This is a genomic window from Paenibacillus sp. J31R30 (genome assembly GCF_059692115.1).
In genome coordinates, this window is sequence record NZ_JCAUAV010000003.1 from 1035602 (window position 1) to 1093272 (window position 57671).

The window sequence follows — 57671 nt, forward strand, 5'->3', positions numbered from 1 at the left end:
ATAGGTGGAATTGCCCTGATTCTAGGGTTAGGAACACGAATGGTCTCAGCACTCTTAGCAATTCTTTTAATAGTTGCTACGTTTAAAGTGAAACTTGCCGTAGGTTTCTTTGGGAATGGACAAATGGCTGGTTACGAACTTGATCTAGCCATGATTGGTATTGCTCTTTATCTTTTCTTAAATGGCAGTTATCTACTTTCTATTGATTCATTTTTCAAAAAAGAAAGAACTGCTCTTTGATTTTGCTTATGTATAAGAAATTCATTTTTGTAAATAATTATCAGGTGGTGTTTTGAAATGAGTTTTTTGGATAAAATTTTTGGAGATGGAAATAAAAAGGAGAGTACTCAAATGTCAAATGTAAACCTAGCAATTATTTACTACAGTTCAACTGGAACTAATCATCAACTTGCTAACTGGGCAGCAGATGGTGCTAAAGAAACAGGAGCGGAAGTTAGAGTCTTAAAGATTCCTGAGCTTGCTCCACAATCAGCCATTGATTCCAACCCGGTGTGGAAAGCACATAGTGAGGCTACCAAAGATATTCCAACTGTGAGTTTGAGTGATTTGGAATGGGCAGATGCTATAATTTTTAGTATTCCAACACGATTCGGTAATATGCCAGGACAAGTGAAGCAATTCATTGATTCCACAGGTGGTCTGTGGTTCCAAGGTAAATTAGCGAATAAAGTTGTAAGTGCCATGACTTCGGCTCAAAACTCTCATGGGGGCCAAGAGCAAACTATTCTTTCTTTGTACACGACGATGTATCACTGGGGAGCAATAGTTGCAGCTCCTGGTTATACGGATCCAGTTATTTTCGCTTCTGGTGGTAATCCTTATGGAACTAGTGTGACCGTGGATCAGTCCGGTAAAATCGTTGAAGATGCTGAAAAGTCTGTTAAACATCAAGCCAAGCGTACAATTCAGGTAGCCCGCGCAATCAAAAATGGTTTAACTAGCTAAGAGTCAAAATAATTAAGAGGCTGCTTTTTGCAGCCTTTTTACATATAATTAGTAATTTTCTTCGCTTCGCTTAACCATATATAACAATTCATAGAAAAGGAGGAGTGTGTCTCGCTAGTGCGAGCAGCTCCTCCTTTTTAGCTTTTTCTTGGATGGTTTGTTTACTTAGTGAGTGGATAGGCATGTGATCCTTGCTAAGTAAAGTAAATATGGTTGACAAACTCCTGTATGTTTGTGTCGCTGAACAACATTAGACAGTTGTCCAATGACACAAATGTGCCTACATATCCACAATGTGACTTGAGACAATCAAGCGCTCTCCGCGAGTTTGCTTTTCTCTGCCTGTTTCAAACGCAAGTACGACAGAATGAACCATGTACACAAAGCGAGACACACCCACATTACGACCAATATCAGCACATCGTGCCGCAAAAGAGCGTAATCCCCTGTCGAAAGCAGCACACGGAATCCTTCCACCGTATACGTCATAGGCAACGCTCCGTGAAGCGTCTGCATAAGTTGCGGCGTCAACTCAGCCGGGAACACCCCTCCAGTAGCCGTCAGTTGCAATACGAGAATGACAATGCCCAGCAGCTTTCCGATATGCGGGAATGCCGTAACCAAGAGTTGAACGACGGACATGAATACAAGACTGGAGCAATAGGCAAACGCGAAAAATTCGAATGGGAAAGTCGGACTTAACCCCACCGCGGCGATCAGAATGACGCTGGCGATGGCGGTTTGAGCGAGCGCGACGATGGCGAGCACGCCGAATTTCGAGATGTACCACAAAAATCCGGACGGGGGCGGCGAAACCGTCGCTCGGAAAGAAAATATGTTACCAAACAAGAGAGCACCGATATAGAAACTGAGTGAAACGAAAAACGGCGCCACTCCCGTTCCGTAGTTCGGAAGCGGATGAAGGGACTGCTCCTTCAAATGGACGGGATTGGCGAGCATCGCGAATAAATTATCCGATGCATGAATATTTCCCGCTTTTTCCGCTCCTTCCGATAGGCCCCGGCTCAGTTCGGCCCCCCCCTGTGCGAGTGCTTGCTGCCCGTCAGACAGCTTAGCGACGTTGGTCGTAAGGCTGTTCCATCCGCCAGACACTTTATGAATACCATCCGCGGCGGCAGCAACGCCGTCACGAAGCTTCGAAGAACCGTCGCCAAGCGCCGCCAAACTGCTTGCGATTAGCCCGGCTTCGTTCGCGAGCTGTTCCGCGCTGCCGCCAGCATTCGCAATGCCCATGGACAGCGAGTTCGTCCCGCCGTTTAATCGATCGAGCGCATCGGATAACTGCTTGCTTTGCTTTCCGATGAGCATCAGATCCGCATTTTTGGCCTCATTGGGGTGCGCTGCAAGCCATTTCGACAACGCCTCGTTCAGTTGCTTAGCCGCAGCCGACGCCTTGTCCGTCCCTTGAGCAGCGTCTGTGCTTCCCGATTTCAGCTGATCGAGCCCTCTTCGAAGACTCCCAATGCCGCTGGAAAGCTTGGTGGCGCCTTGCTCTAGCTGCTCGGCGCCTCCGGAGAGGCGATCCGAAGCAGAGATCAGTTCGGAAGCACCCTGATCTAGCTTCGATACGGAAGTTTGTTCATTGCGCAGACCGTCGAGAAGAGCTTTCGTCCCGTTAGCCGACTCCATCAGGCCGGCATCGAGCCGAGACGCTGCGTTGCTCGCCTTCTGGAAGCCCCCGGTCAACGGGGTCAGTTGTTCGTAAATGGCTTTGGAGTAGCTTACCGAAAGCTTTTCCGATAGCCGCTGCCTAATCGTTTCGACTGCGGATTTGCCAATTTTGCTCACGATATAATTAAGGCCCTCGTTCAGCTTCACGGTCAGCTCCAGCGGTGTTGGCTGCGCTGCCCCCAAGGACGTCGCCCGATGGGAAAAGTCGGAAGGAATGAATATTTCGAAATAATACGTCCGGTTTCTGAGTCCCGCATCCGCTTCCTCTGCGTCGATAAACCGCCATTCTAAGGAACGGTCCTTCTTGAGCTCGTTGACGAGATCATTGCCAATCGCAAACGTATTACCTTGGTAATCAACCGGCAGGTCCTCGTTCACAACGGCGACAGGCAGCCTTTCCAAGTGCGCATACGGATCCCAATACGTCCATAAATAAGTTCCATTGTAGAGCGAGGGTATCAAGCACATCGCGATTAATGGCACGAATAATCTCCGAGATCCAAAAAACGCGCGCCATTCCTTCCACAACCATTTCAATAAATTCGCCTCCCCGGAATTTGACCGCTTCGACCTTGTCCAATATTTCCTTAGTATCCATTAATCGAAAGAAATCATTCAGGAAACGATAAATTCCATTATCATTCGACCCATTAAAAGGAAGACTGGACTACATTCTGATCATTCATACTAGGATCAAATCCTTTTAAGGGGATGTGTCCATGTATAAGAAACTTTTAATATTCAAGGTGATTGTAGCTTGTATTATTTTAACAACATGTACTAATTGTCAGTCTTCAACAAATCAAGTCATACATGTTTCACAGCCTGTTATGTCTATTTCCCAAGGGGCTAAACATGCCTATTTAACCTTTGATGATGGGCCGTCTGAGAATACAGAACGAATCTTACATATTTTACGCAAATATGGCATCCATGCCACATTTTTTGTGATCGGAGATTCATCTACCGAAGGAAAACGGTTATATCGACTTATCCATGCAGAGGGCCATGTCATTGGTAACCATACCTATACACATAATTATCATTCACTTTATGCATCTGTTCAGGCTTTTTCCGAAGATACAGAGCGACTCGAAAGACTGTTGGAGCAAACAATCGGTGTAAGGTCGACCTTGCTCCGTTATCCGGGTGGATCCAATAATCAAGTTAGCCGACATTTCGGGGGCAAAGGTATCATGCCTCGTATTATTCATGAAATGAGCAGAGAAGGTTACATGTATATGGATTGGAACGTGAGCTCCACAGATGCAGCTAGGACTGTTCAGCCAAAGAATGAAATCATCGATGCCGTACTAAGTGCTTGTAAAAATAAAAAAGAAGCAATCATTTTAATGCATGATGTAAAAGTGAAAAGGACAACGGTTGAAGCTCTCCCTACCATTATTGAAGGTTTACTTAAACAAGGTTATCAATTTAATGTGCTGGGTAAGAATTCATTTCAGTATCATTTTGAGTGAGGAATGAAAGGAAAGAGATGTAGTTCAATACCAATGACATCTTCTTTAGACTATTCTTGTCGGTTGAAAAGAACTTTGTCCGAATGAAGTCCGCGTAAACCGCGGGCTTTTTTAGTTATCGGATGTTCAATTTACGATGACAAGAACTGGATCCAATTCTATAGTTGAGAGACTTGCTTCAACGCGGATTTGGTAAAATGCTGGATCTTGCCTATTACCGTATATTTATTCATCTATTCACATGTACCCATTCCGACAAAGCACCCCGTTCATACCCTATAAGAGTGCATTCATGAATCCTTTCATTAGTTAGTCGATTATTGGATGGGAAGCGAGGGAGGAATTGATTTGAGTATTTGGTTAAACAAGGCTATTCTTGGCAAAGGGAACAAGACACGACTAATAATCGGTGGGACACGGTGTGTGTATCTAAGTATCTGGAAATTAAAGGGTTCAAACGTTACGGGGAAGCAGATAATTGACGATGTCTGTGCTGCTAACATTGTATGGAGAGAGTATAAAATTAAATTTGAAGTATTATCGATCAGACAGTATAACGGTCCAAAAGATGCTGAATTTTCTTCAAATGAATTGTCAAGAAATCTGACTCCTAAAATGAAAGAACTCTTACTGGATGTACAGGAAAATCCACCTATTCCTGCACCCAAGAATGCATTTTTCATTCCAGTTCTGTATTGTGGTGGAAGCTTTAAAGAAATCGAAGTAAGCCCTGATGGTAAGAAGCTTAATCGAGTGTTGGGGCTTACAAATAGGTTAAAATTGTTTGATAAAAAAACGAAGAAATTACTGGATCGTTCTTTAGTAACTATATTTCTAACACCAAGAATATTAAAAGGAAGAACAGACAAATTCCTTTTGGCTCACGAATTGGGTCACACATTAAACTTTAGAGCTAAAGGGGTTGCAATTTGCCAACCAAAGCCAAACACCGACCACTGTTTACATTCAGCTAATCCTAAAAACTTAATGTATCCTTCACCTCCTGAGAATAGTAGTATACTTACTTCAGAGCAAGGAGCTATAGCACGGCGTGGTTTTTTCACCTATGAATGTAATTCTGAACTTGGATGCTCATAAAGTGTAATAGTGAATCCGTCACATCCCCAAAGTTCGATTATTCATTTGCAATAATATATTAATATCAGAATTTTGATAGTATACTATTGATATTTAATAGTCTAGGGGATGGCCGGATGAATACAAAGGATAGTAAAAAAGCACGGAAAACATCGCTTTATATGCAAACAGCCGAGAAGGTAAAAGAGGAAATATCACTAAGGAATCTGCAACCGCATGATCCTGTCCCTTCTGAGGGGGAATTAGCTAAGCTGTATTCCGTCAGTCGAATGACAACAAAGCTTGCATTGGAGATTTTAGTAAAGGAAGGCATTGTATATAGACTTGCACGCAGAGGAACTTTTGTATCTGGGGACTATGTGAGCGGGAAACAAGAGAAACGCTTGACTCAGGATGTCACAAAGGGGCAACCCGCGAAGAAAAGAATTGCTATGATCTTTCCCAATATGGATGAGTATACAGCTAGAATTATTGCTTCAGCAGAAGGAGAAGCAAGGGAATTAAACTGCCATATATTAGTTCGTATTTCGAAGGACAAAGAGGACGAAAGTGAGTGCCTTCAGGAACTGTACGAGGATCAAGTTGATGGCATCATTTTGTACCCAAGAGGACGAAAAAAATGCAGTGAGAAAGTGTTGGCACTCAATCTATTGAATTATCCTCTTGTCATTATTGACCGCATTTTCCGCGAGGTTCATATCGATTGCGTCTATCACGATCATTATCAAGGTACGTATAATCTTACTGAATATTTGATTGCAAAAGGTCACAAGGAAATTGGTTATATCTCCATGCCCTTTGATGGAGTGACGAGTAGAAATGACCGGTATCAGGGCTATGTACAAGCTATGTTGGATCACAATCTATCACTTAACCGTCAAAATATTTTTTTGCAGTGCTCGGAGGATTACCTGAATAACCTTACTGCTTCCAATCCGCAATTGGAGGAGTTCATTGAGAACAATCCTACGTTAACAGCAGTCTTATGCACAGATGATTATTTGGCGACTTCTTGCCTCTTTACGGCTCTTCACATGAATAAGTCAGTACCAGAGCAGCTGTCTATTGTCGGTTTTTCTGATATTCTTTTGGCAAGTTTACTTCCTGTTCCTTTGACGACCGCAAGGCAAACTACGGAACAATTAGGACAAGCAGCAGTAAATCTGTTGTTCAAACGGATGAAACATTCGCGAGAAGGCGCTATTACGATTAAAGTAAACACTTCGATTATTGAACGAAATTCCGTGTATACGATTCCGATAAAATAGCCATTTCATACGATAAATAAATGAATCCTTAACGATGGATTATGGAGGTTTACCTCTATTCCAGCGTTAAGGATTTTTTTGTTATTCAGTAAAAATCAGTACTATACAAACTATATGTCAGTGATATATATAATTCTTTAAAATCAGCCTGTTTCAACTTTTCATCTGTTCGGAAGTATATATTTTCTTTTTGTTAAGGAGTTGAATAGATGATTTTTAGTGAATTTTTGGAATTCCGGTTTACAAAATCAACAAATCCAGAACCATTGTATATGTCAATGACATAATATAGTCTGAAATTGTGCAATTGGCATTTTATGTTATCAGGAGGGGGAGTTACTTGGAGGAGGGACTGGACGATTTGCAAAGCTAAGAAGTTTGACATTTGCATGGTGAATTCAGAAATAGGGAGCTTGACTATGAGAATGTTTCAACGGTTGTGGTTGAGCAAGCTAGCGCTGCAGATCAATCACCGGTAACAGCATACAAAGATGGTGATTTTACTTGGAATTCGCTTTAGTTGTCTGTTGGACTTTACAATTTGCATCCGCAAGAAAAAACCTCGTTAACCAGTGATACGATTTTAGATTAAGATGCACCCAAATTCAAAGAGAAGAGTGGAGAAACGACAGTGAAAAAACAATTAGTAGTAGGAAGTACGGCATTTCTTGTTGCTCTTACAGCATTGACTGGCTGTGACTCAAGCACAAGTGAAAATAAACCAGCTGCTGCGAGTGAAGCAACCACTTCAGCTTCACCCAAGGCTGCTGCAACTGCCAGTAACGCAGCCTTCAAAGAAGCTCCGATGCTTCAAGAGCTTGTCAAAGCAGGTACAATACCTGCAGTGGCGAATCGCCTTCCAGTAAAAGCCGATGTCATGGTGGAACCCGTGTTTGAATCAATCGGTAAATATGGCGGCGATTGGAACAATCCTTGGAACGGTCCAGATGACAAATGGGGCATTGAAATGATAACGGAAGAACCACTATTCCGTTTCAAACAAGATGGTAGCGGCGTAGAACCAGACGTTGCCAAGAGCTATGATGTGAATGCGGATTCCACCGAATACGTCATTCATTTACGTGAAGGCATGAAGTGGTCCGATGGAAAACCATTTACTGCAGATGATGTTATTTTCTACTGGGAGCATATGCTGATTCCAGAAACCTTCGGTAAAGCGTTGTACGATTGTTATTATTCCAATGATCCGGTAACAGGAGCGAAAGAAAGAGCAGAAGTTACCAAAGTGAACGACTATGCATTCAAGGTAAAATTCAAACATCCGAGTGTACAGTTCCTGGAGCGTGTGGCGATTGATAATAAATGGTTCTTTGCACCAGCTCATTATTATAAAACCATTTTGCCTGAATTTATCGGCGAAGAGAAAGCACTTGAGGTTGCCAAACAATACGGCTTTAAAGATACGAAGACGCTCGGCCTATGGACAGGCTACTATTACTGGTTATACCCGCAGCGTCCAACGCTTCGCCCTTGGGTTGCGAAGAATGATGCGAATAGTGATCGCTTCGTGATGGAGCGTAACCCATACTTTTTCAAAACAGATGCGGAAGGCCAACAGCTTCCTTACATCGACCGTATCGTCATGACGAAAATGCAAGATGCTAGTCACAAGCTGGTTGAAACGATGGCAGGCAACGTGCAAGTTGCGCAGTTTGACTTTAAGGATTATACGGTGCTGAAAGAAAATGAGAAAAAAGGTGATTACCGTGTGCTTCCTTGGAAAACGCCAGGCTGGTCCAGCACAGGTGTTGAATTGAACCAAACAACGGAAGATCCTAATCTCCGCAAGTTATTCCAGGATATTCGTTTCAGAGAGGCGTTATCTGTGGCTGTTGACCGGAAGCAAGTGTCGGAGATTATTACGAGTGGCGTCGGTTTGCCAGCCCAATCCTCTGTACCAGATGGCCTTCCGAATTTTCAAAGTGGCTGGAACAAGCAATGGGTTGAGTATGACGTTGCGCGTGCTGCGAAGCTCTTTGATGAAATCGGTTTGAAATGGGATAGCAATCATAAATACAGAACATTCGCTGATGGCTCGAACCTGTCCTTACTGATTTACGAAGAAAAAGGATCAGACAACGAGCAATGGATCGAGCTTCTTAGAAAATATTATGATCAAGTCGGCATTAAAACGGAATTGAAAATTGTGGATCAAGGCGCATACTTCGATCTGAAGTATGCGAATAAAATTCCAGTGTCCGTCAAAAACATAAATATTGTGAACGTGGCTTTGAGACCAGATGAGCTTGTTCCACTTCGCGTTATCACACCATGGTTCGGTCATTACGGTCTATACAATTCCTCCAATGGTAAAGAAGGCGTTAAGCCGGAAGGCGATGTAGCAATGATCATGGAGAATTGGAACAAGGTGAAGGCTGCTAAGACGAAAGAAGAGATTACGAAATGGAGCAATGAAATCGTTAAACTTCACCAGAAAAATCAATGGGCTATCGGTTACACTGCGGCGACGCCGTACCTCACTGTCGTGAAGAATAATGTGAAAAATGTGCCAACGCTTGTCAATGCTGACGAATACAGAGGCATAGGTTTTGCTCATCCGGCTCAATTTTACATGAAATAAACAACTAGCTGCGTAAAAATGGGGGGGCTTGTCCTCTCCCATTTTTTGCGTAATGAAGAGAGGAAAACCATGTTAACTTACATCGCGCGCAGAGGGATCATGATGATTCCGGTCGTTCTGTTCATTTCTATGATTGTATTCTTCATTATTCAGCTTCCACCAGGGGATTTCATCAGCACGTACGCCTCCAAGATGTCGACAAGCGGTGAAATTATGGATGATCAAGCGCTTCAGTTGATGCGAGAAGCCTATGGTTTGGATCAATCCTGGTATATGCAGTATTTCAAATGGATGTGGGGCATGGTGACCAGAGGGGATTTTGGTTATTCACTTAGCTTTAATCGCCCGGTATCTGCCATTATCGGACAATACATGCCGCTAACGCTGGTCGTTTCCTTGATTTCAATGCTGTTTACGTATACATTGTCTATCCCAATCGGGATTTACAGTGCTGTGAAGCAATATTCCGTTGGTGATTACCTATTTACGGCAATCGGCTTTCTAGGAATGGCAACCCCTAATTTCCTTATGGCTATTATTCTAATGTACTTATCCTATGTTAGCGTAGGTGATCCGATGCTTGGCTTATTCTCGCCAAAATTCGTAGAAACAGCGTGGTCAATGGCAAAATTCATAGACTTCTTAAAGCATATGATCATTCCTGTCATCGTAATTGGAACTGGAAGCACCTGTGATTTGATACGCGTCATGAGAGCGCAGATGCTTGATGAAATGGATAAGCCTTATATGTTAACGGCAAGAGCAAAGGGGCTCTCAGAGAAGAAAATCATTATGAAATATCCGGTTCGAGCTGCGATCAATCCAATTATCAGCACACTAGGATGGTCACTTACCGCGATTTTCACAGGCTCAACGATTACGGCCATTGTATTAAATCTACCAACTCAGGGACCGGTTATGTACAAAGCACTTCTCACACAGGACATGTATCTTGCAGGTACATGGTTACTTTTCATGGCCGTTTGTATTGTGCTTGGTACGTTGATTTCGGATATATTGCTCGTCTGGCTCGATCCTCGAATCCGCATGCAAAGAAAAGGAATGTGACGAATGAAAACGAGATTAAGCGGTACAGCCCTATGGACTAACCTATTGGGGTCAAAGCGTTATGCAAAAGCAAATAAGGAAGAAAATTATTATGCATCCTCCCATTGGCGACTGATGATTCGCAAGCTAATGAAGCACAAACTGGCAAGAGTCAGCCTTTTTTTATTGGCTTTTATGTACTTGCTAGCGCTATTCGGCAACTTTATTGCCCCGCAAGGCCTGGACAGCTATGACAGCGTAAATTTAAACAGTCGACCGTCTAAATTGCATTGGATAGATGCCGAAAATAAATTCCACTTTGTTCCTTTCGTCTATGGGCTCAAATCGGAACGCAATCCGGAAACACTAAGAAAAATATTCGTTGAAGATACTACTCAAAAGTATGCGATTCAATTTTTTGTAACGGGAAATGAGTATCGATTCTTAGGTATTATTCCAAGTAAGCTGCACTTATTTGGCGTAGAAGCCCCGGGCCGTTTTTTTGTTTTCGGTACGGATGGTATGGGTAGGGATTTGTTCTCAAGAATCGTTCTTGGTAGTCAGGTTTCTCTTACCATTCCGCTTGTTGGTGTCAGTATCAGCTTTATCCTTGGTTTGTTGATTGGTGGGATATCCGGCTATTTCGGTGGTATCATCGATACGATCATTCAAAGGCTTATTGAGATTATTCGCTCTTTTCCTACTCTTCCACTATGGATGGCACTCTCTGCGGCGATACCCCCAAAAGTTCCTATTGTACAAATGTTTCTGTACATTACGATTATTATGGCTTTCATTGAGTGGACGGAACTGGCTAGAGTTGTACGGAGTAAATTTATGTCGCTAAGGAATGAAGATTATGTGATGTCCGCACGAATATCCGGAGTCAGCAGCGCGCGAATTATTGGCGCACATCTCGTACCTGGATTTATGAGCTATCTCGTCGTAACGATGACGCTCGCCATTCCGTCTATGATTATCGGTGAAACCGCTATGAGCTTTCTGGGGTTAGGCATTCGCTCGCCTGCGGCAAGCTGGGGAGTTCTTCTGCAGGAAGCTCAGCAAATGGAAAATGTCGCCTTGTACCCCTGGAAATTGATCCCGTTGGTTTTTGTCATCACAACCGTGCTCTCATTCAATTTTCTAGGCGATGGTCTGCGGGATGCAGCTGATCCTTACAAATAAATCATACATTCTAATCGAGTGAGGTAAATTCTTATGGCTGAATCGGCAACAGTAAAGCAATCCCAAACGTTGCTCCAAGTGGATGAGTTAAATATTCATTTTCCAACAGATCGTGGTTTGCTAAAAGCAGTGAATGGGGTTAGCTTCCATGTGAAGAAAGGCAAAACTTTGGGAATCGTTGGAGAGTCGGGCTGCGGTAAAAGTATAACAGGCAAGGCTATTCTCGGAATTGAGCCGAAAACTTCAAAAATTTCGGGAACCATTCAGCTTGGGGATGTCGATGTCGCAAAGCTGAAAAGAAATGGAGCTGAAATCCGTGCCATTCGCGGAAGTAAAATCGCAATGATTTTTCAAGAGCCGATGGCCGCCTTTTCTCCTTTGTATACGATTGGCAATCAAATTATTGAAACGATATTGCTTCATCGCACGAAAAATAAAAAGGAAGCCATGCAAATGGCGATTGACATCCTGCAGCGTGTGGGAATTTCGAATCCGGATAAGCGTTTCCACCAATATCCACATGAATTTTCCGGTGGCATGATGCAAAGAGCAATGATTGCCATGGCGCTATCCTGTGAACCTGAGTTACTCATTGCGGATGAACCAACGACCGCACTTGATGTCACCATTCAAGCCCAAGTACTGGAATTAATGAAGCAGCTGCAAAGAGATTTTGGCATGGCTATTGTGTTTATCACGCATGATTTGGGAATTGTAGCGGAGATGTGCGATGAAGTCGCTGTCATGTATCTAGGGAAAATTGTCGAGCAAGCGCCAGTACAAGATATTTACCATCATCCCAAACATCCGTACACGAGAGGTTTATTGCGTTCCATTCCGACGATCCACAGCAATAAGGCTCGCTTGGAATCCATTGAAGGAACGGTGCCCGTTCCAATCAACATGCCTCCGATGTGCGGATTCTACGATCGCTGTAAGGACCGCATTCCGGGTCTTTGCGACAAGTATGAAGTTCCGCAGACGATGCTGTCTGACGATCATAGGGTCTCTTGTTTTCTGTATAGCGATAAATCAAATGGAAACGGAGTGCGCCCATGACTGACCAACTCATTATGCAAGTGCAGAATCTAGTCAAGGAATATCCTGCACACGAACGTGTCGGAAGAAGCCGCCATGCACCTTCTGTTAAAGCGGTTTCGGATATTTCGTTTACCATTCGCAAAGGGGAGACGTTTAGCCTCGTAGGCGAGTCTGGCTGTGGCAAGACAACGCTAGGCAGGTGCTTAGTTCGGGGAATTGAAGCGACTTCTGGTCAAGTGTACTATTACACAGCGGATGGCCGTCAAGTGGATTTTTTGCAGGTGAAAAAACAAGCATACAAAGAAATACGACAAGACATTCAAATGATTTTTCAAGATCCGTATTCTTCCTTGAATCCACGAATGACCGTTTACGATATCATCAGCGAGCCGCTAAGGGCTTCTTCAAAACTAACTAAATTGCAAATCGAAGAGATTGTGGTTCAGATGGCCGAACGCACGGGGTTGAATGCGAGTTACTTGAGACGTTATCCGCACGCCTTCTCGGGAGGACAGCGTCAACGAATTGGAATCGCCCGAGCACTCATCACGAATCCGAAAGTCATTGTTTGCGATGAAGCTGTCTCAGCACTAGATGTTTCGGTGCAGGCGCAAATCATTAATTTACTTAAGGATTTGCAGGAGCAGTATCAAATTACCTATCTCTTTATTTCGCATGATCTATCCGTCGTCAAGCATATTTCTGACCGAATTGCTGTCATGTACTTAGGGAGAATCGTGGAGCTGGGAACGACGGAAGAATTATTTCAACAGCCGAAACATCCCTACACGCAGGCGCTGCTGTCATCGGTGCCTAATCCCGACCCGGCAATTAAAAGGGAGAGAGTTATTCTGCAAGGGGAGGTCCCTAATCCGGCTAATCCGCCAAAGGGTTGTCATTTTCATCCAAGATGTGCTTACAAAACGTCGTTATGCGAGACAACCGCGCCTGAATTACAAGAGGCATCTGAGGGACATCTGGTAGCCTGTCATTTCACGAATGAGTTGATGCTTAAAGGAATATACAATCAACCGTTGAAGGAGATTCTTCTATGAAAATATTCGATCAAATACCAGATTGGGAGACTGTGCTTCGTGTTGCGCCGTTGCTGTATATGGATCGTCAGGAACCTTTTAAACCTGATCGTGTCGGGGTTACCGTTTTCAAGTCTTCAGGGCCCTCACAATCGTTTAACAGAAATATTCAAGTTGATCATGATCGGGTGCAAATGGTGATTGAATACGCTATTTATTATGATTACGATATCCAGCATATTTATGATTTGGAACATGTTTGGGTGTATGTCGATCTTGAAGGAGCCATTATTTCTTGCGAAGTGAGTTTTCATGGGCGATATCTTCTTGGTATTATGCGCGATGGCAGTAATATAACGGAGGATGGCCGTGTCGAAGTGTTTGTTCAGCCAGGCAAACATGCGATGTCCCCGCTCGCAGAGGTGTTCCGTTTGCTTCCTAACGTGGAATCCTGCTGTCTGACGGAGATAGGAGATGGGGGCGTGCTGGAGCCAGAAATGTTTAAAGGACAATTCAAATCAGGAGAAGACATTGACCAACGCGCTGAAGCGCATTTGAAAACCTTTCGTTTTCAACCAACTTTTGAATATGAGCTGCACATGTGGGCGCCTGAAGATATCTTTGTCTCCTGGGATGAGCTGCGGAACGAGATTCCGGTTCGCTTGAAAGCCCTCCTTTCGACTTTGGAATAATGCAATTAAAAGAGAGGATGAATTGAACATGACTGATAAGAAATTGATCATATTTCTGGATAGCGGAGACACAATTATCGATGAATTAACAGAAGTTAGAGATGGGGAGGGGATTGTGATTAGCGCCAACGTAATACCTGGCGCAGATGTAATGGTAAGAACCCTCTTTGAAAGGGGATATACCCTCGCTTTGGTTGCTGATGGTGATGCTCAGTCGTTCAAGAACGTCTTTAAGCAGAACCATTTATATGATTATTTTACTACGATGATTTATTCAGAGACTATTAAAGCGAGTAAACCAAGTCCTCGTATGTTCAAGGCTGCGATAGGCGCGCTAGATCTTAGCGAGGCAGATTGCTCGCGTATTATTATGGTAGGCAATAATCTGAGTCGTGACGTTAAGGGAGCTAACGCACTTGGTATAACTAGTGTATTTCAAAGCTGGACGACACGTTATCCGCATTCACCCGGGGATGAATCGGAGCGTCCAGCTTACACCATTCGTGAGCCTCTGGAGCTGCTTGATTTGGTCGAACAGCTGAATCTTGAGCTTCTGTTAAAGTCAGCTACATTGCGCTGACGGAAAAATATAGCTCAACATACGAAACCCTTGAGGCTGCCATGCGAAGGATAGGCAGGATTTTGTTTTAAACCGCTGCACCTTTGTTGCTCAAATGGATGATTGGAGGAGAGAACAGTGAATCAATTAGAGAAGATTTATATCGTTTTTAAAACTCATGTGGACTTGGGTTTTACCGACTTAGCCAGTAATGTCCTCACCCAGTATAGAGAACATATTATGAACGACGTTCTTGCTGTATGTGAAGACACGAAAAAGAATGGACCGGACCATCACTATGTGTGGACACTTCCTGCATGGCTGCTCAAGACATGTTTGGATACATCTAATGAGGAAATGAAGAACAGACTAGAAGTACTCATTCGTAATGGCCAATTACGTTGGCATGGGCTTCCCTTTACAACGCATACTGAATTTTGCGGCACCGAAGAATACATTAGAGGCCTATATATATCGGAAGAGCTGCGTAATCATTATGGACATACTGCGATATCTGCCAAAATGACGGATGTACCTGGTCACACGTGGATGCTGCCAACATTATTGAGCAATGCTGGCATTTCATTTTTGCATCTGGGCGTGAATTCTTGTTCTTCGCCTGTTGATTTGCCACGGTTGTTTCATTGGGAAGGGCCTGATGGCAGCCGAGTATTAACCTATTATTCCAAGGGCGCCTATGGAACCGACCTGACCCCGCCAGCAGACTGGCACTATCCAATTTGGATAGCGCTGCTGCAAACTCACGATAACATCGGTCCGCAGAAAGGCAGTGTCGTGCGAGACCTCTTAGGTGAGATAGCACAAAAGTATCCAAACACCGAGGTGAAAATCGGGACGATGGATGATTTTGCACTTGATTTTATCGCTAGGGACTTTCAGGATCTCCCCGTGATCCGCAAAGATTTAGCAGACACATGGATTCATGGCATAGGCACCTATCCGGAAGAGGTGTCTCGTGTTCGGAGATTGCGTTCTGACATTGCAACAATGGAAAGCCTGTCAACCCTTGAACAGCTGCAAGGAAACAAAGGAAATGATCATAGAAATTCGATCGCAGAGGCGTATGAGTACTCACTGCTATTTGGCGAACATACCTGGGGAATTGATATTAAATCCAATTTGTTACCTGGAAGAAACAGCGAGCGCGCTTACGAGAAGGATAAGATGAATAAAGACCGAGCCATATTTCCGGACTCTTACATAAAGACAGAAACATCCTGGGCAGAGCAGAAGAACTACGTAGATAAAGCTGAAAAAGCTTTAAGTGAGGTTCGGCCTTTTACTACTGTGGATTCCAGGGTCATAGGTGTGTATAATCCGCTTGCATGGGGACGACAGGATTCGAAAATCACTCTAGATCAGGCAAAGCGCGGTACAATCACGGATAGAGAGACAAAGGAAATATATGCCGTTAATGAAGCTGGTGAGGCGAATATTGGCGAGCTCAGGCCAATGAGTTATCGTACTTTTGAGTTTGCAGAGAGTACGGAAATAGTTTATACAAGTGCAATTGCAAGTCAAGTCGCTGAAAAGGCAATTTTGGAAAACAATGCGATACGTATTGAGGTCAGCACGAAGACAGGCAGTATTTCCAGTTTCTACGACAAGGAAAATCGAAAGGAATGGTCGGTAGACGGGAGTTTCGGCCATTACGAATATGAAGTTTACGGTAAGGAAGAAATTCTGGATTTTGTAAAAGCGTACAGTTATGATCTAACAGATTGGTACGTTAACGATTTCGGTAAACCTGGTTATCCCCGAATCGATCATAAGTGTTATGAGCTCCACGTGGCTGACGTTAAGATCTCTAATGGTGAAGGCTGGGGGAGTATTAAAATAAGCTTCACGACACCAATTGAAAGCTACGCGAAGTTTGGAAACGGTGAAAGGATAAGCATTGCGATTCGCCTGGAAGAAAGACAATCTTTTGCCGATATTCAAGTGACTGTTCATCATAAAGCATCTACCGCATTTGCCGAAAGCGGGCATTTTACTTTTGCACTGAACGCGGATCATCCGAAGTATCGTTTTCAAAAATTAGGCAGTGTTGTGAATCCGCTTGAAGATATTGAGAAGGGGGCGAATACGCGCCTTCATTGTACGAGCCAGTGGACCGATGTACAGGACGATCAAGCAGGACTAGCCATTATCCCATTGGATACACCGCTGTTTTCGATTGGAGAGAAGGGTATTTACCAGTATTCGAAAGCGTACGTGCCTCAGCAGGCGGTTTTGCACTTTAACTTATTTAATAATCAATGGGGGACGAACTTTCCGCAATGGATCGGCGGTGACTTCCAATATACGTTCCGGCTGATACCACATGTTGGGAATTGGAAGGAAGGACGTGTTCAGCAGAAGGCTGCAGAAGCGTGCATACCACTTAAGGTGACATCCAATTGGGAACCTTTAGGACTCAAACAGTATAGTTTCCTGAGAGAGGAAGTAGAGGATATCCATATTTTAGCCTTCAAAAAGGCGGAGAAAAGCGATGAATACATTTTACGATTCCAAAGTCTGCTTGACTCACGGACATCGGTGAAGCTTTCATTCCATGCATACATTGAAGACGTGAAGGAATGTGACCTTGTTGAAAGAATCAAGGATACGGTAGTGGAATTCAATAGAGATCACCTAACAGTGATTATGAATCCTTTTGAAATTAAAACAATGAAGCTTCGTTTCGGTTGACCCCTTATTTCTCAAAAAGCAAACATCTTGCTGCTATATATGAACAACGAATGAGGCTGCCGGCATTACTCGGCAGCCTCCTTGAAGAAATGGGCAGATTAGCGTGGTAACACCAACGTCAAGAAATTAACCCCCTCTTCCATATTTCTCCGCAAATTGATACACCGAATCGGCAAATGTTTTTTTCTGTACTATGAGATAAGTAACAAGGGCCTCTCTGTCTTGATTAGGCACACCCCAATCCCCAGGAATTTCACGAACCACTTCTTCAAAAATGGCGTCAGGTAAAGCAAGAATCTTTTCAATATAAGAAGAGAGTATCGATGAATCTTCAAGCATGCCTACAGTCCAAATATGAACGATAGAATCCTTTTTAAACTTATCGTGCTTTTGCAGTGTTGCTTTGTTCCATTTGTATCCTCCCGGAAAACATTTTCCGTGATCGATCATATGAATATCATATTTGCCTTCAGGCAGCTGTTCCAGAAGAATGTTGCTTTTTGTACGATCAGAGTTATGCACCCAATAGTCGAATACGAAAATTCCGGCCAAAACCTGGTGGTTTTTGATATCCGTTTTAGTCGGATGAGGAGGTTCTTTCGATAAGCCTCTGCATTTGTCTATAAATAGGCTCGCAAATTGTGTGCCCGGATTATATTTGGAAGAAAACTTTTTGGGTATATATTGAATCTGCTGTTCTGTCATATTCACCAATTCAAATGGCACTACAGGCAAAGAAAGGTGTTGCCCTAATCTGGCTATTACGAATTCATTTACCAGTTCCCTTGTTCCGTGGAAATTGTTTTTACATTTTACCGCATAACGGTTTCCATCATTAAATGACAACAAATGTGCGGCTTTTCCAGACAACGTCTCCAAATATTTTATCGGTTCTAAAGATGTCATTGCTCCGCAGCCCCTTTTTGAGAGCATTTAACATTACAATACTCAAAAATAATTGAAGAGTATGGACAAAAGGGAAATTATTTTCAAACGTGAAAGAAACCCGCCTGTTGTTTAGTTACAACAATCCCGGCGGGCTTTTTTATTTTGATCGAGTGAAGAATCGGAATCGCGCCGCGATTGTTTAGAATCATCCTTTCATATCATTTGTTTCCATCACTATAAAAGGTAAGGCTTTTTTTATATATTGTTCTGCTGAAAGAGAACTATTATTCTCCCAATCCACAGATGCTCCGTAAATTCCCCAACTCAACACAGTAGTACCAATTTTTAAGGCTTCCGAATCCAAGTTAGGTTGTTGTTTTAAAAATAGGGTATAAAATAACTCTCCGAGTTCTTTTTTTATTTTTTGTTCAATTATTGAATAAAAGGATTCCATACTTCTTCTACATTGTGAGCTATATTCTGTACGTTTTTTTGTATGAAACTTAGTTAATGTAAAAAAAATTTTTACAATAGTCTCTTCATTTAACCTATCGTAATGATTCAAGTGTTTCACAATGCTCTCTAATATATCTTCTGTAATGGAGGCATCCATTAAGTCGTATTTATCTTGAAAATGAGAGTAAAAAGTGGCACGGTTTACGGTTGCTTCCTCCGTAATGTCGTTTATTGTAATGTTTTTGAACTCCTTTTTTTGAGCTATTTTCATAAAGGCATCCATTAACAATTTTCTTGTCCGTATAGTACGTGGATCTACTTTTAACTCTTCCATATTTATCCTCTCTTTTCTATGAATAGACAACAATTTACTTCGGTTGTTGTTTAGGCGATAAAACACCACAACTGATGATTGAGCATACATGAATTCTACTTTAGAATCAATCGAGTATACAACATTCATTGTTTAAACAAAAAGATGTTGCTTTACTAATAAAACTAAGAAGGAAGTGTTTGAATATGACACAACGAATGATAAATAGAGAAGAAATACTTGATGCGTTTAATTTTAGACGTGCTATAAAAAGCTTTGATCCAACAAAAAAAATCTCAGAGGAAGACTTTAATGTAATCTTAGAAGCAGCCCGACTTTCACCAAGCTCATGTGGTATTGAACCTTGGAAATTCCTCGTTGTCCAAAATCAGGAATTCAGAGAAAAGCTAATAGAGATTTCTCCAGGTGCACAAGGTCATCTGCCAACTGCGAGCCATTTCGTTATCATTCTTTCAAGAACAAGCAAGGATACAAGGTACGATTCAGAATATGTAAAAAATCACTGGCTTAATGTTTGGGGTGTTCCAGATGAAAAATCTGATCAAATCATAGAGGGTATAAGAAATTTTCAAGTAAACCAACAAAATCTGTTTGAAACTGAGCAAAAAGCGTTGGATTGGGGTAAAAGACAAACCTTTCTTCCCTTTGCCAATATGATGACTGTAGGAGCGTTACTAGGAATTGACTCTTGTCCAATCGAAGGATTCTATATCGATAAGGTAGAAAAGCTCCTTGCTGAAGAAAACTTACTAGAGGATGGTCACTTAGCTGTTTCGGCTATGGTCGCATTTGGATACCGAGCAAATGAGCCTGTATTCCCTAGAGGAAGAAAAGACATGAAGGATATTGTGCAGTGGATTAATTAATGACTTCAGACAGGACAGGTTGGAAAGAGTAAAGACAACAGAATCATCAACAGTGTACAGGGATATTATGGTGCTGTAAGTAATCATCCGCTATTTCGCATTGTATTTTAATATAGAAGGGCGACCATCGACAAAGAGGTTGCCCAAAAACTAAAGGGGACAATAAAAGTAAAGAATCGGGAGAAACTTTTATAAATCAATATTGAAATGAAAGTATCTATATTAACTACGAAAGAAGGTTTTTTTATGAAATTAAGCGTTTTGGATCAAACTCCAGTTTCAAATGGGCAGACTCCTCATGAAACTATACAAAATACTATTGAATTAGCTCAATTGGTAGATGATTTAGGATATCAAAGAATATGGTATTCCGAACATCATGGCTCTCCAAACTTCGCCAGTGCGTCACCTGAAATATTGATTGCCCATATTGCATCAGTGACAAACCAGATTCGTGTTGGTTCTGGTGGAATCATGCTGATGCATTACTCACCATTAAAAATGGCAGAAATTTTTAAAACATTATCGACATTATACCCTAATAGAATTGATTTCGGTGTAGGACGTGCATCGGGTGGTGACCAATTTTCTACTCTTGCATTACATGAAGGAAAACAACCGAACCTGTTCAACCTGTACGATAAATTAGCAGAAACGATGATGTTTATGTCAGAAACGATGCCTGTTGACCATCTATATAATCGTACACTGGCAGCTCCAATGGGTGCTCCATTACCTGAAGCCTGGCTATTAGGATCTAGTGGCAGCAGCGCTGCACAAGCAGGTCGATTCGGTATTGGATATTCGTTTGCTCAATTCATTAGTGGACAATTATCTACCGAAACGTTGGAGTCTTATCGTACAAATTTCATTCCTTCGGAGTTTTTGCAAAACCCTCAAATTAATGTTGGTTATTTCGTGATGGTGGCAGAAACAGATGAAGAGGCTGAATATCATGCAGCTAGTTTAGATTTAAACTTATTATTTGTAGATAAAGGGATGCCTTTTCAAGTATTATCTCCTGAGGAAGCACTAAATTATTCTTATACCGAAATGGATAAAATGCATATACAGAATAACCGTAAACGATTCTTAGTAGGGAGTGCAAAAGATGTTGCAAATACATTACGTGTACATGATGAAAATTTTGGTATTAATGAAGCTTTGATTGGGACAATCAGTCATAGTCATGAAGCAAGACTACAGTCTTATCGATTACTTGCACAAGAGCTTTTATAAAAAGAAAGGTGGAGAAAGAAATGATTGAAATATTAAATCGAATTAACATATTAGCTAAAAAACAAAAAGAAGATGGTTTAACACAAACAGAATTAAAGGAGCGTCAAGAATTACGTCAAGAATATCTTCAAATTATTCGTGGACAAGTAATCAGCACAGTTTCAGGGTTAACAATATTAGACCCTTTAGGTAATGATGTTACACCTGAAAAATTGAAAAAAGAACAGCAACAACAATCATTTAAAAAGAAAGATGACGCATGAAAATGACGGCTGGCGTGGAACAAGCCACCCGTTATGGAGTATATTACAGTTTCTTTTCATTTGTCGGTAGATGTTTCTGACGTTCGACAACAAGAAGCCGGTATCTTTGGGGATACCGGCTTTTTATTTTTATTACTGGCAGATGCCTAAAACGGCGCAATAGAATAGTATGCACAACTTAATACATACTACCAGCACTATATTGACAGCCAGAATCGCTTCCAAATGCTCGATGAAGCCGGTAAATCTCATTTAGCTGAATATCGAAAAGATTGGTAAACCAATGCTGGCCGCGATACACGCCTATACGCACTGACGAGAAATATCATGATTGCGCTATGTGCAGAATAATTTAGTTTCATCACGAATACCCTGAAGGGAGCGCTGGAACAAAAATCTTAGAAATAACGAGATATGATTAGATGAAGGAGGGATCTGAATTGAAAATCCTATATGTGAACCCTCATCCTGACGATGAATCTTTTGGAGCTGCATTAGCCATTAACCAACAACTTGAACAAGGGCACGAAGTATTTCTGCTGACGCTCACGAAAGGAGGAGCTACCGTTCAACGACTTCCGCTTGGCTTAACAGTCGAGGAAATGGGGGAAGTTAGATATAAGCAATTACAGCAAGCGGCAGAAACACTCGGAGTAAGTGGACTTAAGGTGCTGGACTTCCCAGATAGCGGACTTGACCGATTGGATCCGCGAATCATTGAACAAGCCATTGCGGAGCATATTAATGAAATTCAACCCGCAATATTAGTTACACTGCCAGTGCACGGAATCAGTGGCCATCCCGATCATCTCACGATTCATGCCATCGTTAAAAGGGTCTTTGTTGATATGAGGGACAAAGGTTTTAATTTTTTACAAAGATTGGCTTTTATTACATTTTCGGAGGAAATCGATACAAAAGGAGGTCCTCGTATATTTTTCTCACATAAGGAGCAGATCGATTGCGTTTTACCTTTGCGTCCTCAGGATTTGGATGCAATGACTCGAGCTCTGAGCTGTTATACTACTTCACCAATTCCTGTTGCCCTTGTGGTTGAAACAGTAAAGAGTAGTAGTAGTATTCCGTTTGAATTGTTCGGAGAAGATTTCAAGCCAGTTCTTAATGATTTGACCCACGGATTAAATGCCAGCTCTTAAGTTTAGATCCGCAGCCCCTTTGCTGTGGGTCTCTTTTAGTTATAAAACTATAGGGCAGTAGAGTATGGTTGATGCTGCGGTCGGTTAGCCCCTAATAAGGTTTACCCTCTACGACTTCGTACCATTGAAATGTAATCTGCTAAAAGGAAAATGTTATTAACAAATAATTTAAAAGGGTGGCATTTTAAATGAACGTACAAGAACAAATCGAAAAGTATATTAACAGCCAACCTGAACCAAAACGTAGTGATATGCAAGAGTTGCACCGCATCATTCTGCAAGTAATGCCAGCATGTAAATTATGGTTCTTGGATGGTAAAAACAATGAAAATATAACTGTTTCTAATCCTAATATAGGATATGGATTTCACACCATAAAATATGCTGATGGAAAGATCAGAGAGTTTTATCAAATTGGTATCAGTGCAAACAAAACCGGAATCTCTGTCTATATACTTGGTATAAAGGATAAGAACTACTTAACCCAGACATATGGAAAAAAAATCGGTAAGGCGAGTGTGAGTGGATATTGCATTAAGTTCAAAACGCTAAAAGATATAAACGTTGATATACTTGAAGCCGCAATACGATTTGGGGTTGAGGTGACAGAATAACGAACTTCTAATAACCTTTGTTGCGATCTTCAAACAGTTGTGAATTGAACGAGAAGAAATTTTATAAAGAAGGTCTTTGTTCGGTAATCAAACAGCTGTACTTCTAATTGGCATTGTTGCATTAGCCAACAGTGGTGCTTCTAATCCCTTCAGAGCAAGCTGTCAATTTAGTGGGGTTTCAAGGTGAGAATATGGAGGATGAGCATCGAGTTTTTGACCAACTAAAGCAAAGGATCAGCAAGATTACGAGAATAAATCAGTATCTAGTGATTTTGCCTGATATCACCTCTAACGGCTATTGAATTAACTGAACTAGTTGTGCTTCCGGAAAATGGTAAATGAGCAATTAGGTACAGAATAAATAATCCTTTTTTGTTAAATGTTCATTTCGCTCAAAGGGAGAACGATAATTCAATCGCGACTGACGGCAGCTGATACACAATCGGATGCCATGCAAACGACAGGGGGCACCGTTAGTGGCATTTGGCCATAAAAGAAAAGCCAGCGAACTCTATTTACTGGCTTCTTGCACTTCAAAACTCTAAATGTTCGTTCTCCCCAAATACTAGTTCCAAAACAGACGATTCCATAATAGAATTAAATGATAGCGCATACAGACGGATGGTGATCTCTGAAATGAAACTATTGGATTTTTACCGATCAAGGAAATATTTTATGCGATTGCTGATTTCACTTACGTTATTGGCATCTATTATGTTGATCATATTCGGTTTTTTGTTCTATTCTTTTGCCAAGAGTAATGCGATGAAGCTGCAGCAGGAATCGACGAGCAAAGTTCTCAAGCAAGTTAACTATAACATCGACAATTTGTATGCGACTGTTACGAATCTCACGATCTCTTCTTTCTACAACCAAGATATTTCCGTACTTATGCAAAGTCGCGACATGGATATATTCGATCTGTATAATCGCCTCCAGAAGTTTGATTATCTCGTGAATACGAACTTATTTTTGGATTCTGTTATTATTTACAATTCGCATAACGGTTGTTACTATATCTCGCCTCAATCCAGCCCAGTTCAATGCGAGAAGGATACTATATCGAATCCTTTGGAACAGTACAGGAGTCAGCACAACGATTTCGCCAATCTGAAGTTAATTCCCATCCATGTATCGGACGGCAAGAAAGATCGACAATTGTTAACCGACTTCTATCAAGAGCAAGGAAGCGTACTGATGGTGAACGTAAAGCCCCAGTGGCTTTTTGATAATATCCAATCCATTAATGGATTGGCAGATAGCATGTTGGGCGAAATCATGATATTTGATGTGAATAACACACTTTTGACGAAGGATTCCAGTAATAGCTCCGTTCAACAGAATATGATTGCGAGCCTCCAGTCTAAAACGGAGACGGAAGGAACCTTCATTATCGGCGAAGGCAAGAACAAAAAAATAGTCATGTTCACTACATCGGCCGCAACCGGATGGAAATTAGTCGGAATTCAGTCCTATCAAGTCGTATTTGGAACCCTCGACCAAATCAGATCTTTTTCTTTGTTGCTGTTAAGCTGCTTTATTATATTATCCTTAATAGCTTCGACGGTTATTTCAATGAAATTGTACAAGCCGATTGGGAGTTTAATTCAAGCTGTGCGGGGAGTACCGGACAGTCAAGACGGCATCGGAAGCAGCAAAGATGAACTCTCGTTCCTCTCCCAGTTTAATCAGCGCATGTTGGAGAAGATGGTCAAACTCGAATCAGGGAAAAAAGCGACAGATAACATCGCCAAAGATTACTTTCTTCGCCGCTTGCTGCTAGAAAGACAGACGATGAATTTGCAGGAGTTTTCCGACCAGGTCCGCCTGCACGGTTTGAAGCTTGTGGAACAGGGTGGAGCGTATATCGTTTGTCTGCTTAGCTTCGGCGGCAACAAATCCCAGGAGGGACATTTGCTGAAATTCGCCGTCCAGAACATAGCAGAAGAGATGATAAGCGCTATCGCTTCCAACGAAAGCATTCTATTGGGCAATGAGTTCGTAACTTTGTTATTGTCTGTGCCCGAATCTAAGTTGAACAAGATAGAAATTGAACTACCGAGTATCCTCAGTAATTTGCAGGAGGTCGTGCGGAGTTATTATAAAATTGGGATATGCGCTTCAGTTAGCCCAGTTGTCCATGATCACGAACAAATATCGGAAGCTTACGGGCAAGCACTACTGCAATTCGAATACCGGATCATTTACGGAACTTCTGCTTTGATAACCCCGGAGCGGATAGCGATTAACGAGAGAAGCGAAGTTGCGCAGCTGGATTATCAGATGGAGAAAAAGTGGCTGGAAAGTGTTCGTTCCGCGAACTTGAAAACAATCGAGCTTCAGCTTATCCAAATTTTCAAACAGCTTTCAACCTTCCGGCACGATCATTTGATCCAATCGTTGCAGTATCTGACTTCGATTACCGTCAATCATTTGAAAGAAATGAATCTCGACAAAGCCCATTCCGTCAAAGCATCGCTTATTTCCTTTAATCGAAGGGTACTCGAACAAGAAACGCTGGATAACATCTTCGTTTTATACATGGAGCTGTTCCAACAAATAACGGAATCGCGTCAAACCAGCACCGAAGACAAAAATCGCATATTGGTGGACGCGCTCAAAGAAGCTATTGAAAAACACTATTCAGATCCAAATCTCAGCCTTCAATTTCTTGCGACGAAACTCAAGATGAGCACAGCGCATTTGAGCAAAGTTTTCAAACAAAGCGAATCCATCTCCTTGAACGATTACATTAACAAAGTTCGTATCATGCAGGCGGTAGCAGAACTCCAGAATACGGATATAACGATTACCCAAATCATGTATAACGTCGGTTTCGTGAGTGAAAGTTACTTTTATAAAATTTTCAAGCAATCTTTGGGCCTTACGCCAAGGGAATTACGCACCAAACATATCTTGAGCAACGAATAACCAGTGGAAACGAGCCTTCTGTATGAAGGTTCTTTTCTGTTCTGAGCAGAAAAACGAGAAATGAGCAGTTCATTTGTTTAGTGTTTTTCCGTTCTAGCAGTAGGACTCTTCACGGACTGGTGCCATACTAAGGGCAGGAAGGAGGTGATAAAGTTGAATTGGATTTTACGGGAAATGAAACACGTTCGAAAAAACAAGGAATTGCTCCTGCTAAGCTTGCCCGGTTTTATTTATAAATTCATCTTTTATTACCTGCCGCTGTTAGGGTTGTTGATCGCTTTCAAGAACTACAATTATAGTAAGGGCATATTGGGGAGCGACTGGGTCGGTTTTCAAAATTTCAAATTCTTCTTTACTTCCGATTTGGCTTGGAGGGTTACGCGAAACACTTTAATGTACAATTTAGCCTTCATTATATTGACAACTGTCATCGCATTGGCTCTCGCGATCATGATGAACGAATTGTCCAAACGATGGTTCAAGATTCACCAGACAATATTGTTTCTACCTTATTTTCTATCTTGGGTCGTCGTCGGTTACATCACGTTGGGATTTCTTAACTACCAGCACGGTTCGCTGAACACGCTGCTAACTTCTTTTGGTTTCCAACCGACGAACTGGTACCAGGAAGCAAAGTATTGGCCGGCGATCATCATTATTGTGCAATTATGGAAAGCAGTTGGATTTCAAACGCTGGTCTATTTTGCAGGTGTGATAGCCATCGATCCCAGTTATTACGAAGCGGCTAGAATCGACGGTGCTAGTAAATGGCAGATGGTTCGGAAGATTACGATTCCATCGTTGATTCCGTTGGTTGTTATCTTGCTTATCGTAGCGATCGGAGGCATATTCCGCGCAGATTTTGGGTTGTTCTACTATATCCCTAACGATTCAAGCTTCTTATATCCGGCTACGGACGTCATCGATACTTATGTTGTTCGGACGCTTCGTACGATCGGGGATCTGGGGATGTCAACCGCAGTAGGGCTGTACCAATCTGTCGTAGGACTTGTGCTTGTTTTAGTCACCAATTATATCATCCGTAAAATCAACGAAGAAAACGCGCTCTGGTAAGTTGGACTGAAAGGAAGTATCCGAAATGAAGCAAAAGCTTTCCAACGGGCAAGTTGTTATAAATACGATATTCGTGTTCGTATCGGCTGTCATGCTAATCCCTTTACTTCTCGTCATCTCCATTTCGTTATCCGACGAATCGTTGTTAATTAATGATGGATATAAGTGGATACCGGAGAAATTGAGCTTGCTCGGTTACCGCGTGATGATCAAATCTTCGAGAGCAATCGTGCATGCTTACGGTGTGACGGTATTGGTTACTGTGATTGGTTCGGTTGCGGGCTTGCTGCTAACCGCGATGACCGCGTATACGATATCCCGCAAAGACTTCCGATATCGTGGACCGCTTACCTTTTATGTATTTTTCACGATGTTGTTTCAAGGTGGAATTGTACCTCTCTACATTTTAATGACGCAATATCTCCATCTTCGTAATACGTTGTGGGCACTAATTTTGCCCTTGCTGATCAATCCTTTTTTCGTCATGATCATGAAAGGGTTTTTTTCCAAGATTCCCGGAGAGATCATCGAATCGGTGAAGATGGACGGAGCTAGCGAATGGCGAATTTTCTTACAGATCGCACTGCCATTGTCAAAGCCGGCACTGGTCACGATTGGGCTTATGCTCGCGTTCGGTTACTGGAACGACTGGTTCTACGGATTGCTTTTGATAGACGATCAGAAATTTGTTCCACTCCAATTGCTTTTGTACCGCAACATGAACACGATCGAATTCTTAAAAGGTAGCATGATCGCTCAGCAATTCAACATCGATGTATCTAAGCTTCCAAGCTTATCTGCCAGAATGGCCATGACCGTATTAGCAGCTGGTCCTATGATGATCATTTTCCCATTTTTTCAAAAGTATTTCATATCCGGATTAACCGTTGGGGCGATTAAAGGGTAAAGAAAACTCATTTTAGGGGGAAAAAGTCAATGGTTCGTAAATTAATCGGCAAAAAAACAGGGGTTTTCATGGTAGCAAGCTCTTTGCTCGTTCTATCGGCTTGCAGCAATAGCAACACTTCGAATCCATCGCCTTCCGCAAGCGCAGCTAACCCGTCCGCGAGTCCGTCTGCATCCACTGCCGCAAGCGCAGTTCCGGCTTTGAATCCGGTGGAATTGGTATGGTACTATCCGCAGCCTAACGCTCAAGCCGACTTGAACTCGGTAGAAGAGGCTGTCAACAAAATTACGAAAGCCAAAATCAACGCAACGGTGAAGCTTAAGCCGATCGATTTCGGTGATTACAACCAACGCATGAACACTGTAGCAGCTTCCGGTGAAAGTTTCGATATTGCCTGGACTTCCAATTGGTTGTTCGATTACGTCGGCAATGCCAACAAAGGCATTTTCGCTAATCTCGATGATTTGCTTACCAAATACGGCGCCGATCTAAAAGCGTCATTGCCGGAATTCATGTGGAAACAGGTGCAAGTAGGCGGCCACATCTTAGGTGTGCCCAGCTATCAGAGCGTAACTGGCCGCGAAGGATATATCGTTCCGCAAGAAGCGATCACCAAATACGGTCTCGACGTTGCTTCTGTTAAGAAGTTGGAAGATATCGAGCCGCTTCTTAGCAAAATCAAAGCAGGCGATGCGAAGATTTCGCCAATCGTCATGGACCGTAACGGAATGTTCGGTTATTTGACCAATGCGCAAGGCATGGATACCGTTCCGATCACGAGCAATCCTCCTGTCGGATTCTACAATTCGGACAATTCGATCAAGCTGTTCAACGTTTACGCATCCCCTGAATATAAGCACTATCTGGATGTCGTAAGGGGTTGGTATCAAAAAGGATATATCAACGTAGACGCTCCAACGCTCAAAACAGTAGATGACGTAACGAAAGCTGGCAGAGGCGTGATCACGTACTCCAACGGTCTGAATCCGGGAACGGAAGTTTCCGTCTCCAATAACCGTTATAACAGCAAACCGGTTGTATTCGCTCCTTTGACTAATTTCCTAGTGAGCTCCAACCCAGGTATAGCAACCGTCAACGCCATCGGTAAAAACTCCAAAAATCCTGAGCGTGCGATGATGTTCCTAAACTTGCTCAACACGGATAAACAATTGTTTAATACGGTCGCCTACGGAATCGAGGGCAAGCATTTCGTTAAAACCGGCGACGTGATCAAAATCAAACAAGACGGAGGCTATGCTCCTAACTCCGCTTGGGTCTACGGCGATACGTTCAATGGCTATTTGCTTGATGGTCAACCGGCGGATACGTTCGCAGTCCAAAAGAAAACGAACCAGGATGCTAAACCAACGCTTATCGTAGGCTTCAAATTCGATCCTAGCTCGGTTACGACCGAAATCGCCAATGTGCAATCCGTCCTTGACGAATATTTGCCAGGTCTGAATACTGGTGCGATCGATCCTGCCAAGAAACTTCCTGATTTCCTTGACCGTCTGCAAAAAGCGGGTCTGGACAAAATTATTCAGGAAGCTCAAAAACAAGTGAATGCATGGAAAGCTCAAAACTAATCGGTAGGCAATAATCGATCGCTTAACGGAGGTTACAACGGAATGAACAGATTAGATAGAGAAGAGCGGCTGCGTACTTGGTACCGCGATGCGCGAATTGGTCTGTTCTTGCATTGGGGCATGCGCACAGGAGATTATGTTCAGGATCCATTCGCCCCTGGAACACCCTACTGCTACGAGACCGTCGAGGCTTTCGAACAGGCAGCAGCACAATCCGGCTGGAGCGCTCAGCGGTGGGTATCCACTGCTAAGCGCCTTCGGGCCAAGTATATTACGGTCGCTACGTTTCATTGTGATATGGGTTATTTGAAAATATGGCCCTCTTCGGTGCCCGGAAGTCCATGCACAAAGCGAGACTACTTGAAAGAGCTTATCGAAGCTGCTGACTCGGAAGGCATTCGAATTGTCGTCTACATCAACCGGGATTCCAAAAATGCCTATCATCACGGGGTTCATTGGTTAGATCGGCAAGCTTATCGCGATTACAAAAACGATGAGAACATCGATATCGTAGCCCGCGATGGATACCTGACTTACAGTATGGACGTAATGACAGAGTTAGTCGCGAACTATCCCCAAATCGCAGGATTTTGGTTTGATGGGTATCACGACAAGATTGAGGCGAAAGAGATTTTCGGTAGGCTCCATCGGTTGAAAGAAGAACTCATCCTAATCAACAATGATTTCAGCAACGGCCCCGTCGAAGAAGAAGATGCGATGGCGCTCGAGGACTTCGGCAAAGCTTGCGTTCCGGAGTTTGATTATACGAGCGGCACTTGGGTTGGCGCTGGCGATAAAGAATTCGCTTTTAAGATGAAATGGGATTGGTTTTATCTAGGGGAAGGCAAGCCAGATTGGAACAGCTACGAGATGAACTATGCGAATGTCGCGAGCAATCAGACGTTCGTCAAGCGGATCGTTACCATCGCGGGTTCTTCCTGGAACGCCCATCTGGGTTACGGTCCGAAGATCGGGGGTGACTTTCCGGAAGTCGTCGAGGATTTCACCGCACATTTCGAACGGTTCATGTCCTGGGCTTTCGAATCGATCTACGGAACGGTAGGTGGCGGCCACGGCCAGAAAGGGTTCCCTCCAGGTTATTGGAATGAGGGTTCATATGGCGTGACAACTTTGGTTCCCGGAGGAAATACGCATTTCTTGCATGTGTTGATTCCCCCGGTAGGCAACGAACTGGTCTTACCAGATGCGGGTTATAACGTGGAGCAAGTAACGGATTTAAAAACGGGCAATGAACTCACTTTCGAGCAGCTTGACGGAATGTTGACGATCAACATCCCTACTTGGGAAACCAACGAAGTTGATGGTGATACGGTTCTTAAGCTGACGACGATGTCCAGTTTGAGAATCGTTGCGAGAGATCAGATTACCGTAAGCGCAAGCTCTGAGCTTCCGTACTGGCCTGCCGTTAACGTATTGGACGGACATTATGGACGGATGTTCAGAGGAGCTACGGTCAATAACTGGCCGCAAACTTTGACGTTGAACTTGGCAGTCGAAGCCTCTGTCAGAGGATTAAGCTTGGTTCAGCCAGAGACTGGCGCAGTCGCCGAAGGTGGTTACGCTGCCCCTGTCAGCGAACGAATTAAGGCATTTGAAGTTCATGTAAGTCAAGACGGAATCCATTGGGAGGAACCAGTCTTGCGTGGTGAACTGCGGAATCAGCGGGGCAAGCAAGTCATTCTGTTTTCACCCGTTTCGACTTCGCATGTCCGGTTCACAGCGTTTAGCAATTATGGCGGATCGGGAACTTTCCAATTGATTCATGTTGATGTTTTGATTTAGATGCAATCAGCGATTTATTGCGCTATCCGGTGGTCTCTGAAAATGAGGAGAGGGTAAGGTATTGCATTCAGTGCAAGAAGCGAGTAAATTTTGGGGAAGATCCGAGCCTCCTTTACTTGAAGGGACAATATGATCTACAGTCGTTGCGGGACGTCCACACCACAAACAAGAGTAATGATCCCGATATAATGCAGCTTTTCGATAGTCTCGAAATAAAAATGGGTTGTAAAGTAATTGGATTGTCTGCTCGTCGATCCAGACTGCACGGGCTCGATTAACTTCCCTCCAAGCCCGGTGAAGTAAACATGGGGTTAGTTTTTGGCCATCCACATTGAGTACTCGTATCATAGTCAATCGCCTCCTAAGGCTAAAGTTAGTATAACCACAGACAATATGTTTATTTGATACGTGGTTATGTCTGTTGGAGACGAGAAGAGTATCGGATATGTTAAATACCTTAGAAGCTCGATAACAAGAAGCCTCGCTGAGAAAGCCCCCGCGGGGCTTTTTCGTATTATTAAACCTTTAAAGTTCTTTGTTTATACATTGTTTTTCCATTTATAAAAGATAAACACGAAAAGTGAGCAGAACCCTAATTACTTTAAAGGGCTTCTGCTCACTTTTTCATTAGTCTTGGATTCGGTGCTTGGGATAGAAATGAAGTAATCCGCACAGATTACCATTAAATGCTTGCTTTCAATAACAAAATTTAAAAATGAGCATATAAAATTTAACAAAAATATGTTAGGAGCGATTAAAGATAATGACAGAATTAGCGCAATTAAAAACGGAGGAACTAAAAAGAGAAGATTTTGAAAAGGAGTACAAGGCATATATGGAAGCACAGTGTACTCATGAGTTTGCGCTAAACAATAAATCAACAATTTACGTTTGCAAGATCGGATTGGCGCAAGGAGCTAACACTAATGATTCCGAACCTGGCAGGAATCTTAATACAGGTAACGTTGCTTTAGGTGTTGAGCTTCAGCCAGGCAATATTAGTACTGTCAATATTGTTGACAGAAAAGTAGCTGCAAATATAGCAAATCTTTCTCTCATATATAGAATTATAGCTTCTGGGGAAGAGCTTGTAACGGAATTTGAGGAAGTTCGTGCGCCAAATGACGAATATTTAACTTTCGTTACGTGGACAATAAAGGATCCGGAGAATTTCGAACAGGAAAATTATCCAAAACCAGGAATTGAAGTGATTATTAAAACAAATAATACAACTCAGTCACCAGGTCCGACGATGTAAGACAACCATTTTAAGCCCCCTATCAAAGGAAACACATCAAGTTCTTGTCAACGGAGACAGAGACAAGAGCTTAGAGCGAGACATTTTTGGTTGATAAGGGCGGCGCTGCTTCGGCAGCTCTTTTGATTTAGTTATTGCCAATTAAGCCCTACCACGAAAAGCTGTCCGCACTCAAGCGGCAGCTTTTTCGATTTAGCATTTTGCATAATTTTTTTAAAGAAATATGTCGATACCTAAAAAAAACACTCCAACAGCTAAAGTTACTCCATATTCTTCAAATATAAGTATGCATTACGATATAATCAACACAAATTGATAACGCTTACATGTAAAAAATCATGGGATGAGGGATTTCTATGAGAAATTGGAAATGGATGGCGAGTACAATGGCGGTTGTATTAAGCGTTGGCGTGATCGGTTGCTCAAATAGCGCCGACACTAGCAAGCCGGCTGATACGAAGCCTGCAGAATCGGCTAAGCCCGCAGCAGAGACGCCGAAGGCGCAGCAAGGCCCAACGAAGTTTAGTATCTCGTTACGTACGCTTAACTTTGACTATGTAGAAAAAGCAGCCAACCTGAACGAGGACAAATGGGTGAAAGAACTCGAGAAAAAGACGAATACCGACCTTGATATTCAACTGGTCCCTCATGCCGAATTTGAAAAGAAAATGGTCCAAATGTTTGCCACAGGCGACATTCCGGATGTTGTGCAAGCAGGCGCCGGCACAAGCGGGAAAGAGCTAGCAGGCTCCGTGCAAGCAGGCATATTCCTGGAGCTGAACGATCTGATTAAGCAGCATGCGCCGAATTTGCTGAAGGTAATTCCGCAAGCGGCTTGGGATGAAGTAACGCTCAACGGCAAAATCTATGCGATTCCGGAATTTATTTCACAGCCATCCCGTAGAGCGACTTGGGTACGTGAAGATTTAATGAAGAAGGCAGGTATTACGAAGGATCCGAAAACGGTTGACGAATATCTCGAAATGCTGCGCGCCTTCAAGAAGATTGGCGTCGAGCACCCGTTCATGGGTCGTCAGGATTTTAAATACGCCGATATATTCTTCGGAGCCTACGATGTATATCCGTATTCGAGCCAATATGAAGTAGTTGACGGCAAAGTTCAGCCGAAATTTTTCGATACCGGTAATATGCAAAAAGCGTTGACAACGTATAAAACGATGTTTGACGAAGGGCTGATCAACAAAGAATTCGCAACGATCAATCCGACGAATTTCAAAAATATTATTTTGGCCGGTAAAGCAGGCATGTGGGAAATGAATGCTCAGGAGCTCATTCAATGGGAAACACAATTGAAGGCAGCTGTGCCTGATGCGAAAATTAAAATTATTACTTCCCCAGTAGGAACAGATAGCAAAGGCGGCGGTTACTTATACTCCTCCGGAGCGCGTGCATACTTTATTAACTCCAAAATTAACAAAGACAAAATTGCAGGCATTCTGAAATTCTTTGAATGGCAGGTATCCGAAGAAGCAGACAAATGGTTTGACACGACGCTGCCGATCAACCCGAAGACAGATGGGGAAGTTTCCGAGCAACGTTATTTGAGCGGATTCCTTCATATGGTGAAGGATGATGCTTACCGTAAGCAAATTTTGAATGCAACGCCAGAAGGGCAAGCATTACTCAAAACGTTCGAAACGATTTTGCCGAATGAAGGACGTGGAGGTCTTGAGTTCGATGTGGCGCTTCCAGCTATGGTGAAAAATCCGGATATCGCCGCTTTGTCTGATACGGCAGCTCCAGTACTGATTGGGCATATGGTCAAAATGGTGTACGGCAAAGAGCCGATCTCGGATTGGCCGAAGGTCATCGAAGAGTGGAAGTCTAAAGGCGGAAACGATGCACTGAAGGAAGCAAATGACGTTTATCAAAAGAAAATTGGCTACAAGCTGCGCGGTCCAGAAGCGCAAAAGTGGAAGCAATAAGTTGAAAAGAAGCCAGCAGGAGGGACATCCGCCATGCTGGCTTTTCACTTTAGAACGCATCTGTTACGGGTGACACATGCCTTTGAACTTATATGAATATTCCAAGTTAAGACTCGTTCTAATTGACCTAAGTTACCTTATACCAGAACTCGGCGTAGCAGATTTAACAGGAGTAGCATTGCTTTCAGAAACATTATTTACCGCTGTGACCTTGTAGTAGTATGTTGTACCAATTGCGGCTGTTGTATCTGTGTACGTCGTACCGCTGACTCTGGAGCCTATCGTCTGGTACGTACCGTTCGCAGCGTTTGAGCGCATCACGTTATAGCCAGTCGCACCTCCAACTGCGTTCCAACTGAGGATAATTTTCCCGGTTCCGATATTTGTATCTGCATTGAAATTCTCAGGAGTAAGTACTCGCACAGGTAGAGGGTTTACGGGTATTACTGGTTTAATTGGTCCCGGAATAATTATAACGTCATTAGGATCATACACCGGCTTAGCCTCTTTGATAATGGAGTCCTTGCTTTCATTATCAAAACTATTGACAGCTGTAACTTTGTAATAGTAGGTTTTACCGTTTTCAACTGTTGTATCTGTGTACGTCGTACCGCTAACCTTGGAGCCTATAGTGGCATAGGTACCATCGGAAGCAATCGAACGCTTGACATTGTAACTTGTTACGTCGGCAACGGCGTTCCAGCTAAGCGTGACCTTTCCGTTTCCGGCTGATGCCGTGAAATTGTCGGGAGTATGCGGTAATACAAATTGGCCGGCATTTGGTAGATTAACTCCTGGCGCTAAGTCGATGATGTCTCCTCTTCCCACAGATGCCTCATTGCTGCGCTCACTTTCCCCGTTTCCATCCACTGCCGTAACGACGTATCTGTAAATTTTGTTAAGATCTACATTCTTATCTGTGTGCGATCTCGTCTCGACATTATCAGCAATGGTTTCAAAGTCATTGATGGCAGTATTAAATCGCTTCACGTTGTACTTTTTAAAGCCGCTGATTATGTTGCTTTCTGACTCCCAAGTGAGAATAACGCCTTCAGCATTCCTTGCTGCAGTTAAATTCTGTGGCGGTGCAGGCACAATCTTAACAGGCAAATTAACGGAAGGTAAGCTTTCACCATGTTCGTTCACTGCTATTATTTGATAGTTGTACGTATTCCCTTTCAGTACAGTGGAATCTTGAAACGTAACACGGTCGAGGGAATTGGTTTTAATTTGACCACTAGACGCATCCGTACGTTTCACAATATAGCTCTTAGCCCCATCTACGTTGTTCCAACTCAATATAACATCGGTTCGGATACTGAGAAGTTCATTATTCTTACCTTTTGTCTCCCTTACGTCAATTAAAGAAGCTTTCAAATTATCGGGCGGCGGGGGAGGACAATGGATATCTTCCTGGAAGAGATTGGCGTTTAAGTTAAGCAAATTCAACCTGAATTCATCTGATGCTACTAACACATCATAGCCCGCGATCACATCCAATTTAAGAAAAGCGTTGACACCTATTGAGTCGCATCGCCCCGGTTCGTCAGTCTGACTAAACTCGCCCTGTATCCCCGGATAAAGTGCAATACCAGCATAAGCCATATCTAATAAAGTCAGTGTTAATTGAAATTCAGGACCAACGGCAAGACTAGCATTCCCCATGGCGTTTACATCTAAAGTTGCCGTATTCGTAGTTTTATCAATGGATCGGAAACCATCGCTAAATGAGAAGCTCATTCCTTCTTCGAGATGAAATTTGTCCTCAAATTTAATTTCTACTGATGCACTAAAATTCGGATCGATTCTCAAAACCAGCTTACCTTTAACGAATACCCCAGTAAAGACGGGCACATAGAATTCCGTCAATGGAATGAATGTGGACTCCGTTGCGGCTCCAGCAGCTCTCAATGTCACATTAGTCGTGATATCACCAAGTAGAACTAGTTTTGAGTAGAAATCTATATCCACGTCTACATCGAACCAATCAACATCAATATCAACGTCAATACCAATATCTGCATTTACACCTAAGTTACAGAAGTTCATACGAGCATCAAAAACAAGCCCTCCATAGTTTGCGTCATCCCAGGCAATATTGAAACAGGGAGCAGTTAATGACGTGTCCTGTATGGCTACTTCATTTGTATGAATTTGGATGGCAGGGTCAACTGCGACGAGCATTTTTGGATTAATTGCTTCTGTAGTATGGATGTCAAGCTTCGAGAAAACCTCCCTCAGCTTAGGGACGGACGTTTTCACAACAAAAGCACCGTTCTCTTGGCTGATGGATTCCACCTTTTTTGCAATACCGCCAAAATATTTATCATTCGGCGGCATAACAAACACATCGCCAACATTCAACTTCAAGTTCGGATCGTTAATGACCCATGTAACATCGTCACGTTTCGAATAATTCGTACTTTTTCCTTGTTTTACTTCAGGTTTGTATTCGACTATTTTGCGGGTACCTTCCGGCGCCGGTGTCGGCAATTGCCCCGGCGTATAATGAAGAGCACGAACTAACATAACTGCAGCTTCCGCACGAGTAGAATTATTGCCGCCTTTGAACGTACCGTCTGGATAACCTTGAATAATTCCCGTACCTAACGCGGCTTCGATCAAGTCACGATTCTGTTTAATATCCGCTTGATCATTTACTTTTGCAAGTAATTTTTCTTCCTTTTGAGGAGGAAGCTGTAACGCTCTGACAATCCAAACCGCCATTTCATATCGCGTAATGGGCTGGCTTGGCTTAAAACCATCTGGAAAATCGCTAAGAAGTAAAATGCCGTTCTTTACCCCCGCCGCTATATAAGGCACAGACCAACGACCTTGTTCGACGTCTTTAAACGGAACATTGTTGGAGGTTTGCGGATATTTCCGCAGCTCTACAAGCATCTTCAGAAACTGCTCACGCGTTACTTGCCCAGAGGGCTGAAAAGTTCCGTCTTCAAATCCGCTCACGATGTTGGCTGCGGAAAGTTCCATAATTTCGTTGTAAGCCCAATGCGACTTAATATCGCTGAAAGTAACAGGTTTACCTCCACCATTGTTATTGCTTTCAGCAGCTGCTAGATACGGAGTGACTATGCTGAACAGCATCAGGAAAATGGATGTCAGGAGCAATGATTTATAGCTTCTTCTAAAAATAAAAACACCTCCCATTTTTTAATTAGAAAAAGTAATCTTGGTTGCATAGACGATCAGCGTTGATTTTACTGAATTACTTTTCTTAATTATTTCATGTTACCACAGCTATAAATAGACCAATATTATCCCAAAGGTGTAGAAAAGGATGATTTTATTACCATTCTGCATCCATTTTTTTTCATTGATTTAAGCCGAATTTAATGAAATCAAAAGAACTAAACCGAATAAGCTAATAGCATGTATTTATTTTTCTTATCTTTATATCCCTAATTGGAAACTTCACAAAAAAAATAAACAGAAAAAGAAATAGAAGATGGCGTTCTAATAGTCCTGGAAGCAGTGACGGCTATGATAGTGGTGGAAGCGACGGCGGTGGAGGGGGATGAATGAAAAAGCCATCCTGCTCCCCCAAAGCTCATTACAATAGAAACCGCGATCCTTTGGGATCGCGGTTTTTGTATATCAGGTGATATTCATGCACATTCATTCTTGCCTCGCGTATTTCGGATCTTCCTTTAAAGGCAGGGAATTGGTATAGAAAGTCGAAAAAATAAAGTGGAATATAAACTAGGAGGTATAGGAGAATGATTGAATTTGTTCGTATCCACCATGTGAGTCTTGCTGTTAGAGATCTAGAAATTTCAAGAGAATTTTATACCGAAGTCCTTAAATTCCAAGAAATTGAGCGTCCACCTTTTAAATCAAGTGGTATTTGGTTTGCGGTTGGTGATCAACAACTTCATTTACTTGAACACCCCAATGGCGAAACCCTTCGAAAAAGCGGGATAGACTCTGTGGATGGTCATTTTGCCATCTGGGTAAAAAGTTATGAAAAAACAATCGATTGGCTAAAGATGAATGATGTTAGTTACGAAGCAAGACCTAACAGTGTTGCTGGATTTGCTCAAATTTATATTTTGGATCCAGATCATAATATTATCGAATTAGACGCATCGTACGATTCATAACTATCCTTCGATCATCCTGGAAAGCAACAAATGATTGGATGCCTTTTCGTAACGAACGGATAGAATATTGGAATTAGTCGAATATTTTTGAATATATAAGGAAAGTACCAGCAATCGTCCATAGATCTGCTGGTTTTTTAGTATATTAATAGGAGGACACTTGAAATGAGAGTAGAAAATGATTCCCAGATTCCGAAATTAAGTGAATTTGATCTCATAGAACAATGCCTCCTTGTCGGACGTGACCATGAAATCAGCCTATTTCAAAATCGTTTGTACACAGATCCTATTTCTGGTGGCATCATTAATATTTACGGAACAAGCGGTGTAGGGAAAAGTTATCTTTTGAATGAGTTTCGAAGAATCTCCGTTATGGCAGGAGCAAAGTACCTAATGGTTGATTGCCGCGTATTGCCGAGAAATGCACATGACATTTGCTTGCACTTGCTAAGTGTGTTCAAACATCCAGTCGATCGTTTGGAGCAAACGACCGCTATCGATCAGTTGACGGAGCTTTGCGTCGCTACGATTCGATCCTATGCGAGCGGCGATAAACTAATCTTAGCCCTGGATACGTTCGAAGCATTCGGAGAAGCTGAGCACTGGCTAAGAGAGAGGCTGCTGCCCTGCTTGATACCGGATATACTCGTAGTCATATCCGGCAGATTTCCTTTGCAGGGCTCTTGGCTGACCTCACCGGGTTGGAGGCGACTCGTTACCAGAATGCCGCTAGCGGAACTTAATTATGAATCGGTTAACAAATATTTGAAACTGTCCGGCATTACACAGCTAAACAGCACGCATCAGATATGGGCTAGAACCAAGGGTCATCCATTGACACTTTCGCTGCTTGTCTCAACGATGCTTGTCGGCTCTACTTCTCAATCGCTTGTTCCAGACGATCGTGACGTATTTTCTCACGTTGTCACTACCTGGCTTCAAGAAGTCCCTGATCCGGATATGAAGGAAATCGTAGAAGTAGCGTCCGTATTACGCCATTTCAACCTCGAATTGCTGAATTATGTTCTAGGGAAGAGCGTCACAAGCGAGCAATTTCACAAATTAATTTCATATTCTTTCGTGCAACGGGTTGAACGCGGATGGTTATTACATGACTTATTACGCGATGCCATTGGGTTTGAGTTTCGCCACCGAAGTCCGGATTTGTATAATCAGCTCTGGTTGCGCTCTGCAGTTTATTATTCTGATAAAATTAAACGGAACACTAAGGGCGGTATGGCCGCTTGGGAGAACGCTGAAATTCTATTTTATATCGGAAACCACTTTATTCAATTTCTTTTATATCGTCAGTCGATAATTTATAGTATGGAGCAGCTGCATCCCGCGAATTGGGCAGAAGCTGAGCATTATATAGGACAGAGGCGGCTTACAGCAAAAGATGGCAGCGTAGTATACGTGGACCGGGAAACAAACCAGCAAGCCACGTATCTAATGACGGCTAGGGAAAGCCTAACTATATTAAACCAAATACAATTAAGAGAACTTTACGAGCTAGACCCATCTTGCATAAAGCTCATAAGGAACGAAAAAGGTAACATTTACGGAGTCATGGTGAGCATTCCCATCAACGAGCTTACCATGGATTATTTAAGATCCAGCCCCGTATCTGCCGCCTATTTTAATCAGATTTCCGAATCCGAGAGAAAAGAATTGAGCGTTCGCACGCATACGAAAGCCGGTTATTTTGTTAAAGCTGTCGATGTATATGATTACTTTGATCCGAGCGTGATGCAAGCAGCAGTATCCACAATTATTACCTATATATTGACAGCAGGATATGTTGTTGCTTCTCCAACGGCCAATCCCGTTTCGGAAGCAATCCTTTTTAGCCTAGGAATGGATAAAAAAGAGGGTATCGTTCATTACGATTACGATGGCGAGACGCCAACTCCTTATTATGTAATGGATGCGAGAGGAAAAAAAATTTTACCCTATATGGAAAAAATGATCTCTTCCTTCGGCCTTCCCTTGTCAGATAAAAAAGACGATCCAATTTTTGATGACCAGCTATCCCCCCGAGAGAATGATGTCGTGAAATTGGTCATGAAAGGGAGTTCCAACAAAGAGATTGCAAACGAATTGTTTCTGAGCGAGGCCACCGTAAAAAAGCATTTATCTAATATTTTCGAAAAGTTAGGGATTAAAAACAGGGTTCAGCTAATCAACCTATTCAATAGAGATTCGCGGAATTGAAACAGTCCGGTGTGTTGTGTTTTGTGTCCCCGATACACCTTTTCTATACTCCTTTAATACAACTTTCGGATAATATCTATACTTAAGGAACTAATCCTATACTGGTGTTAAGGGATAGCGCGATCAAAGATGTGGAGGCAATTGACAGATTGATCATCCTTTCCCGTTAATAATAATGGATTGGAGCCGTGATCACGTATGCAAAATACGCAAAATGTTGGGCAACAGCATGAGAATTCCCCTATACCATTGGTGCAAATGATTTTTGGGGGATGGGTTCAGCAGACCATAACGGTAGCCGCTAAGTTGGGCATCGCAGACTTATTGAAAGAAAGCCCCTTAAACCATGAACAGCTTGCCGAGTTGACTAGTTCGCACCCTGAAACACTGTACCGGTTGATGCGCGCTCTTTCCAGCGTAGGATTGTTTACGGAGTTGGAGAACAAAACGTTTGCCCTCCAGCCGCTAGGTACTTTTTTACAGTCCGAAACGCCTGGTTCTGTGCGGGCTTTGGCTCTTCTATTTGGAGAAAAGTGGCACAGAGACTCCTGGAGCAACCTCCTATATTCGGTGAGAACGGGGAAAAACGCTTTTCAAGAAGTTCACGGACAAAAATTTTTCGATTATATGGTGGCAAATTCAGAAGCTGGTGAAGTATTTAATAATGCGATGATCTCACTTTCCAATATGCTTGTACCTTTCCTAAGCCTCTATGACTTTTCCGGATTCCAGCGAGTGATTGACGTTGGCGGTGGGTATGGCGGGATTATGGCATCGATACTGACTCAGAATCCTCACTTGAAAGGAACAGTTTATGATCTACCAGCTGTCATTGAGGGAACTAGAGCAAATATGCGGTCATCCGGACTTGAGGATCGCTGTGATTGTGTGGCAGGGAACTTCTTTGAAACGGTTCCACCTGGAGGGGATGTGTATGTTATGAAGCACATAATCCATGACTGGGAAGATGATGAGGCGATCAAAATTCTTCGTAATTGCCGGCTGCAGATACCCGATCATGGAAAGCTCATTTTACTTGAAGCAGTAATCGAACCTGGCGACGCACCTCATCCTAGCAAATTCATGGATTTAGAAATGATTGTCTCGGTTGTCGGAAAAGAACGCACGGAGAATGAAATGAAAGCCCTGTTTAGTAAGTCAGGATTTATGCTGTCGAAAATTATTCCTACTCCAACGCCTGTTGCGATTATAGAGGCAACCCCTGTGTAATGACTTTATGTTTAAAAGATGTTGAGCTCCATAATGAAGAGGCGGGTGTCAGAGAATGCTAGAAAATCAAGCGATCAAGAATTTTTCAGTCATCAGTGCGCTTACTATGGTTTTATCTTTTCTAGGTCAGTTTGCTTACTTTTTTTGGAGAAATCAAGAGTCTTGGATGTTGCTAATACCTCGTTAGCCTCGCTATGGATCATCAGCCTTGTCTCCATTTACTTAACCCAGTCGAAGAGCCTGGGCCGCTTTCGAAGTTTTATGATCACAGCAGTCGGCCTTGTTTGGTCTACCAGCTATAGTTGGGCGGCAAAGTATCTCGATGGCAAGCCGTGTTCTTCATTATTAGCGGAATTACCTTACCAACCGGTTACTTCGCTCATATTCTCCCGCTAGCCCTTATTTATTTCTTCTTTATTCCCATCGCTTTTTTTACTGTGACCGACACGAATACCAAACTTCGGCTTTCTGCTTATTCTGGCTAATCTAACGGCAGATTAGTTAAGTCAATTGCGTCAATAATATTTTCCATTTTATGGTATGATTTAAGGTAGGTAGGTTACTAAAAGAGAATCGAGGATGTCAAATGAAATTGGGAATGCCCACTTTAGTTGAATACACATCCATAGCTGATAACGTCCAATTGTGTAAAACACTTGGATTAGAATTTATTGAATTAAACATGAACCTTCCTATCTGCACACCAGAGAAATTAAGCCATTCGGAATTATGTTACTACAAAGAAAAATACGGAATAGATTTTACGATTCATCTCCCAGAAGAAATGGATTTATCCTCCTATCACCCATCAATAAGGAAGGGGCATATAGAACGATGCAGACAAGCGATGGAGTGGGCAAATTTGTCAGGAATAAAAACACTGAACATGCACTTGAATAATGGGATTTATTTCACCCTACCGCAGACAAAGGTCTGGATAAATGAACAGTATGAATCAAATTTTTTAGAATTACTTTATGATTCTTATTCAGAACTTTATCATTTGGCTAAGACTTTTGAGGTTGAATTATGTATTGAGAACACGGGGAATTTTCATCTTCCGCATATTCGAAAAGCACTTGATCAGTTAAGTTCATTCAATAACTTCTATCTTACCTGGGATGTGGGTCACGATGCGAAAGCAGGATTCGATGAAGAATCAATCTTTATTTATTTTAGTAATCACATAAAACATATGCATCTTCACGATTATAATGGTAAATCTGATCATCAATCTTTATATACTGGAATCGTTCCAATCAATAACAGATTGAACTTTGCCCAGCGAAATGATTTGTCTGTTGTTATTGAAATTAAAACCAGTCAGTCATTAACTGAATCCGTATCGGAGTTAAAGAAAAATGATTACCTAAGCTAATAGGAACGATAGCTCAATAAACCGCCTTTTCACCAAGGCGGTTTTCTTATGGTCAAATATCAACATTAGAATTTAACAAAGCCATTTATTAAAGTAATCGGGCAGAAAAATGAAGTATCTTTAAGTGAAACAAGGGTATTAGAACGGCTTATTGAATACATTAGATAATTGAACATGATTGTAATGAGGAGTATGAATGTCATTGATATTTATACCTTAGGTAGCTGTGTTGCTCCTTTTCTGTGCTTTGGGCAATTCTTTCTAGCTTTATTAATCTAGTATGTGCCTCTCCTATAGAACAAGTGTGTTAGACAACTATCCCTTTTGAAGAAAACTGAGATTGAGTCATGATGTGTCCACTAAGAGGAGATCAGGTTATAATAGGAGTAGTGTACTGGAGATCGGAGTGGGAGAGGGGAGAATGGCCTTGAACAAGATAAACGTCGGGAAAATCCGGGGCACGGTTCCTGGACATCATTTCATGCAGTTTGCGATTCTGAGCGTCGTTGCGCTCTTGATGTTCATCGCGAGCGGTTGCACGAAGTCGCAGCAGACCAGTGGCGGCACGGAGGAGGACGAGCTGATCTGGTATTACCCGCAGAACAAGGCGAATACCGACTTGCAGCTGGTGAATGCCGAAGTCAACAGGCTGATTGCGGATAAAATTCATGCGAGCGTCAAGCTACAGCCCGTCGATTTCTCGAGCTACGAGCAGAAGTTGAATACGCTTGTGGCGGCAAGCGATCCGATGGATATTGTCTGGACCTCGAACTGGCTGTTCTCGTGGGAAGCCAATGCCAGAAAAGGCGTGTTCCAGCCAATAGACGAGCTGCTCGATCGGTACGGACAGAAGCTGCGGTCGTCGATGTCTCCGAGATTCTGGAACGACGGCAAACTGGACGGCAAGCAGATTGCGGTACCAAACTACCAAATTGCCGCTATGCGTCCCAGCTTGGTCATTCAGAAACGCTTCGTCGATAAATATAAGCTCGACTTAAGTACGATCCGCAAGATTGACGATATCGAGCCCTTCTTGAAGCAGATTAAGGAAATGGAGCCTGGTATCGTTCCGTTCGGTACGATGAGAGGCTTCTATACGAACCACATCTATGGCATCGACTGGCGCGCTTCGGTTTATCAGGACGATACGAATCACCGTGTTCTTCCCGATGTCACCCCGGAAATGAGGAGAAACTTTGCTTTAGTTCACTCCTGGTACGATAAAGGGTATATCAAACAGGACGCCGCTACGCTGAAGAATGCTGCGGATGTCTACAATAAGGGCAACACAGCCGTTTGGTTCGATTTTACGGGAAAACCGGGATCCGAGGCGGAGTTTAAGGCTGGCGACGGCGGTTTCGACGTCGTGCTTGTTCCGCTGACGAAGCCGTCGTTTACCGGTGCAATCAGTTCGATGAACGCGATCACCCGGACGTCGAAGCATCCAGATAAAGCGATGAAGCTGCTTGAACTTGTGAACACCGATAAACAGCTGTACAATACGCTCGTCTATGGGATTGAAGGAAAGCATTATACGCGAGCGGATGGCAACTACGTCAAACTGAGTCCGGATTCCGGGTATTTCACGAACACGGATTGGGTATTCGGCAACATCCGCAACGAATATTTACCGGAGGGGGCGCCAGCGGACAAGATCGAACAGACCGTTCGCATCAATGAAGAGGCGGAGGTATCCCCTTACTATGATTTTGTGTTCCAAACGGAAAATTTAAAGGCGGAACTAGCCAATGTGAAAGCAGTGAACGACGAGTATTATCCAGCGCTCGCCACTGGAACGGTTGATCCGGCGAAGTTTTTGCCGATCTACGAGGAGAAGCTGAACAAAGCCGGCAGTGAAATAATAAGGGCCGAGAAACAACGGCAGCTGGACGATTGGCTGAAGTCGAAAGGAAAGAAGTAACCGCAAACGTATTTTATTTAGGTAAAGGCTGAGAAGGACAGTGTAAATCACACTGTACGGTTCTCAGCCTTTTTGGCATTTCTGCAGCACGCTCGGACTTCAGTGAGTAAAATGCAGATCGTCTACTCGAAGTGGCGATAAAAGTACAGTTTTTACACTGTTTTATAGATGATATTTCAGCTAAATTGATCTCAGGCAGCAAGCCAAGCAAATCGTTACAGGCAAGGAGGAAGGCATCCTATGAAGCGCAAGAAGGCATTCCGGTTTTTCGGCAGGAACATCGAACTGTTTACGCTCTCGCTTCCCGCAGTCATCTATATTTTTATCATGGCGTACATTCCGATGTTTGGCGTCGTCATCGCATTTAAAAATTATAAGTATGACAAGGGTATTCTGGGCAGTGACTGGATCGGTTTCAAAAACTTCGAGTTTCTGTTTAAAAGCGAAACCGCATTTCGAATCACCCGCAACACGGTCGTGTATAACCTGGGTTATATGGTGCTAACGACGATCGCAGCACTCACCGTAGCTATTCTTCTCAATGAAATTGCAAAAAAGTGGCTTAAAATTTATCAGACATCGTTGATATTGCCCTTTTTTCTCTCATGGGTCGTCATGAGCTACATTACTCAGGCGTTTCTCGATCACGAAAATGGATTTATTAACAGCTGGCTAGTGACAGCAGGTATGGAAAAAATTTCGTGGTACTTTGAAGCCCAGTATTGGCCCTACATTCTAAATATCGTGCATTTGTGGAAAGCGATCGGCTTCTCGGCGATGGTGTACTACGCCGGCATTCTGGGGATTGATGGAGAACTGTATGAAGCCGCCCGGATTGACGGTGCGAAGCGGATGCAGATGGTGACGAATATCACGATCCCGCAGCTGACGCCGCTCATTATCATTCTGCTTATCCTCAGTATCGGGAATATGTTCCGAGGCGACTTCGGCTTACATTTCTTTATCCCGAACAACAACGGAATGACGTATTCGACAACGGATATTATCGATACGTACATCTATCGGGCGCTCAGTGAAATTGCGGACGTTAGTATGGCATCGGCCGTAGGTTTGTACCAGTCGTTCGTCGGTTTTGTTCTTGTAGTCAGCGCCAATTTAATCGTTAGACGAATTAATGAGGACAATTCTCTGTTCTAAGGAGGGAACATTTCGTGGTAGTCCAACAGTCCAAAGCGGTATGGAGCCAACTCATCATACATACCATATTCATTTTGCTCACGATCGCAATGCTGGTTCCATTTGCCCTCGTTATCGTTATCTCGGTTTCTGATGAACAGTCGATTCTGCATAACGGCTTCCGTCTTATTCCGGATCAGTTCAGCGCTGCGGCGTACCAATACTTTCTGAAAACACCGGAAACGATCCTTCGGGCCTACGGTGTGACGATTATCGTCGCGATCATTGGCACATGCATCAGTCTAATTCTAACCTCTACGATGGGCTACGTGCTGTCCAGGAGGGATTATGGTCTGCAGCGAGTAACGTCATTCTATGTGTTCTTCACTATGCTGTTCAACGGTGGTCTTGTGCCGTTCTACATTATGATGACCCAGATATTGCATTTAAAAAATTCAATATGGGCACTCATCGTGCCTGGATTACTCAGTCCTTTTTACGTACTGATTATGAAGGGTTTCATGGCAAAAATTCCGACTGAGATTATTGAGTCGGCAAAAGTGGAGGGAGCGCGTGAGTGGCGGATTTACACAGCACTGATCCTACCGCTCTCGAAGCCTGCACTCGCTACATTGGGATTGTTTATCATGTTTAACTACTGGAATGAATGGTTCAATGCACTTCTGTTTATCAACAACGAGAAACTGGTTCCACTTCAGTTGCTCCTCGTGAGGACCATGAATACACTTGACTTCATCACATCGCGTCCCGAGTTCGCCTCAGCGTTGGTTACGCTCAATGTTGAAATGGGGGATTTTCCGAAGACGTCAGCTAAATTTGCTGTAGCCGTTCTTTCAGCTGGTCCGATGTTGTTGGTATTCCCGTTCTTTCAACGGTTCTTCGTTAAGGGACTGACGATCGGCGCTATTAAAGGTTAAGTTGCATACCTCGGATGGGGAAAGCTTGAAAGGAGGTGAACCAAGAGGAATAGGAATCGGCTTTTCACATCCGCATTTATAAATAAGCTTGATAATCATATTAAGGGAGGTTTCTTCATTGAAAAAGATCATAAAAACACAGTTTCAGTGGATGTCCACACTCGCAGTTAGCTCTGCACTTGCCATTGCCGTTACCGGCTGTGGTAGCAGTACAGACAACACTAGCACGCCTTCTCCTTCCAGCAGTGCGGCTCCTGCCGTAGCAGCAACACCTGCGCCAAAGAAGCTTGACCCAGTTGAATTGACTTGGTACTACCCACAGAACAAAGCAAATCCAGATCTACAAGTCGTGAATGATGCTGTTAATAAGATTACACAAGAGAAAATTAACGCAACAATCAAGTTGATGCCAGTGGACTTCGGTACTTACGAGCAGAAGTTGAACACAATTGTTGCAGCGAACGAAGTGACGGATATTATCTGGACGTCGAACTGGCTGTTTAAATTCGATCTGAATCAGAAGAAGGGCGTATTCCAACCTCTCGACGATTTGTTGAAGAATCAAGGACAGAAACTTTACAAATCATTGGAAGAGAAATTCTGGAATGATGCGAAGCTTGACGGCAAAATCTATGCGGTACCAAACTATCAAATCTCCGCAACTCGGGCAGGACTGGTCATGCAGAAGCGTTTTGTAGATAAATACAAACTGGACGTCAATACGATTAAGAAGTTAGAAGACCTCGAGCCGTACCTGAAGCAGATCAAGGATAACGAGCCTGGGATCATACCATTCGGGACCCAGCGCGGACCCTATCAAGGTTCTCTCTACAACATTGATGTGAAAGGACCCGTTTACAAAAACGATACGACATTTAAAGTCCTACCAGATGTGACAACTGAAATGAGAGCCAACTTCAAACTGATGAACTCCTGGTACACGAAGGGTTACATCAATAAAGATGCTGCAACAATAAAAGCTGCAGCAGACGCGTACAACAAAGGCACAACTGCAGTATGGTTCGACCATACCGGCAAGCCAGGATCTGAGGTTGAGTTCAAAGCAGCGAACGCTGGAAATGATGTAATTCTTGTTCCTCTTGCTAAGGCAGTATTTAGCGGTGCAGCAAGCACTATGAATGCGATCAGCCGTACTTCCAAAAATCCAGAGAGAGCCATGATGTTCCTTGAGCTGGTAAATACCGATAAGCAATTGTATAACACACTCGTTTACGGTATTGAAGGTAAGCATTATACGAAGACTACAGGCAATTTCATCAAAATTAATCAGGATGCTGGTTACTTCACGAACACGGATTGGATTTTCGGTAGCATCATCAACGAGTATCTACCAGAAGGCGCACCAGCCGACAAACTGGAGCAAACAGCGAAAGTTAACTCTGAAGGTGAAGTTTCCCCGCTTACTGGATTTGTCTTCAATTCAGAACCAGTCAAGACAGAAACCGCGAACGTCAAGGCTGTAAACGATGAGTATTATGTGGGTCTCGGAAGTGGTACACTCGATCCGGAGAAATACTTGCCGATCTATGAAGAGAAATTGAAGAAAGCTGGCGCCGATGCGATCGTAGCTGAGCGTCAGAAGCAACTTGATGCGTGGCTAGTGGCGAACGGCAAAAAGAAGTAAGCTTGACGAACGAATCCATGGATAACCTGGGCTATCTCCCTAAAACAGCAATGTTTTTCCGGAATAGCCCGGGTTTTATGGGCTTTGCTCGAGCATTTGCAACAAGAGAATAAGGGAGGACTTGAAGTGAAGATTGCCTTACTGCAACGAAAAGATATGAGGGAAAGAGTATTTGGTCCCGAACATTTGGCACAGCTCCGCAAAATAGGTGAAGTTATACTTAATGAGGAAAACGTAAACCCGACGGAGGAGCAAGCACGTGCACTCATTGCCGATGCGGATGTTGCCATCACATCATGGGGCTGCTGTGCATTGACGGAACGGGTGCTTGAGAGCGCACCGAATTTGAAGCTCGTCCTGCATGCGGCTGGAACTGTTAAGCCGATCGTGACAGAGGCGCTGTGGCAGCGCGGGGTTCGCGTATCCAATGCGACGGAAGCGCTTGGCCAAGGGGTGGCTGAGACAGCACTCGGCTTTACGATTGTGTCGCTGAAAGACATGTGGCGACTCAGCCGGGAGACAGCAGCTGGCGGCTGGGGCGACGGCTCACGCGTACGCGAAGTGTACGGTCTTACTGTCGGGGTTGTCGGAGCAGGACGTGCAGGCTCTCACTATATTAAATTGCTTCGTCAGTTCGATGTCAGGATCGCGCTCTACGATCCATTCGTGAGCGAGGAGCGTGCCAGGGAGATGGGCGCTCAGAAACTAGAGCTAGAGGACCTATTGCGACAGAGCGATGTTATCTCTATTCATTTACCATCGCTGCCTGAGACGAATCATATGTTTAATGCCGAACGGCTGGCATTGATGAAAGACGATTGCGTACTCATCAATACAGCCCGCGGTTCGGTTATCGACGAGGTAGCTCTCGCAGCTGAATTGATCAAGGGTAGATTGTTCGCATGTCTCGACGTTACGGATCCGGAGCCGCCGCAAGTGGATCATCCGTTTCGTAATCTGCCGAACGTGATTCTGACTCCGCATATCGCAGGCGCCGTTAATAACGGCATGGGCCGCATCGCGAAGTCAGTTGTGAACGACCTGAGAGCTTATCTTGACGGCCGTTCCTTGAGTGGCGAAGTTCGTGAAGAGCAGATGCATTTGCTGGCGTAAGGTACGGAAAATTGGTATCTATTTCTGGGGAAAATCCGGCATTTCAGGATTTTTGCAAAAGTAGATACCAGAATTCCCTTTAGTTATGCCGAACGGTTGCAGGTTTTCAGTTTATTAAACAGAAAAAGGAGAGAATCAACAAGGATGACACACTGTATTTTACCATGATAAGGGGGCTAATTGATGAAGGTAAAATCTATGTTCCGTTTGGGTCTTGCAGTTACAACAAGTTTTGCAATAATGATGGGGGTATTGCCCGCTCCACCCGTTTCTGCCGTGGGAATCACCTATTATGTATCTCAAACATCAGGCAATGATACAGCGAATAACGGGCTATCCGTATCGGCTCCGTTCAAGACTATTCAACGATGTGCCAACAGCTTGCAACCAGGTGATATCTGCGAAGTGTCTTCGGGTATTTATCGCGAGACCATTACGCCGACGAACAGCGGGACGAACGGTTCGCCAATCACGATTAGGGCTGCAGCAGGCGCCAACGTCGTGGTTAGTGGTACCGATTTGATCACAGGAACGTGGACATCTGCAGGAATTACCGGCGCGCCGTCCGTGTACAAAGTGCCTTACACAAGGAGTTCACTACTAGATGAGACGGAGGAGCAGTTCTTCATTGTTCCAAAGGACGCAAACGGCTATTTGAACGGGGATCCGACATTGCTATGGGAAGCTCGCTGGCCAAACATTACAGCTTACAACTTGAACGCGCTAAAAGACAAGATGGCCTACATGGAGTCTGCCACGAATATGACGACTTATTACACAGTCACTGACAGCGCTTTACCCAACATCAATTGGGTCGGTGCTTCGATCTGGGAGCGTGGAGGTGACGCCTACACGGGTCAAACTTCAACCATTACAGCCTTCAACAATACGACCAAAACGCTTACAATGAATCCCGTCACGAACGACCAATCGTATTATTCGCCTCGTCAAGGAAGTACGTATTTCCTCTCTGGCGTATTGGGAGCACTCGATGTAGCAAGCGAATGGCATACAGATGCGACGGATCTCTATTTGTGGGCTCCTTCGGGTGGCGTTCCTGCGAATGTTGAAGCCAAGACACGTCAAACCGCATTCAATCTGAAAGGCAAATCCTACATCACCATCTCCGGCATACGAACGATGGCGGCGAACATCTTAATGGGTACGGTCGCCAGCACCCCGTCCACCTACAATGTCCTCGACAACATAAAAGCCGAGTTTTTGTATTTCTCCGATTACAGCCACGGTACGTCGATTGAGAATCAGCGTGAGCGGGGCATCAATATGGTTGGTGACTACAATGAGTTGAAAAACAGTACGATCGCCTATTCCACTGGAACGTTGGTGCATATCGCGGGTAAAGGCAATCGGATCGTGAACAACAGTATCCATGACGGTAGTTTCATGGCCACGCACGATTCGCTCATCCGTTTATCTAGCGGAACCGAGAATGTGATCGACCATAATGAGATCCGCGATTCCGGCAGAGGGCTGCTCTCCATTTACGGAGGCAGCGGAGTGGTCAGCTACAATGATATGAATCGAGGTATGAGACTCTCCCGTGACGGCGGCTTGATCTACGCTTGGGGCTCCGAGCTTTCGAACAGTGAAATCCACCACAACTGGATTCACGACAGCAAGGGGGACGACACGAGTGTTGGCATCTATTTCGACAACTACACGGAGAATGTGATCATCCATCACAACGTCATCTATAACAACGATACCGGGATTCAGATGGGTGCGCCAGGCAATTTCAAGCTCGCCTACAACAACACGATCGTCAATAATGATAAAAGCATTGGGTTTCACGGTGCGGCTGGATATCCCGACGAGTTCTACGGTACCCGCTTTTATAACAACATTATGACGGATAAGGCTTTTGCGATTGACACGGATCGCAAGCTGTTTCCTACAACCGTTACCCAGGGCTACAACACCATTTCGTCCGTTGGGCTGAACTTCGTCAACCCGGCTGGAGCGAACGGTAATGACTTCCGGCTGCAAACAGGCTCCACGGCGATTGACAGTGGGGCAGCGATCGATGGCATTACCAGTACGTATACATGGGGCGGGTCTGCACCTGACGCCGGCGCCTATGAGTTCGGGGGTGGCTCGAACAGCTCCAACTGGATTCCGTCCTACAATCACTCCAATTATCCGTCTTCACCGGCTTGGCAGTTGATCGACACGCCGTACATGAACCGTATTAAGAATAGCGCCTTCGAGAAGGTGTTGACCGATTGGTTAACTTGGTCGGCGGCAGGAACAGAAACTACGGTCGGTTCTGACACGCAATATGCCGTACCTGCGTCTCCAATGCCAACAAAGCCGAATTGGGTAAACCGGGGCAAGAATAATAAGTTACGTCTTGGGGACGGAGCCAGCCCTGCTGGAGGATCGACGGTGGGCGACGGGATTGAGCAATCGATCTCAGGTCTTAAGCCGAATACGGTCTATACGTTCTCCGCATGGGTCTACAACATCCCTGTGGATCCAAATATTACGACACCTGTATCGACGGAAACGATCCTTCTCGGAGCGGAAAATTACGATGCATCTGCACCAACCATGCCTAAAGTGTCGGTAGCTTCGACCAGTGGGAAATACGTACGTCAGGAGCTGAATTTTACAACGGGGTCACTGACCGCTGCGAATGGAACTCCGATCAAACCGCGCGTGCAAATTTTCAAAAACAAGTCGTATGCCAACCATTTTTCCTTCGCGGACGATGCCGGTTTGATCGAATCGACGCCATTCAATTCAGGGCTTAGCGATGGTACTAACTTGAAGGATGTGGCTTTCGTCAGTGCACCTGCAACAAGCACCACAGCAGGAGCAACAGGAAGCTTGACCTTGAACGGCACGCTTCAGAATGGTAGTAGCGCTAGTTGGTCAGGAGCGACGATTACATTTGCTTCGAGCGATCCTAACGTCGTGAGTATCAACAGCTCCAGTGGAGGAACAGTTAGCTACACGGCGGTGGGTCCAGGTCAAGCGACCGTGACCGCAATTGCAAGGAAAGGGATTATCGCCAGGGCAACAAGTCAGATCGTCACCGTTTATCCGGTCGGCACACCTGCGACGACGGACTTTATGGCTAAGGCGTACGGAACGAATGCTAGTGGGTTTACGACGTTCAACAGCTCCACGAATACGTACACACTTGTCGGTAAAGGGGATAACATTTGGGGCACTTCTGACGACTTCGTCTTCCTGAATAAGTCCGTGCTTAACTCCAATACGGCCGGCAATAAGATAACACTGAAGGCGAACGTTGAGTTCAGCTCGTACGACCCAGGTTCTATCGGTCTTATGTTCCGTGAGCAGGACACAGCGGGTTCCGAGCATGCGGAGTTCCGGATGGACGGAGCAGGCGATATCCTTCGACTTGTGTTCCGGAATACAGCGTCTGGATCAACCGACCTGATCAACCATTACAAAACCGGTGTGAAGCTAATACCTGCCACAACAGGTGTAGTGCCTCGTGTAATGCCCATCATGCTGACCAAGGAAGGGAACATCGTGAAAGGCTATTATCTGGACGGCAACAATTACATTCTGTTCGGCCAAACGACGGTCAACTTCACGAACGGCGCCAACATTCTCGCGGGGATTGCGCTGTACTCCAGTGCCGGGCGGCCTGATGCGAAGGCGATCATTACGGATCTGCAACTTACAAAAAATTACTAAGCGGAAGTTCCTCTAAACCAAAGTACACCCTTCGGTCATCCGAAGGGTGTATATCTATCAAAAGGAAATTCGGGTTTTATGTTGAAATATGTAAAGATCAACTAAGCGTGGACTAGATGCCGAAGAGACTGGAACCTGTAAAGGAAGATAGAGAGAGATGAGGGGATGCACCAATGAACAACTACTTGCGTAAGTACCGGGAACGGAAATATTTGATGCGTATCATTCTGTCAATTAACTTGCTAATTATATCCGTTATGCTGGCCTCCTTGCTGTCTGCTTTCTTGTATTCCAAAAAAATTAGCTTAGATTCGCAGCAAGAAGCCAATGAGAAAGTGCTTTCACAGATCAACTACAACATCAGTTATATGAATGACACAGTAAAAAATTTCGCCATCTCCATGTTCTACGATACCGATATGGCCCATTTGTTGTTCAGCGGAGAACAGGAAACCTTTGAGGATACTAACCGAGTAAACAAGTTGAACAAGACTATCGCGTATAACTCCTTTATTCACTCCATCGTAATCTACAACAGCAAGCGAAACATGTTCTTCATGAGTGGTGACGACGCCATCACGAGCTCAACCAGTAATCTTATGAATCAAATCAACGAATTTCTAAGCGGCGGTAAGCCAATATTTAAAATGCAAATGATGCCGCTTCGCTACGTCGCGGACCTTAAGCATCCAGAGCGCTCACAGCAAGTATTCTCCCTATTTATGTTTGACTCGCTAGACGCTTATACAAAGAAAGAGAGCGCACTGATCATCAATGTCAAGCCAGAATGGCTGTTTGAAAAGCTAGAGCTGATGAACCGGCAGTCCTCGAACCGTGACAACCGAATTTTTGTTCTGGACCAGAATAAAGAAATGTATAGTCCAGACGTTCAAAGCACTCAAGATCTGGGGAATCTGAAGGAGGAGGTGTATCGGCAGATCGCATCCTCAGGCCGTCAAGTGTCCCAGTTTACGTATATGGCTAACGGTGAAAAGCAAATCGTCAACTACATCGTGAACCGCTCTGTCAACTGGGTGATCGTTGATGTCGAACCTTATATCGGCGTGCTCGCAGCGGTCGATCAACTTAAGGTCGTCTTCATCACGGTCGCCGCCATCTGTCTCGTTCTCGCTGTCTTCGCCTCCTTGATCATCTCGAACCGACTGTACTCGCCGATTAATGGGCTGCTCAAGCAGACAAAGCGGCTGCCTGGCGGCGAGCCGGACCGCACGAACGAGCAGGACGAAATTAGCTACATCTCGCATATCTACAATCATCTGATCGAAAAGCTCATGTCCGAGCAAACGAAACACGACAGTAACGAAGCGATTGTCCGTTCTTACTATCTGCGCAAGCTCGTGACCGATAGCCAAGCCTTCACTTCGGAGGAATGGGCAGAGTGTGTACGTGGCGGATATATGAACGTCAATTTGGAAAAAGAGTGCATCGTAGGTGTACTTAAACTCGATCATTACGAAGAATTGAAAGAAAAAATGCTCGGTGTGGATGTAAATCTGCTGAATTTTGCCGTGTCCAATATCATACGAGAGATTGTTTCGGAAGAGCTGCGCGGGCAGGTTGTCGACATTCGCGGAGAGCACTTGGTATTGGTCTTCGAAGCTGGCGCCCGCCCGGAGGAAAGCTACAGAGCGATCACCCAGCTGCTCCAGCAAGCGCAGCAGATCATCGGCGATTATTACCACGTCACCTTCACTGCAGCGCTTGGCGATGTCGCGTCCCATTATCATGAGCTGACGGCCCACTATGAGAAAGCATTAGATTACCATCTATATAAAATGAATTTTGGCCACGGCTCCATCATCACACCGGAGATGGTGCAAAGTAATCTCATTAATCTTGAGGCGCACATCCCACTGGAGCTTGAGCGGAAATTCGCGGAAGCGATCAAGGCGAGCCATCCGGACAGCGTCTACCAGGAGCTAGAGCATCTGCGCCGGCTAATCGCTGGAATGAGCTCCGACGCCGTCGTGCAATCGGTGATTCAACTCGGTATCCTGATTAAACAGACTGTACGGGAAATCAACCAGAACAAGCTGTCTCCGCTGCTTATCGATCTTCGCTCTATCGATCGCCTCGTATTCGAGAAAGAAACGTTGGACGAAATCTTTGCGGAGTTCGGCGCTATCCTCAGTGCGATTTTTGAGGATCAGAAACGCGGGACGGAGTCGAAGGATCATTTTATCATCGATACGATTAAAGATATGATTCAGGCGAATTACTCCAATCCGAATTTGAGCCTGCAGGAAATCGCCGATTTGCTTCGGATGTCCTCTGCGTATGTTGGCCGCATCTTCAAGAAACAGGAGACGATCTCCGTGGCGGATTACATTAACGAAATTCGACTGTTGAAATCAGTTATACTGCTCGAGAACAATAACCTGCCGGTGAACGAGATCTCTGAGAAGGTCGGTTTCAGCTCACCGAGCTACTTCTTCAAGCTGTTCAAGAAGCGCTTCGGCACAACACCGAAGGATTATCGCATTAAGAAATCGCTATCTTTGTAGGCATACCGTTACGGATCCTTATCGTGCATAAAAGTTCAAATTGTTCATTAATATGGTGAAAGAAAGTGCGAATCTTGCACTTTTTTTTGCTTTTTCTAGGGGTTAAGCTGAACTTAGGTCACGAGAACAAAGGGGAAATCACATGCAGGATGTAATATTTGAGACACGCTGTCTCCATTCCTTAGTAAAAGTATTTCCAGACGAGGAACTACAAGCTGAGCCTTATTCATGTGGATCTGCCTTGTGCGGAGAAACGTTCGATTTTCAGGTCGCCTATCGGGCGCCTGCTTTGACCAAGCCGATCCAGGTGAGCGTCACAACTACCTTGCAGGCGGCCATTATCTTGCGGGAGGTTGGCTTGTCCCCATCGGAACTTCCCTGCCAACGCCGCCATGATGACAATGTGCTGCGGGTCACTCCGGGCCTTTACCCTGATCCGTTATACCCGATCGACGGGGAACGAGGTGTTGTGGGGATCCATTATCAATGGAGATCCATATGGGTCACCGTGGAGGTGGATGAGGAGACGCCAGGAGGAGTATATTCCGTGAATGTGCAATTTGCAGCCATAACGGGGGAGACCCTCGGCGAGGAAAGCATTCACTTAGAGGTCATTCCAGCCGTTTTGCCGCCACAGACATTAATTCACACGGAGTGGTTTCATGCCGACTGTTTGGCAAATTACTACGGGGCCCAAGTTTTTAGCGAGGCGCACTGGCTACGGATTGAGCAGTATTTACAAACCGCTGTGCGACACGGCATGAACATGGTGCTCACGCCGCACTTTACCCCCCCGCTGGATACTCAGGAGGGTGGTGAGCGCCCAACGGTTCAGTTGGTGGATGTGCGGATGGAGACAGACGGTACGTACGAATTCGGCTTCGGCCGACTTATTCGTTGGATCGAGCTGTGCGATCGGGTCGGGATTCGTTATTTTGAATTCTCACACTTGTTCACCCAATGGGGGGCGAAGCACGCACCGAAGGTGATGGCGGAGGTGCAGGGAGAGTTGCGTCGCATTTTCGGCTGGGATACTGATGCGATAGGGGAGACGTATAAG

Annotated in this window: 42 protein-coding genes (2 of these 42 running past the window's edge); 37 read left to right on the forward strand and 5 right to left on the reverse strand. The window is 43.9% G+C overall.

The window, feature by feature from the left end; genetic code table 11:
• Together AC58QO_RS16510 and wrbA are read left to right on the forward strand one after the other, a co-directional pair.
• Positions 1-240 carry the 3' portion of a DoxX family protein gene (locus AC58QO_RS16510; protein WP_497267294.1) on the forward strand. The gene continues 171 nt to the left of window position 1, outside the view, so 240 of the gene's 411 nt are visible here — the last part of the coding sequence; the start codon falls outside the window, past its left edge; the stop codon is at positions 238-240.
• A 57-nt stretch (positions 241-297) separates the two neighbouring features.
• Positions 298-966 carry an NAD(P)H:quinone oxidoreductase gene (gene wrbA / locus AC58QO_RS16515; RefSeq protein WP_497267296.1) on the forward strand — a complete coding sequence of 223 codons (669 nt, stop codon included), beginning with the start codon at positions 298-300 and terminating at the stop codon, positions 964-966.
• A 309-nt stretch (positions 967-1275) separates the two neighbouring features.
• On the opposite strand, the gene AC58QO_RS16520 is transcribed toward wrbA, so the two are convergent.
• The gene (locus tag AC58QO_RS16520) at positions 1276-3195 is read right to left on the reverse strand and encodes a YhgE/Pip family protein (protein ID WP_497267298.1); all 1920 of its coding nucleotides are present in this window, start codon (positions 3193-3195) and stop codon (positions 1276-1278) included.
• A 182-nt stretch (positions 3196-3377) separates the two neighbouring features.
• On the opposite strand from AC58QO_RS16520, the gene AC58QO_RS16525 reads away from it, so the two are divergent.
• The 11 genes from AC58QO_RS16525 to AC58QO_RS16575 all read left to right on the forward strand — a co-directional run bounded on the left by AC58QO_RS16525 (position 3378) and on the right by AC58QO_RS16575 (position 17374).
• Entirely contained in the window at positions 3378-4136 is a 759-nt protein-coding gene (locus AC58QO_RS16525) for a polysaccharide deacetylase family protein (RefSeq protein ID WP_497267300.1), read from the forward strand.
• 348 nt (positions 4137-4484) lie between these two features.
• Positions 4485-5234: a hypothetical protein gene (locus AC58QO_RS16530; protein ID WP_497267301.1), complete on the forward strand. Its 750-nt coding sequence runs from the start codon at positions 4485-4487 to the stop codon at positions 5232-5234.
• A gap of 116 nt (positions 5235-5350) precedes the next feature.
• Entirely contained in the window at positions 5351-6502 is a 1152-nt protein-coding gene (locus AC58QO_RS16535) for a GntR family transcriptional regulator (RefSeq protein WP_497267303.1), read from the forward strand.
• 631 nt (positions 6503-7133) lie between these two features.
• Entirely contained in the window at positions 7134-9104 is a 1971-nt protein-coding gene (locus AC58QO_RS16540) for an ABC transporter substrate-binding protein (protein WP_497267305.1), read from the forward strand.
• A gap of 69 nt (positions 9105-9173) precedes the next feature.
• Positions 9174-10172 carry an ABC transporter permease gene (locus tag AC58QO_RS16545; RefSeq protein WP_497267306.1) on the forward strand — a complete coding sequence of 333 codons (999 nt, stop codon included), beginning with the start codon at positions 9174-9176 and terminating at the stop codon, positions 10170-10172.
• Positions 10173-10175: 3 nt separating this feature from the next.
• Positions 10176-11336, forward strand: coding sequence for an ABC transporter permease (locus AC58QO_RS16550; RefSeq protein ID WP_497267308.1), 1161 nt, complete (start codon positions 10176-10178; stop codon positions 11334-11336).
• 33 nt (positions 11337-11369) lie between these two features.
• Positions 11370-12395, forward strand: a complete 1026-nt coding sequence (locus tag AC58QO_RS16555) for an ABC transporter ATP-binding protein (RefSeq protein WP_497267310.1) — start codon at positions 11370-11372, stop codon at positions 12393-12395.
• Positions 12392-13432, forward strand: a complete 1041-nt coding sequence (locus AC58QO_RS16560; RefSeq protein WP_497267312.1) for an ABC transporter ATP-binding protein — start codon at positions 12392-12394, stop codon at positions 13430-13432. The genes AC58QO_RS16555 and AC58QO_RS16560 overlap by 4 nt, the downstream gene beginning before the upstream one ends.
• Complete coding sequence (locus tag AC58QO_RS16565; RefSeq protein WP_497267314.1) at positions 13429-14103, forward strand: hypothetical protein; 675 nt, start codon at positions 13429-13431, stop codon at positions 14101-14103. Before AC58QO_RS16560 ends, AC58QO_RS16565 begins: the two co-directional genes overlap by 4 nt.
• A 28-nt stretch (positions 14104-14131) precedes the next feature.
• The gene (locus AC58QO_RS16570; RefSeq protein WP_497267316.1) at positions 14132-14683 is read left to right on the forward strand and encodes an HAD family hydrolase; all 552 of its coding nucleotides are present in this window, start codon (positions 14132-14134) and stop codon (positions 14681-14683) included.
• A 117-nt stretch (positions 14684-14800) separates the two neighbouring features.
• Positions 14801-17374 (forward strand): DUF5054 domain-containing protein, encoded by a 2574-nt coding sequence (locus tag AC58QO_RS16575; RefSeq protein WP_497267318.1) that lies wholly within the window; start codon positions 14801-14803, stop codon positions 17372-17374.
• 126 nt (positions 17375-17500) lie between these two features.
• Here AC58QO_RS16575 and AC58QO_RS16580 read toward each other — a convergent pair whose 3' ends face one another.
• Together AC58QO_RS16580 and AC58QO_RS16585 are read right to left on the reverse strand one after the other, a co-directional pair.
• Positions 17501-18280: a HipA family kinase gene (locus AC58QO_RS16580; RefSeq protein WP_497267320.1), complete on the reverse strand. Its 780-nt coding sequence runs from the start codon at positions 18278-18280 to the stop codon at positions 17501-17503.
• 187 nt (positions 18281-18467) lie between these two features.
• A complete protein-coding gene (locus AC58QO_RS16585; RefSeq protein WP_497267322.1) occupies positions 18468-19052 on the reverse strand; it encodes a TetR/AcrR family transcriptional regulator in 585 nt (194 codons plus the stop codon).
• Between the two features lie 185 nt (positions 19053-19237).
• Between AC58QO_RS16585 and AC58QO_RS16590 the strand changes: the two genes are divergently transcribed.
• The 10 genes from AC58QO_RS16590 (at position 19238) to AC58QO_RS16635 (ending at position 31492) form a co-directional block, all read left to right on the forward strand.
• Positions 19238-19918 carry an NAD(P)H-dependent oxidoreductase gene (locus AC58QO_RS16590; protein WP_497267324.1) on the forward strand — a complete coding sequence of 227 codons (681 nt, stop codon included), beginning with the start codon at positions 19238-19240 and terminating at the stop codon, positions 19916-19918.
• A gap of 246 nt (positions 19919-20164) precedes the next feature.
• Positions 20165-21157: an LLM class flavin-dependent oxidoreductase gene (locus tag AC58QO_RS16595; RefSeq protein WP_497267326.1), complete on the forward strand. Its 993-nt coding sequence runs from the start codon at positions 20165-20167 to the stop codon at positions 21155-21157.
• 20 nt (positions 21158-21177) lie between these two features.
• Positions 21178-21420: a DUF896 domain-containing protein gene (locus AC58QO_RS16600; RefSeq protein ID WP_497267328.1), complete on the forward strand. Its 243-nt coding sequence runs from the start codon at positions 21178-21180 to the stop codon at positions 21418-21420.
• Positions 21421-21860: 440 nt separating this feature from the next.
• On the forward strand, positions 21861-22577 hold the full coding sequence (locus tag AC58QO_RS16605; protein WP_497267330.1) for a PIG-L deacetylase family protein: 717 nt from the start codon (positions 21861-21863) through the stop codon (positions 22575-22577).
• A 188-nt stretch (positions 22578-22765) separates the two neighbouring features.
• Positions 22766-23191, forward strand: a complete 426-nt coding sequence (locus tag AC58QO_RS16610; protein WP_497267332.1) for a DUF1801 domain-containing protein — start codon at positions 22766-22768, stop codon at positions 23189-23191.
• A 675-nt stretch (positions 23192-23866) separates the two neighbouring features.
• Positions 23867-26122, forward strand: coding sequence for a helix-turn-helix transcriptional regulator (locus AC58QO_RS16615; RefSeq protein ID WP_497267334.1), 2256 nt, complete (start codon positions 23867-23869; stop codon positions 26120-26122).
• A gap of 144 nt (positions 26123-26266) precedes the next feature.
• On the forward strand, positions 26267-27196 hold the full coding sequence (locus AC58QO_RS16620; RefSeq protein WP_497267336.1) for an ABC transporter permease: 930 nt from the start codon (positions 26267-26269) through the stop codon (positions 27194-27196).
• Between the two features lie 25 nt (positions 27197-27221).
• A complete protein-coding gene (locus AC58QO_RS16625) occupies positions 27222-28103 on the forward strand; it encodes a carbohydrate ABC transporter permease (protein ID WP_497267338.1) in 882 nt (293 codons plus the stop codon).
• Between the two features lie 29 nt (positions 28104-28132).
• Positions 28133-29689 (forward strand): ABC transporter substrate-binding protein, encoded by a 1557-nt coding sequence (locus AC58QO_RS16630; protein ID WP_497267340.1) that lies wholly within the window; start codon positions 28133-28135, stop codon positions 29687-29689.
• A 42-nt stretch (positions 29690-29731) separates the two neighbouring features.
• Positions 29732-31492: an alpha-L-fucosidase gene (locus tag AC58QO_RS16635; protein WP_497267342.1), complete on the forward strand. Its 1761-nt coding sequence runs from the start codon at positions 29732-29734 to the stop codon at positions 31490-31492.
• Positions 31493-31498: 6 nt separating this feature from the next.
• On the opposite strand, the gene AC58QO_RS16640 is transcribed toward AC58QO_RS16635, so the two are convergent.
• On the reverse strand, positions 31499-31840 hold the full coding sequence (locus AC58QO_RS16640) for an HNH endonuclease (protein WP_497267344.1): 342 nt from the start codon (positions 31838-31840) through the stop codon (positions 31499-31501).
• A 415-nt stretch (positions 31841-32255) separates the two neighbouring features.
• Between AC58QO_RS16640 and AC58QO_RS16645 the strand changes: the two genes are divergently transcribed.
• Entirely contained in the window at positions 32256-32750 is a 495-nt protein-coding gene (locus AC58QO_RS16645; RefSeq protein ID WP_497267346.1) for a hypothetical protein, read from the forward strand.
• A gap of 356 nt (positions 32751-33106) precedes the next feature.
• Positions 33107-34696: a type 2 periplasmic-binding domain-containing protein gene (locus tag AC58QO_RS16650; RefSeq protein ID WP_497267348.1), complete on the forward strand. Its 1590-nt coding sequence runs from the start codon at positions 33107-33109 to the stop codon at positions 34694-34696.
• Between the two features lie 132 nt (positions 34697-34828).
• Here the strand turns inward: AC58QO_RS16650 and AC58QO_RS16655 are convergent, their stop codons facing one another.
• The gene (locus AC58QO_RS16655) at positions 34829-37825 is read right to left on the reverse strand and encodes an S-layer homology domain-containing protein (protein ID WP_497267350.1); all 2997 of its coding nucleotides are present in this window, start codon (positions 37823-37825) and stop codon (positions 34829-34831) included.
• A 608-nt stretch (positions 37826-38433) separates the two neighbouring features.
• Between AC58QO_RS16655 and AC58QO_RS16660 the strand changes: the two genes are divergently transcribed.
• From AC58QO_RS16660 to AC58QO_RS16715, 12 genes are all read left to right on the forward strand, one after another.
• Positions 38434-38817 (forward strand): VOC family protein, encoded by a 384-nt coding sequence (locus AC58QO_RS16660; RefSeq protein WP_497267352.1) that lies wholly within the window; start codon positions 38434-38436, stop codon positions 38815-38817.
• Between the two features lie 165 nt (positions 38818-38982).
• Positions 38983-41031 (forward strand): response regulator transcription factor, encoded by a 2049-nt coding sequence (locus tag AC58QO_RS16665; protein ID WP_497267354.1) that lies wholly within the window; start codon positions 38983-38985, stop codon positions 41029-41031.
• Between the two features lie 198 nt (positions 41032-41229).
• Positions 41230-42261, forward strand: a complete 1032-nt coding sequence (locus AC58QO_RS16670) for a methyltransferase (RefSeq protein WP_497267356.1) — start codon at positions 41230-41232, stop codon at positions 42259-42261.
• Between the two features lie 586 nt (positions 42262-42847).
• Positions 42848-43639 (forward strand): sugar phosphate isomerase/epimerase family protein, encoded by a 792-nt coding sequence (locus AC58QO_RS16675; RefSeq protein ID WP_497267358.1) that lies wholly within the window; start codon positions 42848-42850, stop codon positions 43637-43639.
• Between the two features lie 427 nt (positions 43640-44066).
• Entirely contained in the window at positions 44067-45560 is a 1494-nt protein-coding gene (locus AC58QO_RS16680; protein WP_497267360.1) for an ABC transporter substrate-binding protein, read from the forward strand.
• 240 nt (positions 45561-45800) lie between these two features.
• Positions 45801-46718, forward strand: a complete 918-nt coding sequence (locus AC58QO_RS16685; RefSeq protein ID WP_497267362.1) for an ABC transporter permease — start codon at positions 45801-45803, stop codon at positions 46716-46718.
• A 14-nt stretch (positions 46719-46732) separates the two neighbouring features.
• Positions 46733-47635, forward strand: coding sequence for a carbohydrate ABC transporter permease (locus AC58QO_RS16690; protein ID WP_497267363.1), 903 nt, complete (start codon positions 46733-46735; stop codon positions 47633-47635).
• 118 nt (positions 47636-47753) lie between these two features.
• Positions 47754-49280: an ABC transporter substrate-binding protein gene (locus AC58QO_RS16695; protein WP_497267365.1), complete on the forward strand. Its 1527-nt coding sequence runs from the start codon at positions 47754-47756 to the stop codon at positions 49278-49280.
• Between the two features lie 126 nt (positions 49281-49406).
• Positions 49407-50393, forward strand: a complete 987-nt coding sequence (locus AC58QO_RS16700) for a hydroxyacid dehydrogenase (protein ID WP_497267367.1) — start codon at positions 49407-49409, stop codon at positions 50391-50393.
• 183 nt (positions 50394-50576) lie between these two features.
• A complete protein-coding gene (locus AC58QO_RS16705) occupies positions 50577-54086 on the forward strand; it encodes a right-handed parallel beta-helix repeat-containing protein (RefSeq protein ID WP_497267368.1) in 3510 nt (1169 codons plus the stop codon).
• Between the two features lie 173 nt (positions 54087-54259).
• The gene (locus AC58QO_RS16710) at positions 54260-56611 is read left to right on the forward strand and encodes a helix-turn-helix domain-containing protein (RefSeq protein ID WP_497267370.1); all 2352 of its coding nucleotides are present in this window, start codon (positions 54260-54262) and stop codon (positions 56609-56611) included.
• A 142-nt stretch (positions 56612-56753) separates the two neighbouring features.
• On the forward strand, positions 56754-57671 hold the 5' portion of the coding sequence (locus tag AC58QO_RS16715) for a DUF4091 domain-containing protein (protein WP_497267372.1). 762 nt of this gene lie beyond the right edge of the window; the window shows 918 of its 1680 coding nt (coding positions 1-918); its start codon is at positions 56754-56756; its stop codon lies off the right edge, out of view.

Bases quoted from the DNA above. Each gene is read 5' to 3' on its own strand.
- wrbA (WP_497267296.1), top strand. From the start codon at position 298: ATGAGTTTTTTGGATAAAATTTTTGGAGATGGAAATAAAAAGGAGAGT.
- AC58QO_RS16525 (WP_497267300.1), top strand. From the start codon at position 3,378: ATGTATAAGAAACTTTTAATATTCAAGGTGATTGTAGCTTGTATTATT.
- AC58QO_RS16535 (WP_497267303.1), top strand. From the start codon at position 5,351: ATGAATACAAAGGATAGTAAAAAAGCACGGAAAACATCGCTTTATATG.
- AC58QO_RS16545 (WP_497267306.1), top strand. From the start codon at position 9,174: ATGTTAACTTACATCGCGCGCAGAGGGATCATGATGATTCCGGTCGTT.
- AC58QO_RS16550 (WP_497267308.1), top strand. From the start codon at position 10,176: ATGAAAACGAGATTAAGCGGTACAGCCCTATGGACTAACCTATTGGGG.
- AC58QO_RS16555 (WP_497267310.1), top strand. From the start codon at position 11,370: ATGGCTGAATCGGCAACAGTAAAGCAATCCCAAACGTTGCTCCAAGTG.
- AC58QO_RS16560 (WP_497267312.1), top strand. From the start codon at position 12,392: ATGACTGACCAACTCATTATGCAAGTGCAGAATCTAGTCAAGGAATAT.
- AC58QO_RS16565 (WP_497267314.1), top strand. From the start codon at position 13,429: ATGAAAATATTCGATCAAATACCAGATTGGGAGACTGTGCTTCGTGTT.
- AC58QO_RS16570 (WP_497267316.1), top strand. From the start codon at position 14,132: ATGACTGATAAGAAATTGATCATATTTCTGGATAGCGGAGACACAATT.
- AC58QO_RS16580 (WP_497267320.1), bottom strand. From the start codon at position 18,280: ATGACATCTTTAGAACCGATAAAATATTTGGAGACGTTGTCTGGAAAA.
- AC58QO_RS16585 (WP_497267322.1), bottom strand. From the start codon at position 19,052: ATGGAAGAGTTAAAAGTAGATCCACGTACTATACGGACAAGAAAATTG.
- AC58QO_RS16590 (WP_497267324.1), top strand. From the start codon at position 19,238: ATGACACAACGAATGATAAATAGAGAAGAAATACTTGATGCGTTTAAT.
- AC58QO_RS16595 (WP_497267326.1), top strand. From the start codon at position 20,165: ATGAAATTAAGCGTTTTGGATCAAACTCCAGTTTCAAATGGGCAGACT.
- AC58QO_RS16600 (WP_497267328.1), top strand. From the start codon at position 21,178: ATGATTGAAATATTAAATCGAATTAACATATTAGCTAAAAAACAAAAA.
- AC58QO_RS16610 (WP_497267332.1), top strand. From the start codon at position 22,766: ATGAACGTACAAGAACAAATCGAAAAGTATATTAACAGCCAACCTGAA.
- AC58QO_RS16615 (WP_497267334.1), top strand. From the start codon at position 23,867: ATGCGATTGCTGATTTCACTTACGTTATTGGCATCTATTATGTTGATC.
- AC58QO_RS16625 (WP_497267338.1), top strand. From the start codon at position 27,222: ATGAAGCAAAAGCTTTCCAACGGGCAAGTTGTTATAAATACGATATTC.
- AC58QO_RS16630 (WP_497267340.1), top strand. From the start codon at position 28,133: ATGGTTCGTAAATTAATCGGCAAAAAAACAGGGGTTTTCATGGTAGCA.
- AC58QO_RS16635 (WP_497267342.1), top strand. From the start codon at position 29,732: ATGAACAGATTAGATAGAGAAGAGCGGCTGCGTACTTGGTACCGCGAT.
- AC58QO_RS16640 (WP_497267344.1), bottom strand. From the start codon at position 31,840: ATGATACGAGTACTCAATGTGGATGGCCAAAAACTAACCCCATGTTTA.
- AC58QO_RS16645 (WP_497267346.1), top strand. From the start codon at position 32,256: ATGACAGAATTAGCGCAATTAAAAACGGAGGAACTAAAAAGAGAAGAT.
- AC58QO_RS16650 (WP_497267348.1), top strand. From the start codon at position 33,107: ATGAGAAATTGGAAATGGATGGCGAGTACAATGGCGGTTGTATTAAGC.
- AC58QO_RS16660 (WP_497267352.1), top strand. From the start codon at position 38,434: ATGATTGAATTTGTTCGTATCCACCATGTGAGTCTTGCTGTTAGAGAT.
- AC58QO_RS16665 (WP_497267354.1), top strand. From the start codon at position 38,983: ATGAGAGTAGAAAATGATTCCCAGATTCCGAAATTAAGTGAATTTGAT.
- AC58QO_RS16670 (WP_497267356.1), top strand. From the start codon at position 41,230: ATGCAAAATACGCAAAATGTTGGGCAACAGCATGAGAATTCCCCTATA.
- AC58QO_RS16675 (WP_497267358.1), top strand. From the start codon at position 42,848: ATGAAATTGGGAATGCCCACTTTAGTTGAATACACATCCATAGCTGAT.
- AC58QO_RS16685 (WP_497267362.1), top strand. From the start codon at position 45,801: ATGAAGCGCAAGAAGGCATTCCGGTTTTTCGGCAGGAACATCGAACTG.
- AC58QO_RS16705 (WP_497267368.1), top strand. From the start codon at position 50,577: ATGAAGGTAAAATCTATGTTCCGTTTGGGTCTTGCAGTTACAACAAGT.
- AC58QO_RS16710 (WP_497267370.1), top strand. From the start codon at position 54,260: ATGAACAACTACTTGCGTAAGTACCGGGAACGGAAATATTTGATGCGT.